Raw genomic sequence first — 52,258 nt, 5'->3', positions numbered from 1 at the left:
CACCATCATGGGTGAAACTATCGGCACTGACGGCTTCCACATGCTCGGTGCTGTGGTCAAGGGCAAAGTGTCTTCTCTGCCTGCAGCGGTGCAGCGCCGTGCAACCATGAAAATCTGGTCGCAGACCCATGCTGCGTTTGGCGTTCGATCGGCGGCGGACATTCCAGCGGATCAACTCGACGCGGCGCGCAACTTCATCGCAGCGTATGTCGTTCTGGAAGGCGAGTACATCCAGGCTGCTCCTAAGGACGGAATTACCCTGGATAAATATGAAGCAAGCCACCTCTACGGCCTGATGTCATATTTTTCTGCAATGTCTCGGCATCGAGAACATATGTTTTCCGCTGCGCAGTTGCTTGATTCGAAAACCCTGATGCTGTTCTTTGACATGCTGAATGAAGGCCGTGGAGCCTTTGCAAGCCTGGATAAGCGCCGCGACGAGCTGTACCAGAACTATCGCAGCCTTGGATTGACTGGTGGTTATGCGATGGGAATGCATTCTGCTGCATAAGCATGTTTGAATAAACAAGCCCCTTTAAGGGGCTTGTTTTATTTGAGGCCGACTACTATTGGAGGGATATCGCCTTTCTCCAAAACTATGTACCTGCCATGCTCTCCAACTTTTGACGTAAATCTGACTTTGCCTGAGTTTTGCAGCGTCGCAGAGGAATTGAACTTGGTCTCTATATTCATGTTGAATGAGCATTCAACAGCCTCGGTTTCCTTGTCGATTTTCTCTAGGGAGTAGTCAGATGTTTTCATGTTTACATCGATCGATCCGAAGTAAATATTTATCTTCTTAAATTCGAAGAAGTTTTTTATTCTTGATTCTATGTCTTTTGATTGAGAGGAAACTAAAGCTGATACAGAATCTTTTGTCTCCTGCTTCCAGCAAATTTCCTTGTCTACCTTTGAGCAGCCACTAAGTACAAGCGCGATTGTTAGCGCAGTTGCTGGCAGTGCTTTTTGCATGTGATCACCCGAAAATAACTGAATAAACAACAAGCAGGAAAGCCAGTAAGGCTCCTCCAGCAAAAATCATTAGCACGCTGCTGAAAGTGAATAGCAGTAACGCGTCCTGGATTCCGATTCCTGGTCCTTTTTTCTTCTGTGGCCGCCTCGGCGGGATCTCCTCTGCATCAAGCCCATACATAGAGCCGACATCCTGGATTCGGCCATCTTTCCACTGATACGTGCGATGAGTGCGTGCCATGTGATCAACCGCCACAAGAAGGAAGCTCATTATGGCATTTGAGGCTTATTCCGTCGCCGTCAAGCTGTCGCTGATCAACCATGTCAGCGCCGGCCTTGCCCTAATTTCGCGGGGACTGCATACCGCAGGGCAGGATGCTGATCGCCTCAACCGGCAATTGGCATCCATCGGCCGCCAAGGCGCGATAGGCGGCGCGATGTTCGCCGGAGGCCTTGGTATCGCGGCGATGTTTAAGGCCCCCCTGGACGAGGCCAAGAAGTTTCAGACGGAGATGGCCAAGCTCTCCTTGTATGGGATGTCTGACGCTGTTAACGCTGAGTCTGAACGCTTCGTTAAAGGGATGAACTCTATAGGCACTAGCATCACCACGAACATGAAACTTTTTACCGAGGCGCAAGGCGTCTTTCGTGAAAGTGGTCTTCCAGGTATGGAGGCGCTGGAAGGGGCAAAGATTGCTGCCCCTGTTTTGTCGAAGATTGCTTATGCAACATCTGGCCTGAGCGAGGAATCGCAGGCAGTTATGAAAACCAGCAGCATGGCCATGATGCGTTACATTGAGGACTCGGGCGGCCTGAAATCGGCCAAGCGCTTCAATGAGCTGGCGGATGCTGGGTGGAAGATGACGCAAACCTCTGGCGGCTCGGTTAACTGGGAGCAGTTGCGCCAATTCAAAGCGCGCGGCGGTATCGCTGCGATGAATATGAGTGATGATGCGGTCGCCATGATGGAGCCAATCATCACTATGCTCAAAGGGCAGACAGCTGGCTTCTCGCTTAGAACGGCCTATAACAGACTCAATGGCATCGTAAAAATCCCTAACCAGGTAGCACATGAGCTTGTCGCCAACGGAATTTGGGATGAGAAAAGAGTAATTTGGAACAAGCAGGGGGGAATTAAAGCGTTCAAAGGTAATCCTCTTATTGGCGCTGAAATGTTCAGCCAGAACCCGACAGAGTTCTACGAAAAGATCATCATGCCGATGCATAAACGCATGGGGATTACTTCGGATTCGGCTATTGGTCAGTCTAACGCTATGCTTTTTGGCTCGACTGGCGGTGCGATGTTTACGCTGATCGACAAAAACATAGAGAAGCTACATCACTCGCTTGAGGCTCAGCATAAAGCGCTTGGCATTGATGCCTCAGTAGCAGTAACAGACAAGACACTTGCCGGCAAAGAAGTTCAACTTGCGGCAAAGTGGAAGGATCTGATGTTGATGCTTGGCGATCAAGTTTTGCCGCTTGCGATAACTGCCGTTACTAAGCTGAATAACGTCATTATTGATCTCACTAAGTGGATGGGTGAAAACCCAGGCAAAGTAAAAGCATTCACCTATGCGTTGCTCGGCCTGTCAGCATTCCTCATCGGGGGTGGCTTGATCAATATGGTCATTGCTGCCGGCCGCGGGTTCTTGCTGCTTGGGCAGGCGATAGCATTTCTCGGCGGTCCGCTGGTTCCGATCATGGCCAGATTCGGTACGTACCTGGTCATGTTCGTGATCGACTCCTTCAAGGCTGTTGGGATGTTCCTGACCTCGGGCTTTCTGCGCGGAATGGTGATGGCCTTCCTATCGCCGTTGAAACTCCTGGGGCAAGGGATCTTCTTTCTTGGCCGGGCGCTGCTGATGAACCCTATTGGCCTTGCCATAACGGCCATTGCGGTCGCTGCTTTCCTCCTCTGGAACAACTGGAAGGAGGTGAGCGGGGCGCTGACGCTGATGTGGGGCGATCTGAAAGCTGGCTTCATCAAGCTGTTCAACGGGGATATCGGCGGGGCCTTCAAGTCATTTGCGCTGATCTTCCTGACCGGCTGGCAGACGATCTTTAACACGCTGATCGCCGGCGCCAACCTGATCCTTCCGGCATCAATGCAGCTGACAAAGACGACCTTCGCAGATGACTTCAGGGGTAGTAATGCCCCGAAACAACCGTGGTCGCCGTTGGTTGCGCCGGTTCCAGGAAAGGCTGATACCAGTAAGGAGCAGCCGATCAACCTGTACATCGACGGCAAGAAGGTCAGCGATGTTGTCATCCAGCGCATGACCAAAGAGGCCGCCAAGCCACAGACCGGCACCCAGGGCTTTGACCCTACTCGCAGCATGCTGATGCCAGGAACACCAAGCACCGCCTACCCAAGGGGATAACCGATGAGCTTTACAAGCTTCCTGGACAACTTCGCTCCGGGCGGGGATCCGTTTGCCACTCGATTGATTGTTGGCGATTTCGAGTTCAGCGGTCTTGAGGTCCCTGAGTCGGTGACGATTGGGGCGAAACAGCAGGCTGTCGTGCACAAGCTGGTAGGCGGCAAGCGGATCGTCGACGTCATGGGCATCGACTACGACAACATGTCGTGGTCTGGGTGGTTCACTGGCGCCACGGCCGGCGACCGGGTCACTGAGCTGGAAACGCTCCGTGATCTTGGTCTGCCGTTGGCCTTCAACATGGACGGCTATTACTTCAGCGTCCTGATCCAGAACTTCAACGCGCGCTTTGAGCATGTCTATCGCCGCTATTACAGCATCGAGCTACTGCTCATTGAGCGCTTGGATGCGCCAGTCACTGAAAACGCGCTGGCTGGCGCCCTGGACGCGCTGATCAACAGCGATATCGGCGAATCGCTTGGCCTGGCTGACATCATCAATGTGGATTCGGTGACTAGCGCCATCAACACCGTTAAGGATGCGGTGGCGCAGGTCCAGGGCTTCGCCAACGCCACGATCGAGACGATTCAGACAGTGATCCGCCCGATTGTGGCGGCCCAGCAGATCATCCAGTCGGTAATCGCTCAGGTTGGCGCGTCGATAAACGACATCACCACCCTGGGAGGCCTGATTCCAGGCAATCCAGTCGCCCGGGCGGCGCACAACGTGCTGCGCCAGGCCGGCGCGCTGACCCAACTGGCGCCGCTCTATCAGATGCAAAGCGTGCTTGAGCGAGTGCAGAAGAACGTCCTGGCCGGCCCGCTGGCAAACGGCACATCCAGTGTCACCACCAGCAACTCCAGCCTGCAGAAGATCGCAGCTGACAGCTATGGCGACCAGTCCAGATGGACACAGATTGCCGCGGCCAACAGCATCGTTGACCCGCGCCTTGATGGCATCCAGACGATAAAAATTCCGATAGGTGAATAGCTTGGACCTGAACACTGAAGCGACCGATCAGAAGGTCAGGCAGATTGCTTCCCGGCTTTCGCTGAACGGGGTAGAGGTCCCGTTCTTCTCCTGCGAGATCAATAGCAACGCGTTCTACTCTGCCGACACCTTTTCCGTTGTGTTCGCCATGTCAGCGATGCCTGACCCCTACAACGGCATCAAGTGGTGGGCTGATCAGAAATCGATTGAGGTTTCGATATCGATCGGCTTGATCGACCAGAACATTGAAGACTGGCGGACGCTGATCGTTGGCACCGTCGACCGGCTAAGTGTGCGCCTGGCGAAGTTTGAGGTAAGCATCGAGGGGCGCGACTACACCAGCAAGTTCATCGACAGGAAGACCAACGAGAAATTCACCAACATGACCACTAGCCAAGTGGCCACGCTGTTGGCGAATCGCCGCGGCCTCACGCCAGTCGTGACTGCCACAAAGACCCAGGTCGGAGGCATCACAAAGTGGGACCACGCGCACGTTACTGACGAGCGCACAGAGTGGGACCTGCTGGCCTACTTCGCCGGGCTGGACGGCTTCCAGGTGTATGTGACGGGCAATGAATTGCACTACGAGCCGGCGCTTGATCCGGCCGTGACCGACCAGTACCTGATCCGTTGGATCGACCCAGGAGTGCTGGCATATCCGCAGTCGAACACCTCAGATGACATCGTGTTTGAGCGCGACCTAACTCTGGCCCGCGGCGTGACAGTGCAAGTGATCTCCTACAAGGACGGAAAGACCTACAAGGCAACCTATCCCACGAATTCGGCAAGAGGTATTGCGCCAGGCCAATCAACCTCAAGGCGTCAGGTCTATGAGATCAAGCGCAACGGGCTGGACCAAAACCAAGCCCAGCAGCTCGCGCAGAAGATCCACAGGGAGATCACGGTGCACGAAATGCGCATGTCGTGCTCCATGCCCGGCGATAACTCGCTGATGCCCAACACCATTGTCCGCCAAGAAGGGACTGGCTCCGGGTTCGATCAGCTCTATTACGTTGATTCCGTGCGGCGCTCGCTGAGCTTTGAGAGCGGCTACACCATGAGCCTGACCGCCAAGAACCATAATCCCAATTCAATGGTGCAGCCATGAACATTGCCGACTTCGCCAATTCCATGCGTCAGCAAGGCAATAGCGACATGACAGGGCCGAGGACGGGGACCATCACCAGCTACGACAAGGTCAATGGCGTAGTGAAAGTGGCTATTCAGCCGGAGGGAAGAGAAACCAACTGGATCAAACTGGACAGCCCTGGTGTTGGTAATGGCTGGGGCGTACAGATTGGACCTCAGATTGGTGATGAGGTCACCGTTACCTTCGATTCGTCCGATCCGAACCTTGGAAAGGTCACCGCCCGACACACCAACAGCCTGAATCTTGCTCTTCCAGTCCCATCCGGAGAGGTCTGGCTAGTTCACTCCACTGGATCGCTTCTGAAGTTCAACACAGATGGCTCTGTGACGCTGCACACGGTCGGAGCACTTGGCGTGCACTCTGACGAATCAATCACCTACGACGCCCCTCAGCACGCGTTTACGGGTGGCCCAGTCAGCATGGACCACACCTTGACCGTCACTGACGGTACTGGCGTCGTTGTCAGTGGTGGTGATGTGAAAGCGGACACCATCAGCCTGAAAACGCACCGTACAAGTGGCGTGACGCCAGGCGCCGGAACATCTGGAGTGCCTGTGCCATGAAAGACCTGAATCACTATGTCGGGGACGACTTATCGTTGTCGCCGACAGGCAGCCTTTCGATTGTAGAGGGCGTCGAGCGGGGAAAGCAGCGAATCCTGCGACGACTGATTACCAATCCAGGCGACTACCTGTTCCATACAGAGTATGGCGCCGGCCTTGGCCGTTACGTGGGCGCGCTCACCAACATACCTGAAATCATCGCTCTGATTCGCGGCCAAATCCTGCTTGAGGATTGTGTTGCCAAAAAGCCAGCCCCTGTTATCTCGGTCTCGACTGACAACGAGACCCTTTCCGTGACTATCAGCTACACCGATGCGCCGCTTGGCGAGCCGGTGACGCTCTCGTTTGAGGTAAATCGCTGATATGGCATCGCTCAATATCAAGGACTTCACCACTCTGGTCCGGGACCAAGTTACAGCGATCCAAGGCCGAGCTGCCGGCCTGGTGGATTTCACTATTGGTTCACTGCTTCGCGCCATCGCCGAAAGCAACGCCAGCGTTTTGCAGTGGCTGCAGCAGTTAATTGTCACGCTGCTTGCCACCACCCGCGCCTCCACGTCGTCCGGGGCAGACCTGGACAGCTGGATGGCGGACTTTGGGTTTTACCGTTTGTCTGCCAGCTTTGCTACCGGCAGCGTCACGTTTTCCAGGTTTACACCAACAGTTCCTGCGTTGATTCCAGTTGGCGCCATTGTCGGCTCTACAGATGGCTCGCAGCAGTACGCTGTGACAACCGATACGACCAATCCTATGTATGACGCTGGTCTTGGCGGTTACCTGATTCCGGCTGGCACGGCGTCGGCTACGGTGCCGGTGACAGCAAGCACCGCAGGTGCAGCAGCAAATGCCCTGATCGGCACGGTTACGGTTATTGTTGGCAGCATCAGCGGCGTTGATACCGTCACCAACTCCGCAGTGTTTGCTGGCGGCGTAGATCAAGAGGAGGATGTGCCATTCCGTGCGCGCTTTGTGCTTTGGGTGCAGTCGCTGTCCAAGGGCACCAAGGCTGCAATCCAATATGCGCTGTCGTCCATGCAACAGGGTGTCAGCTATACCTTGACCGAGAATCAGGACTATAGCGGCAACCTACTGTACGGATATTTCTATGCGGTCGTGGATGACGGTAGCGGGGCGCCCCCTGGTTCATTTCTTGTAACTGCAGGTGCCGCCATTGAATCTGCCAGGGCATTCACCACTCGGTATGGGGTTTTCGGCCCAGTACTGGTGACCGCCAACGTAGGCATGACCATCACTACCGATTCCACCGTAGTGCACAGCGTGGTGGTGGCCCAGGTGGTGACCGCCATCCAGGCGTACATATCCAACCTGACGCTTGGTCAGATACTCCCATATACCCAGCTAGCAGCGGTGGCGTACGGCGTTACGCCGGCCATCACCAACGTGTCGGCCGTACTTTTGAATGGCAGTACCGCTGACTTGGCCGCAACCAACAAACAGGTCATCCGACCAGGCACAGTGACGGTGGCTTAAATGAGCGTTGGTGACCAAGGCGACATGTTCGAACGGCTGAAAAGCCTGCTTCCTTTCGGGTGGTTCGGTGACAACAACCCAATCCGCGATGCGCTGCTGTGGGGTTACGCGCAAGCACTTTCGTGGGGGTTCACCCTATACCTGTACGCGAAGGACCAGACGCGCATCAAGACTGCTACGGATGGCTGGCTCGACATCATTGGGCTGGACTTCTTCGGGAATGGGCTGATCCGGTACGCAAACCAGTCTGATACCAGTTATCGCAATCGAATCCTGATCAACATCTTCAGAGAGCGGGCAACCAGGCGCGGCATAGATCAGGTGCTATTTGATCTGACTGGGCGTCGCCCGCTGATCATTGAGCCCGCCAAGCCCGACGATTGCGGCTGTCTTGGGTTGACCCTAGGGCTTGGCGTAGCGGGCCCGCTCGGCTCAACCAGTTGCCCGTATCAAGCCTTTATCACAGCTTATCGTCCAACTGGCAACGGCGCGGCGAATTGGCCTGGTATTGCCACTAACTGGTTTGGCCTTTCGATGACAAGTGGCCTGCTGCCGGCATCCCAGCTTTTCCCAGAAGTCTCTGACGCAGACATCGTAGCCGCCATAGAGGCGACCAAGCCTTACGGTACGACGATTTGGTATCGCATTACCAATTGAAACCCACCACTCGAATCCAGGCCCGCCATGTGCGGGCTTTTTTATGGGGCACCCATGGACAGACAGATCGTATATCCAGGCCAAATCTTGCCTGAAACCACGCTTTTGCAAATGGCAAAAGACGCGATGATCGGAAACGCCAAGCTGGCTGCCGCAATGCTGGGTACCAGTACCATTGCGAACGGCTTTGCCGTTACCCCTACTGGGCCGGCTTCGCTGCAGATCGTCGTGGCGCCCGGCGAGATCTACAGCCTCACAAATATCGACTCATTGGCATTCTCCACACTGCCTGCTGACACCACGCACTCGATCCTGAAGCAAGGGATCTTGCTCGATGGTGTAACGCTGAGTTGCCCGGCGCCGACGACCACCGGCCAGTCAATCAACTACCTCGTCCAGGTGACGTACCAGGACCAAGACACAACACCCGTCTTGCTGCCGTACTACAACAGCGCAAATCCAGCACTGCCGTATAGTGGCATGGGCAACAACGGTCTAACCCAGAACACATCTCGCAAGGGCGTTGCGATCGTGCAGGTCAAGGCTGGCGCTTCGGCCGCCACCGGCAGTCAAACCACTCCAGCGCCTGATAGCGGCTATGTAGGCCTGTATGTGGCAACCGTTGCGTTCGGGCAGACCACCATCACTTCTGGCAATATCACTCAGTACTCTGGTGCGCCACTTCTCCCGTCTGGCGTGTTGCAGTCGATCCAGAGTGGAAACACTACCTATGCACTTGATATTGGGTCGATCAATACATACGCAGCGACCTTTTTCCCTGCGATCACGACCCTGCAGGACGGCTTGGTACTCCGATTCAAAGCGGCGAATGCAAATACTGGCGCGACGACATTCAGCCCAAACGGTATAGCTCCCGCTGCCATTGTGGGAGGCAACCATGCAGCTTTGCAGGGCGGAGAAATCGTCGCAAATAGCGTGGTATGGGTGCAATGGAATAGCTCAATAGGTGGCGGATCTTGGGTATTACTTGAGAGTAGTGGTGGCGGCCTGCAAGTTGCCCCTGCAACCAAAACTCAACATGCTATCAGTGCAGGTCAAATCCAGACACAGAGCGTCACAGCCTTCACAAGTGGAGGCGTATCCGCAACGCTCACGCTGACACCAGTACCTGCCATCACGAGTTATGTTGCAAACCAGCGTTTTCGCGTGAAGTTTGGCGTGGCTAGCACTGGCACGGATACCATGAACATATCCGGCCTTGGTGCCAAGACTATCAAGCAGTACGACTCAACTGGGGCCAAGGTAGCAGCGATATTTGCTGCAAACCAGTTGGCTGACATTGAATATGATGGCACCGACATTGTTTTGCTTGACCAGCTTCCAGCGCCAATAGTTGGAATTCAAGGATCTGTTAAGGGACTAACGGGTTCAGCTAGTGGCACAAGCAGCACTGCAAGTTTTGCTGCTGATGAAATATTTGTTGAAAACTCTTCAAGCTCGTATCAGGTTTTGAGATCGGTCAGTATCTCGCCAAATCTTAGCTCGTCAGGGGTTAATGGCCTGGATACGGGTGTGTCGGCGGTAAGCACTTGGTATAGCGTTTGGGTTATATGGAACGGCACTACAACGGCTGGGCTTTTCTCACTTAGCTCAACCTCTCCTACGATGCCTGCGGGTTATACGCATAAAGCCAGAGTCGGCTGGGTTCGCTCTGATGCGACACCAGCTAACAAATATCCGTTGTCCTTCGTTCAGAGCGGTCGCCGAGTAAACTATAAAGTTGCATCTGGATCTAATCTGACATCTCTACCCATGGTAATTTCAGGTGTTCAGGGCTCTCCAAACGTACCTACATGGGTTTCTGCGTCAATATTGGGCATTGTTCCGGTAACTTCTGGTGTTGGTTATTTTACTGCTCGCGTACAGAGCCCTGGTGGCAGTGTAATTGTCGCCCCAAGCAATCAGTATGGCTCTACAAGCGACGCGGTAAACCCACCAGTGCTAACAATTGGTGTTGCTGGTAGTTCTCCCGCAACAACTGGTATTTTTGGATTCAATTTAATATTTGAGTCCACAAATATTTATTATGGTTCAAGTGATGCAGCGGGCCAGGTGAGGATAACGGGGTGGGAGGATAACCTATGATTGGATATGCAGTAAGGAATGATGGGCAGGGGGCTAGGATGGTTGATGGTCCTAGCGCTATTTACGAAAGCGAGCACTATATGCCGCTTGGAGAAGAACTGCCACCAGAGCCAGTTCCTCTGCCACCTGCTATCGAGGAGGTAAAAGCACGAGCTATAGAAAAGCGCGATACTCTCTTATCTGTTGCAGCAAATCTAATGGCCCCATTGCAAGATGCAATAGATGAAAATTCTGCAACAACAGACGAGGTTAATCGTCTTAAGCTTTGGAAACAATATCGGATAACTCTTAATCGGATAGTTCAGCAAGAAGGATTTCCAAGCAACATAGACTGGCCATTGCCACCGCAGGAGGTAGCATGAGTTCATTCAAGTGTTTTGGTGTTGTCGGTACGTCCCAAGTTGGATGCACATATTATGAGGACGATTATGTACTTCCTGATGGCTCTGTTTGGGTAAGCGGATCGCCTCCCTCGACCGGCCCTGATCGGTTTGGTGAATATATTGTTCAGTCTGACGGAAGTTTTGTGTGGCATAAACTTCCAGACCCCCCTTTTAACGTTGTTTATCATGAGGGGAAACTAAAGAACTATGACACGATGGCCGAAATAAGCATTGAAACTCTTCCCGGGAATGTTGCTGCTCGACTCGCTGCGCTGGAAAACCCACAGCCTTGACTGATTTTCGGAGATAGTCATGCCAATCACTCAGCAGCAATTGCTGCAGATCCTCCCTCAAGCCCGCCAAGTCGCGGGCTTTTTTGTGCCTGCACTAAATGCGGCGATGTCACGCTTCAAGATCGACTCGCCCGTCCGTATGGCAGCGTTCATCGCCCAAGTCGGGCATGAGTCGGGGCAGTTGACACGCATGGTCGAAAACCTCAACTACAGCGCTCAGGGGCTATTGGCGACGTGGCCAAGTCGCTTTACTGCTCAAACAGCGGCAGCAGTGGCCAGGCAGCCCGAGAAGATCGCAAACATCGTGTACGCCGGCAGGATGGGCAACACGCTGCCGGGGGATGGCTGGAAGTACCGCGGGCGCGGCTTGATCCAACTGACCGGAGCGAACAACTACCGCGCTGCCGGCGCCGCCCTTGGGCTGGATCTGGTCAATCATCCTGAGTTGGTCGAGCAGCAGGAAACCGCCGCCTTGGTCGCAGGCTGGTTCTGGCAGTCAAATGGGCTGAATGAGCTGGCCGATGCTGGTCAGTTCGACAAGATCACTCGAGCAATCAATGGCGGCCTTAACGGCCAAGCGGATCGATTGGCACTGCGTGATGCTGCTGTAAAGGTGCTGGCATGAACGCTCTAGCGCTGAAGGTCGGCGGGATTGCCATGGCGGTGCTCCTCTTACTTGGTGTGGTGTTCGGCGCGCTGTACGGCTCCTATCACCACGGAATGTCGGTCAAGTATGAGGAATGGCAGTCACGGTGGAATGCCCGTGATGCCGGCGATAAACAGGCCTGGGCCCTCGCGGAAGTCGCGGAGCGCGAGAAAGAACAGGCCCGACAAACCTCAATAAACAAGGCGGTGCAAGATGGGCAACGAAAAATCGATCAAGCTGCAGCTGATGCTGTTACCGCTCGCGCTGCTGCTGGGAGCTTGCAGCGCACAGTCGACGATCTCGCCGGCCGTCTCTCAGCCCAAGGCCGCAGCAATTCCTGCACTGCCGCCGCAAGCCAGGCAGCAGCCCGCGCAGCAATGGTGCTTGCCGACCTGTTCAAGCGCGCTGACGAACGAGCGGGCCAGCTGGCAGCAGATGCTGATCAAAGCCGGAGCAGGGGAGTGACGTGTGAGCAGGCCTATGATGGCCTTGGCAAATAGGGGATTGGTGTTCGTTCGGCAGGACGCCGGGGGAGGGATGTATGGCGTGCGTGACTTTTGCGTGACTTTCTCACGCACTTGCAGACTTTCCTGAGCATTCGATTGCAGCGAGCGCAGAGGTTACAAGGCTTTTTCCGTGGCCCGCAGAGGGCACTGCGTGCATGGGGTGCTAGGGGTCGAGTGTTCGAATCACTCCGTCCCGACCATATTTTTCAACGACTTAGCCGCTTTCGAGCGGCTTTGTTGTTTCTGCCATTGTGACTTTCCAAGTGACGCTGGCCTTTTTCTTCATACTGTAAGCGAGCGTCGGATTTGGCACCGCTTGGCGCCACAATTGGCACCGATAAATCTCGATGAGTACCAATCGTCTAGCGCCATATTTGACACCGTCACTGCCCGCACTACTCGACCAAATCAACCATCCAAGCTGGGGGGCGAGGCCGAAATGAGGGGACGGGGAAGTCAGGAGATTGCGGCCACTCCCGCAGGGCCTGCATATACACAAGCAGCTCCTTGAACTGTTCTTCTTTAAGCGTTGTAGGGGCTTCGATTTCCAGCTGATCGCGGTGCCGCTCACGCAGCCACACGACCGCCGACAATTCAGCGTCACGCCACTCGCGCTCCTGGCCCATCAGGTCCGGGACCACCATTGGTGCATCCACTAAATGCGGCAGCCCATGCTCATCGTGAACGCGAATCTTGCCGGAGGGTGGGTTGCCTATGACTGCCAAGTAAAGCGCATCGGGAATCTCGACTGCGTCATCAGGCAAAACAGCATGCAACCCTTGCAGATAAGAGGTCTGAGTTGTTTGACTGTAAAAACGTTTCATGAGTGCCCCCTTTAAAAGCCGATGGCTATCCAGCGAACTGTAATTCCACTCGCATATGCACCGTTTCGCAGCGTTGTGAGCTTCATCGTGTTTGAGGTCATTGCCCCTCGAAGCACTGTGTGGGTTCCTGCGTCAGTGCCAACAATGGTTGCATTCTCTGCAAAAGACCCTGTCGGCCAGGCCAATGGCATAGCAACAGATAGGTTTTCGGCAGTGGCTCCAGATGAGGTTCCCGACCCCCACTGGACAACGAGCCCGCCCATCCATGATGGGAAAACGATGTATCCATTGGCCGCAAGGCTAATCGAGAAGCCCCATCGCAGTTTCTTAGGTGTGACGATCACTGAGTCATCAGTATCCGCAAGCATCTGCGCAAGATTCGCGACTTTCGCTGTGCCCCGGTTGACCTCCGACGCTTGACCCAAAGGGACCAAGGCCGCATCAAGTTCTGACTTAGAGTACGTTCCAGATTTGGCATAAGCATCAGTGATGCCATATCCAGAAAGTGTGGTTGCCTTACTGGCCTTCCCCGCCAAGGCGTTGGTCATAGTGGTGGCGAAATTTGGATCGTTCCCCAGGGCATCAGCTAGTTCTTTAAGAGTGTCGAGCGCTGCGGGAGAGGATGCGACGAGATCTGCGATCTTCTGTTGAATAGCAGAGGTAGTCTCTAGTTTGGTGAAAGCATCAGTAATGCCGAACCCTGCAATGGTAGTCGGCTTGCCACTGAGCTTTAGCCACGTACTTGCATTGACCTGAATCGCTTGGATGGCCTTTAGAATCTGAGAGTCATCAGCAGCGTCCAGGGTCAGGCCTGCACCCTCTACTAGGTGAACCAGTTCCCGCTGCACTGCATTCAGCCAAGCGGCTTTGAGCAGCGTAGCGGCTACACCCGCGCCAGGATTGCCCTCGGTGAACTCACCAAGGGCGTTTGCCGAAGCGGTACTTGCACCGATCTTTTGCATTAGTTGTCTCCGTAACCGAACAGCAGAATGGATTCGGCGGGCTTCATTTGACTGAGCCTGCACTCAAGGGACTTGTTCCCCCAGGACGCCAGCGGGTCGCCAGCTCCGGTGATTCCCGCAACGGCTCGACTGACCGTGACCGCTGGCGCATTGACGCGCCATGTGAACGCCCAGGCGCCGCCGTTGATTGGGTCGCCAGCTCGCGCTATGCCTGCGCGAGCTGGGCGAAAGGTGTCGATGGTTATGCCGTAGCCCAAGCCCTTGGCCAAAGCGATAAAGAAACCGCGACTCTGACCGCCCCGACCTTGCAACTTGCTGACAACCGCCTGCACACGCTGGCGAACCGATTGCGGCACACCGACAAGGCAAGGATCAGGCAACGCAAGAACGCGCTCCCAGTCGGTAAGCCCCATTCCAGAGTCGGCAAAAATGGCGCTGTAAGTCGCCTCAGCCTGGGCGTCAGAAAGTGTCAGCGCATTGGCCTCGGCCTCAATGGCGGCGGACAGACGAGGCGCCGAGCCGTCATAGGAGACTGGCGGGAGTAGTAACCGGAGCTGGTCGGCGAGGCTGGTCATTCCATCAGCCCCAGCGCGATGGCTCCAGGGCGAATCCAGCCGATCAGGCCAGCGTCATCAGAGGCTTTGACGTTTCCGGCCGGGGCCGTAACGGAGCGGTCAGTAACCCCGGCCAGATTGTTAAGCATGGCCTCAATCTGTGAACGCTTGAGCATCTCGCGAGGCTTAAGCGCCCCGAGCAAGGTGTTGTAGGCGACCTGCGCAGCCGCTTGCACGTCAGCAAGCTTGTAACCGTCCGCCAGCTCTACAAGAGCGCTGGAATCGACTGTGCGGACCACCGGGGCATAAACCCACACATCGGCAATGACCGAGCATTCGCCCAGGATGAACTCTTTGCAGTTCGCTATGACTTCTGCCGAAGGGGTGCCGGTGCTGGCGGTGATCACTACATCGACAGTGCCCGCGCCACGACGCATAGGCAGCACCAATGCATCTGCCACACCGTCCACGCTTCTAGCCCAGCGCTTGAAGTCATAAGCCGTGCCACCTGCTGGCGGCGACTGTATGAGGTCAAGGTGCGGATTTCGGTGAACGTGACCGAGCGTTTCGCTAATACGTGACCGGTGCTTCCACCCCGGTTGCGCGGGTTCTGGATTGTAATCGCATCGGTCACGATGCGGCTTGTTCCTCGGCTTTTTTTCGGCGCAGCGACTCGCCTTTCATCGTCAGTCGGTAGGCGTTGTGCACCAGGCGGTCGAGGATGGCATCGGCCAGGGTCGGGTCGTTGATCCAGCCGTGCCAGTGCTCGATGGGCAGTTGGCTCGTCAGGATGGTGGAGCGGCTGCCAGCGCGGTCGTCGATCACCTCCAGCAGGTCATGCCGGGCTCCTTCCTCCAGCGGGGCTAGCGCCCAGTCGTCCAGCACCAGGACGTCGACCTTTGCCAGCTGTTGCAGGGTACGGCCGAAGCTGCCGTCGCCATGAGCGATGCGCAGTTGTTCCAGCAGGCGCGGGGTGCGCAGGTACAGGGTGCTATAGCCCTGGCGGCAGGCCTGGTTGCCCAGGGCGCAGGCCAGCCAGGTTTTGCCGGCACCGGTCGGGCCGGTCAGCAGCAGGTTGTGCTGCTGGCGGATCCAGTCGCCACTGGCCAGGGTGGCGATCAGACGCTCGTCCAGGGCGCGTCCGGTGCGGCGGTCGAGATCTTCCAGGCAGGCGTTGGCGTACTTGAGCTTGGCCTTCTTGCGCAGCCGTACCAGGCGCTGGTTGTCACGCCAGGCCAGTTCGCGGTCGAGCAGTAGGCCGAGGCGTTCATCGAAGCTCAGGCTGTGGCTGGCCGGCAGCGTCCATTGCTCTTCCAGGGCGCGGGCCATGCCGTCCAGGCGTAGCTGGTGCAGTTGATTCAGGGTGTGTTGCGGCATCATCGAACAGCTCCTGTTGCGGGGGTTGGTAGTAGTCGGCGCCACGGACGTTCTCGTGGTCGCCGGGTAAGGTCGTTTCGGCGGCACGCTGGGGCAGCGGCTGTTGATCCAGGCCTTGCTGGAGCAGGTTGCGCACGCTGCGCCCGGTGAAGGCGCGCAGGTGTACGGCACGTTCGGCAGCGGCTTCCAGGCGTGCATTGCCATAGCGCCGGGCCAGCGAGAGCAGGCCGAGGCAGGCGCGGTAGCCCATCTCCGGGTGCGGCTTGTGGGTCAGTTGGTGATCGATCAGTTGGCGCGTGTAGGGGCCGATCCGCGCGCCCCAGTCGAGCAGGCGTTGTGGCGTCCATTCGCGATGCGCCTGGTGCGCCGCGGGCATGTGCTCGCGCTGGGTACTGTAAGCGCCGCGTCGCCCCAGCAGCAGGTGGCTGGCCACCCGCCGGTTGCCATGCAGCACTTCCAGGGTGTGTGCCGTCAGTCGCACGTCCACGTTCTGCCGGGCCAGGGCGGAGGGCACGCTGTAGAAGCTGCCATTGACCTCGATGTGGTAGTCGATGCTGACCTTGCAGCGCTTGAAGGTGGCGACCTCGTAGGGATGCACCGGCAGCGCTCGCAAGGCCGGGCGATCCAGGCGCTCGAACCAGTCGCGCCGGCAGCCATCGAGCCGCTTGAACGGGCGCCGATTCAGATCCTCCAGCAGCTCGGCGATGGCCTGGTTAAGCGCATGCAGGCTGAAGAACTGCCGATGGCGCAGCCGCGCCATGATCCAGCGCTCGACCACCTGCACCGCCACCTCGGCCTTGGCCTTGTCCTGAGGCTTGCGTGGCCGTGCCGGCAGGATCACCGTCTGGTAATGACGCGCGCACTCCAGCGTGGCCCGGTTCAGGCCCGGCTCGTAGCGATCCGGCTGGGCGACCAGGGCGCGCGGATTGTCCGGCACAACCATTTCCGGCACGCCGCCAAAGTAGGTCAGAGCCTGGCCCAGCGAGGTCAGCCAGTCCACCTGGGTTTCGCCTGGCGTCGCGCAGGCATAGGTGTAATTCGAGGCGCCCAGGGCGGCGACGAAGATGTGCGCCCGGCGCACTTCGCCGGTGGCCGGGTCGACCACCGGCAGCGTCGGCCCGGCATAGTCGATGAATAGCTTCTCGCCCGCACGGTGCAGCTGACGCATCGAACGTTTGAGCGTCTGGGCGTAGCGCCGGTAGTGCTCGACGAACTGGGTGTAGCGGTAGGTCGGCTGGCCCGCATGCGCGGCGAGATATTCCTCCCACAGCAGCTGCAAGGTCACGCCCTTGCGTCGCAACTCGCGGTGGATGCTCAGCACATCGGGCAGCACTCGCTCACCGCGCGGCTTGTTCGTCGACGTCGGTGCAAACAAGGCGGCCGCCAGCGCGGCCTCGTCCATGGCCACCAGCGCCGGCCAGTCCAGCCCGGCCACCCGCGCCGCCGCGATGTACTTGCTAACCACGCCCTTGGACAGCTGCAAGGCACGGGCAATCTTCTCGTGGGACAAGCCGGCCTCAAACTTGAGGCGCAGACATTCTTTGATGTTTCGCATGGCTACTCGCGGCGCCGCCATCTTCCTCTCCCGAAATCGGTCGAGGATGGCGGCGCATCAGGTCATGCGCAACGAAGGGGAAGGCTTTCGCTAAGTCGTGACCGGCGATTTCGGTAAGCCGTGACCACCTGTTTCGGAACAGGCGGAAAATCGGTCACGTTGCTACCGAAATGAGCGGTCACGCGTTAGCGAAATGACCGGTCACGATCAACCGAAACGGCCGGTCACGGTGCTCCGAAATCCGCAGTCAAGGAGCCGGGCAAGCAAGGACTCGGTCTTTTCCTGGTCGTCGCCACCGGCAGTCTCACCAACGAAGCTGGCAGCTGCGTCCATGCCCAATGGCGGGCTTGTGAGCGCAAGGCCACCAGTCAGCCTGTTGAGTTGGGCGCCGACAGTCTGCGCCAGGACAAGAACGGTTGCAGTGCCATCGGTGCCAATTTTCGCGCTAGCTAATGCGTCGAACTTCTCGCCGGTCACAACATGAGTGAGGGTGGCCCCTGGCAACAACTCGACACCTACAGCACCTTTCAGTGCGACGGTCCCTGTAGCAGCTACCGCACCCTTGCGCAGCACTCCCCGAATGGCAGCCGCATGCACCAGTTCCTCTTCGTCTGCGGTGTCAGGGAAGATCTGGCGATACACCCAGGCGAGCTTCTGATACAGGCCCTCGATAGCCGCAGCAACGGCAGCAGAGCGCACATAGTTGTCACTGTCGGTGCCGATATCAGCCTCGGGCTGAACGTTGCGAATGTCGCGCAAGATCGCGGCGAGAATGCTTTCCAGGGCAGGCGCAGAAAAGGCCATATCAGATCACTCGTACAGGTTGGCGAAACACTTGCGGATTGCCGGTGGCGTCGATGATGTCGATGTGCAGGTCGAGCCAGCCGTTGTGTGGCTGCTCGGCGGTGATGGTGATCTTCTTTGCGCGGCCATCATCGAGCAGTGGCTTGAGGGCTTGCTCGGCGTATTGCTTGGCCAGGATGCCCACGCGGGGCAGATCTTTTTCGCGGCGAAGTTCATGCAGGCGTGAGCCGACGGCGGTGTCTTTCCACCAGGTGCCGAGGGGTGTCATGAGGCGAATGTAAACGGCGTTCGCCAGCGTATTGATACGCTGGCCCGTCAAGTCGCCAGTGGTTGGGTTTATGCCTGCGTCCATAGGTCGGCATACTGTCGCGCAGGCGCGTGAGGTTGCGATTTAAGGACCGCTTAAGGTTCTCTACCTACGAGTTATTGAGGCGGCTTGGGAGGCGGGCCTCCAGAGTGGCCGTGCGCGTTGTAGAGGTCGCGATCCCCCTGCATGGTCCGCGTATGGTCGGCGATCTCAGCATCAGCCTTGATGCTACCGTCGACATGCTGGTCGCCGGTCATCTCAACCATGGGCGTATCAAAGCGCACCTTATTCTTGACCTTGAACACCAGGTCATCAGTTACGACCTCAATCAACCGGCCGCGCTTCATGTGGATGTAATCGCCCTCATCGGTATACAGCGATACTTCGCCGTCTTGGAGTGTGAGGCGATAACGCCCGTCTTCACTGGCCACGACCACGGCGTGCTTGCTATTGCCACCCACGGGAACAACCAGGTACTCGGCACCTGGGAGCGGCGCCGAGCTGAATCCGTAGTGCTGGAACAGCTCGCCTGAAACCGACTCGCCCGACAGGCCCTCCATTTCGACACCGATCAAGGTTCCGTGGGTGTTCCTGGCTGCAACTGCACGGAAGGCCTGACGAACGTTGCTCATGACTCGGGCGACTTGCTCGCGCACCAGGCGCGGTAGGCTGCTCATCAGAGAGCCTTGATCATTTCGATAAAGGCAGCGTCCGAACCAGACTTGCCCTTGCGCTTCTTCAGCTTGTTCCCGTCAAGCACCCACATTTTGTCTTCACGCAAGCGCAGCTCGGTGATAGCCCCCTCACCACGAGACAGACGCAGGGTGCGAGACATCAGAAAGTAGGTGGCATCCAGCCCGTGGGGTTCACTGCGGACGATGACACGCTGACCAGGGCTCCAGACCTGGCCGTTATCGGCGCGGTGCCCTTTGACGATGGCGCGGATCTCGAAACCCTCCAGGCGACTGTCGGCCAGCAGCTTTCGTGCGCGAGTGGTGGCCATGTCCTGGTTCTCGCTGGAGCTGTCGATAACGACCTTGGGCCGGAAGATCCCACGACGTGACAGCGTCTCGTCTTGAATGACCGAGCGCAGGTGGGAGCGCTTGGTATCCAGCCCATCGTTGTCGTACTGGCCGTGCTGCCCGAGGACGGTTATCTGGCTGTAGCGGTTGGCTATCGAGCGGCGGACGCTCAGGCGCTGGACGTTGTTGTCCACGCCATCTTCTTCGCGCAGGATCAACGTGCCCACGGGCGGTGCGTTGTAGTCCGGCCCGCCGATGATCAGACGGCCGTCCGGCTCGACCCATGGCCATAAGCCGTTGGCCTCAGCGACCTGGAGCAATGCCTCCCAAGCTGTCTGTCCAGGTTCGATCTGGATGCGCCGCCGGGTCTTGGCCTGGTCGGCGCGGATCTCAACTTGGTACGTGCCCAGGGGCTTTACCACCTGGTCAAGGATCTGCGCCAGGGACGCTTCACGCATGGACACGAAAGGTGCCGAGCAGTCGACCAGGGGAGCAGCACGGTCGCGGCCATTGATACGCATGTTGATACCCTGGCGCGAGATATCGTGCTCAAACTCATCAATCTGCCCAGTCAATACACGGTCGCCGTCCAACGTCAACGAACAGGGCGCGCCCTCTTTGATCACGTCAGGCAAGCGCGTGGCGTTCTTTGTGTGCAGCTCCAATTCGAAGGCATCGGCCGGGGTTAGCAGATCGGACTCAACCGACCAGCCATCCCAGGTTTCGTGGAACAGACCGCCAATAGACAGCCGAATAGACGGAATAGGATCATTCAGCATAAGCACGCAGCACCTTACCGGCCGGGATGTTGTGAGGGGTGTTCAGGTCAGGGTTAAGCCGGACCAGCTCAATAGCGCGAGCATGGTCACCGTACCAACGATGGGCTAACAAGCGCAGGCTGGCCGGAGTTTCAACAACGCGCTCGACCATAGGCGGGCTCTGCAAAATCACCTGCCGGGCTCGGGCCTGGATCATCGCGGCGGTGTTGCGCAGGGCCTCGATGACTGGTCGGGAAGTTTCCACGTCGTAGAGTCGACGCTGGAGCAGGATTGCGCCCTGGACCAGGGAGCGCACCAGATTAACCAGACCCTCCAGTTCCAGAGGGCTCAAGGTCGGCATGTTGGCTTCGTCCTCGATCACGCTGGCTACCGCCAGCGAATGGGCTGCGGCAAGCTCCGTGACGACTAGGACAACAAGCGCAAACGCACTGGCTTCGACCGGATCGTCAGGCATACCGTCGGGCAGTCTGTCCGCATCAGGGGCAACACCTTGGCGGGCACTGATCAAGAAGGAATTGGCAGCCTGCGCAGCATCTGTGGTTAAGGTGTCAGCGCCTGGCATGGTCGCCGGAACACCACTTCGGGCAAGCAGTGCCGTCGACGTGGTGGGTGTGCTGTCACTGATCGAACCACGGATCTGCGTCGGCGTGCGGAACAGTTCAGTCAGAGGGTCGAATGCCGCCGATGGATGCTTGGCCATCGACGCAACACCAGACACAACACCTAGGATCTGTGACCGCAGTTGCTGCACGCGCAGGAAGATACCTGGTAGGCCGAGCGCCTTCTCGATCAGCCCGACCCAACCGCCACCGATCCATGACTGGATCTCCGCGACCAGGGAATCGACGCGGCCGAACAAATCGAAGATGCCGTCCTGCCAGCGATACTGGTCCTCTTGTTCAAGTACACCGATATCGACGAACTCAAACTGCCGGGCAAAAAATGGTAAGTCAGGGGAGTCTTCGACAAACAGCAGGCTAACCATTGCAGCGTCGGGTCTTTCGGCAACGTGTTTCACCTCGACGTTTTGCGAGACGACACTCATGCTGCCGTAAATCGGGTGGATCAGTTCACCCGGTCCACGCTGCCCCAGTGCCAGCAGAAGATTCTGTAGCTCAATCTCGTAGTTATCGCCGTAAACGATGAGCTGCATCGGGACGCGACGTGCTCCCCGCCCCAGGTCGACCACGCTGTCACCATCCTTAAATGGTGTCCCATGCTCAGACAACGCCCGCTGCCATTGCAAGGTTTCGTCAACGACCAGGAGCGGAACACCTCGAAAGGAGGCATCCAGCAAGGTTTCTGACCAGCTCATCCGCCGCGCCTCATCTGAATGTCAGCTCTGCGCTCGACCTCGGCCTGGATCATGTTTGAGTCTGTGCGCAGTTCGATGACCAGGGGTTGATCCAGAAGGCGTCGGAGGCGGGCCTCGGCAGCAGGCGTTTCAACCCCGGCGGTTACGGCGCGATTCGCGACTCCAGCGGCCCACTGATTGGCACCCTCGACCGGCAACCCCGATGCCGTCAGGCCGGTTTGCTGATGTGCCAGGCGCTGGGCCTGAGAGGACAGCCAGTCGGATGATTGGCCGGGGTTCTGTCCGGCCAGGTCTATACGATTGCGGTAAAAGGCAGTTTGGTAGGTGCGCTGGTCATCGTTGAGCAGCTTGCTGCGCTGGGCGGCATCCAGGCGGCCTTCGTCTGTGGCTGTCGCACTTGCCCCGCCAATCTGCGTTGCACTTGCGCCCAAGGCCACAGGTGCCAACCATGGCGCGACAAAACCGCCTGGCTTGCCCTTACCGGAAGATGGCGCGCCAGGCAGATCTGGCACGCCGCCAAGCATGCCGCCTGGCCAGTTGGTGACAAAGACAGAAGTAACGCCTGTCGCTTCCTCCAGGACTTTACCGACCGCAATGTTTTTGAGGGTTTCAGGCCCGCCCGTTAGCTTGTTGAACAGCGCACCGGCCCCAGCTTTGGCACCACGTCCGGCGTAGTAACCACCGACACCCAGGGCGGCGCCACCGAGCAACATCTGTTCACCGGACAAGTTCAGGTCATCGAGCAGGTAACTACCCATGTCAGCGAAACTCTTGTTTAAAGGTTTCGCCATGCGATCTACGGCCTCACCTAAGGTGGCCTTCATTCGAGAACCAACAGCAGTCGAACTGTTCATGTTGTCGGCCAAGTCCTTTTCAATAACGCCCTTGGCGTTATTGATGTCACCAGTGCTTTTTGCAAAATTCTCCAGCCGATCCCCAGTCAAGAATGCTTTAACTCCTTTTTGCGTGTCCTGGTCCATCTTGCCAAACACTACACTCATGAAACGAGCGCGATCTTTATCGTTCTTAAGCGACTTATACTTATGCTGGAGATCAAGAAATACATCTTGAGTATTCCTTACAGACTTATCCTTGTTGAAGAACTCGACTCCAGTATTCTTTGTAACGCTCTCACGGTAAGTGCCGTTATTGAATGCACGCAAGGTTGACTGTGCCAACGTACCCAAACGATCAGGTTCAAGCTCAATAAGAGATAACGTCTCAACAAACGAAAGAGACTGAGCCATAGACATGCCCGCAGACTTGGCGTCTTGCCCCACCTTAGGAAAAATACTTGAGAGGTTCTCAAGTTCAGCGTTCCCCAGACGGCCAGCTACAATCATCTTTTGTAAGATATCTACAGCGGCGTTGGGTTTGGAGAGATCGATATCAAAAGCACTTGACCCAGTAATAAGTGCTTTAGCCAAGACCCCGGAGTCAGCCCCGGTAACTGCGGTAGCTTGAGCGATGGCCTCAGAACTTGCCTTCGCTTTATCGTAGGACAAGCCACTTGCGATTAAGGTATCAAAGCCCGTTTGAACTTGCTCACGCTCAATACCGTAGGTTTTTGCCAATCGCCATTGTTCCCCACGCCACTCTTCACGCTCTTCAGCTGACATTCCCGCAGTCTGTTGAGTACGTATAAGCTGACGGTCCAGTTTTGCACTTGATGTCACACCTGACACAACCCCAAGTCCAACGCCCAGCCCAGCAAGCTGTCCCTGCATACTGCCCCCCAAACCCTTCAGGCGATCAAACTCCTGACGGGCACCCGCAGCAATCGTCTTCAAGGCGCGAAGACTACGTCCACCGTTTTGCGCCAGGCGCCTGAAGGATGTTTCTGTCCGGTCAACGCTTTGGCGCAGCGGCTGCACGCCCTGGCGGTCTGCGCTCACCAGTTCGGTCTTGGCATCACGAGCAGCCTTACGGGCGGCCGCAGCCATCTGCTTGAGTTCAGCCGAAGTCTTGCTGACCTCGATACGCGTGCCGGAACCAGCCCCCGCAGTTTCACGCATGGCACTACGGATGGTTTTATAGCTGTTGGCTCCCACACGGCCGACATTGGTTATTGCAGTGGAGGCTTTCCAGCTTTCATCCGCCAGGGACTTGGCGCCTTCCTTACCTGCCTTGCGAAGGTCGCGATTGATCTGCTCGATCTCGCGTCGGCTGTTGCCTGCGTGGGCCTGGAAACGAAGCGCTACGCGCAGATCAGAACTCATTGGATGCTCCCGAAAGGGTCTTACAGGGACAAGAAAGGCCCGAAATCGAGCCTGGTCTTATCGTGGTTTCGGCAGTGGCTTGCGCTGGCGCTTGCTGACGTAGCGTGTTTTCTTGACCTTGCCGATGATCAGATCGATACGGGTGTCGATCTCCGCCCTGGTCATGCGGCGGAGTTCGTCGAGCCGGTAGCCGTGTCGGATAAGGGCGTGCTCGATTCGGCGCCAGTCGGCGTTGCCGCGCTCGGCGGCGCGAGCTTTTTTTCCAGATCAGCATCTGCGTTGGCGATGATGGCCAAGTCGGTTTCGGCGAGTTGCTCGCGCAGCAGTTCGACGGTCAGTGCTTCGGTCGGGATGTCACCCAAGGACAGCAACTGGCGGCGATACACTTCGAGGGTGGTCAACTGAAAGGGACCGTCAGGGTGCAGCTCTTGCGCTGCTACCAGATCGCCCGCCATGCCGACGCGCAGGGTGAAGCGCTTGTGCCGCAGGCCAGCATAATAAACGCCGATACGCAGCTCGCCGGTAATGGTCAGGCCGTCCCACTGCTTGTTCGTTTGCTCAGTCATTGCGTTACTCCGTGTAGTAGTTCAGTGCGGCGATGGTCAGGTCGCGGGTGGCTTCGCCTTCAAGCTGGTACTTGCTGCCCATCTCCATCAGCGAGCAGCCGGTCCAGGTCTGGCGCTTACTGCCGCCATCTTGGGGATAGATGGTCAGTTTGGCGTCCAGCAAGGCGCGCCAGTCCGGCTCGCCGGTTTTCGGGATAGGCACGGAAATTTTCAGTTCGTGCTCTTCAATACCCTTGGCCGTGCCGGTCGCTCGCCCCGTGCGGTTCATGGTCTTTACAACTGTGCGCCCGGTCTTGAGGCTTGGCTCGACGCTGGAGACCTCATAGTCGGTGCCGTTGATCTCCAGGACGATCAGTCCCACATAGTTATCAGCCATATAAAGTCACCTCTTATTAAAGGAGCAGGTCGATACGACCGGCGAACACATGCAGGCCGTTGACTACGTCAGTGGGAATGGCGGCGTTGAGGCGGTTTACGCCCTGGAGCGAACGCTCGACCACCAGGCTGGCCGCGTTGGCTTCGACTTCTTCGACGATCTCCAGCTCTTCCAGCTTGAGCAGTACGTCCAGCAGCTCACCCCGCACAGCCTCTGGGGTTTTCTTGGAGAGCTTGGCGCGCGGGAAGCGCAAGCGGATACGGTCACGGCAGGCCATACGCACGTAATACAGGGTGCGGATGGTGGTCAGGTCCAACAGCGACACATCCGTGGCACCGGCCGCAGACTTGGTGTAGGTGGTCACGGCGCGGACAATCTGAATCACATCACCGGCCGCAACCTCCAGCGGTGTGACGCCGTTGGCCAGGGCGGTTTCCTGCTCGGTACGGCCAAGGCGCTGAGTGACTGGCGGCACCTTGATGCCTGTCAGTACGAGGGTGTTCAGTGGCCGGGCTGGGTCTTCTTCCGATGCGATCATCGCGGCGTAGGCAGCGGCAACCTGGCGCGCAGTCGATGGCGTACCAGGCAGCACGGCCAGGCTGATAGCGCCAGAGTTCAACGAAGTGGCCAAGGTAGTGGCCGCAGACAAGGTGCTGGTCAGCGCCGCAACGCCGATGATGCCTTGCTGTTCCATTGAGTTGGTATAGAGCTGGATGTGGGTACGCAGTGCAGTAAGCGCGGTCTGGCTGTACCAGGCAGGCACCAAGATAGTGAAGCCGCCCAGGGCAGTTGCATCCAGGGCAGCCTTGATGTCAGGTTCACCCTCGCCCTCGACGGCAGCCACACCCACGGCCGAAAGGCTGGCATAACGATAAGCCGTGATAAACGCCTCGGCCATTTCCTCGGCAACCGTTCCACCGAACAGAGCTTTGGCCTCGGCCGCGCTATAGATCGGTGTCGGCACGTTGGCCCCGACTGTCGCTCCGGCGCCCAGGGGAACGATCAGGCAGGCGCTTTGCTTGTTGGTCGGCAGTGTCCGTACCGCCAGGCTGGTGTTGAACTCCATGTACACACCGGGTTTGCGAATCGATGCGGGGATGGTGTCAAAGGAAATGCTCATTCAGCGGCTTCCTGTGCGGGTTGTTTGGCACTGCGCGGTTTCTTCGCAGCCAGCAGTTCACCCGCCGCCAAGCGACGGCGGTAATAGGAGGTATCCGGTACATCGACAGCCTCGTCGAGCTTGTCGCCGATGTACTGATATGGATCTCCTTCCATTGGCACCTGTTGACCAGGTGCGGCGATAACGTGCATTACACGTCCCTCAATTCGATTAAGTCGGTGGCCACCGGGTTGGGGTTTTCCGACGGGGAGTGGTAGTTCAAGTCAATACCCAAAAATTCCGGCAGCGCCTCTTTCGGTTTCTCCCAGTCCAGCTCGATAACGAACGACTGCCCCAGGACGGAAAGGTGAGCGCTTTCAAACTTGCCGTTGACCAGGTTTGAAAGTTCGGTCGGTTTGATGGCAGCGCGATCTGTCCAAGGCTGCCAGTCAACCAGTTGGTGCATGCAGGCTTCCCACAGCGCATAACTGCCGATGTCCTTATCTGTCGTGCCGCGCCGGGTTTCCCTTTCGCCCCGAGGGTGACGGGTAGCAATGATCAAGCGGAAGGTGATCGGCACCGAATAGCGGGTGTTGGTTTTACGGGTGAATGTCACCTTGGGCACCGTCAGCAAGATGGCTGGGCAACGCTTGAGCAAACCGGACAACAGATTAGGATCGCTCAATTCGCCGCCGTAGCTGCCCACCACCAGGCTCGGCAGCTTGCTGTTCAGCTCCTTGAGCCGCGCCTCGATCAAGTCCTCCAGTTCGCCCAGCATCACAAGTTCCTCAAGGTGTTGCGGCTCATGAGCCGGGGCTGCTGGGATATCTGGAAACCGGACTGTCCACCGTCCGAGGCACCACGCTCCTTGTCCTCCCTGGCCAGGGTTTCCAGGCGCTTGATGACGTCCTTGTAAAGCACGCGCACGGTCGACTCTTCCTTGCCCGCATCGTCGTACAGGTGATAACGAGCAATCTCGGCCAGATCATCGGCCACCCACTCGGGGGCGTCTTCTCCGGCCGGGCGGAACCGCAGGTAAAACGAAACCTCACTGCGCGCCCGAGTGACGGCGTCGGCGATCCTGGCCAGCGCTGCCACGGCGATAGCCACATCTTCTTCAGGCCAACCGTCCAAGGGCTGACCACTTGCAGCCGCCGCCAGCAGTTCCGAGTCGATTACGCGCTCATGGTCTGGGACCGCGACTTCTGTAATGTCGCGGGCACCGAAGCGCACAAGGAGCTGGGTGGCGGATGGCAGCGAGAGATTCATTTGCCTTCGTCCTCGGTCTTTTCGGACTTGGTCTTTCTGGGTTTCGTGGGAGGCTTCAACGCTTCCGCCTTGGCCGCTTCACGCGCCTGATCTTCCTGGAGTGCGTCCTCCCAGAGAGCATCGAAGTCGATGCCGAACCCGCTCGATTGGTCATGGGACGGTTCAATCACAGGTGGGTTTGGCCCAGATCCCGAACCGTCAGGTCCAGGCTCTCCGCTGCCAGTGACCGGGGTAATGGGCAGAGCCACTCCATTACCCAGAGCCGTAGCGATTGCTTCGAGCGTCTGCGACTGGGCGTTTTGTGCGGCGCCGGACGCTTTCGATACATCGACTTCCTGGAGAATTTCATTGTGTCCGTCCTTCACCTGGTCGAATTCATCCTCCACATAGGCGAGGATCAACTGCGGCTCTTTCAACAGAGCCCGCCACTGTTCTTCCGTGAAGAAGTCGTCCGGGTAGGAGGTCGGCTTGCGGGAGTGTGCAATGCCGCAACGGCGGAAGCCGTCGCGCTTTGCAGTGATGACGATAGCCATAACGCCCCCCTTATCCGAGCCAGCTCGGCGCGAGAACTTCGGCCGTGCCTGCCCATTCATTACCGGCGTTCGCGTCTTTGACGACGATTTTCCGGGCCGCGCCTTCCAGTTGAGATGGCACAACCAGCAGGCCAGGATTAACACCGAGCGGGCGACCGCCATCTGCCTTGAAGTTCTTCATGGCAGCACGGGCCAGCGCGTAGTTGTCCGGTGTAAGCGGCGCTTTCGAACAGTAGGCGAACTGCCAGAAGCCGAAGCCGACGTTCACGCGAGCATCAACGCCGTAGCGATATTCGTCGCGCATGAAGACGGTTTCGTCGTTCATGTCGGTCATGGCTTTCAGTGCGTAGTTGCGGCGGTTCTGAAAGATGATGGGTTTGATCGCTCGACTGACATCGAGCAGATACCATGCAGGACCTTCACCGTCCTGGTAGTTGCTCACGGACACCGCAGTGCCGGTGCCATCGGTCGAAGGGAACACCGGGTGATCGATGTCGAAGAAATACTGGCCGTCGTAGCAAGTGGTGGTGAGGCCCGCTTTCAACAGGGCGAACACCAACTCGTCAGGATGCGCCGATGAGGCCCGGCCCATTTCAGCAAACAGTGGTTTGTAAACACCGACTTCGTCATCTTCGATAGCGTCGCGAGGAACCGCGACAGAGGATTCAAACTTTTTGTTGGTGATCGAATAGCTATGGGCTGCCATGTTCTTGAGGACACGGTCGCCGATCCACTCGCGAAAGGTCGGGAACTGCCCCAACCAGCCATAGGTATTACTGGTCGACGACGATGGAACCACCGTTGCCACACGCTGCCAATCGGTAGGCGTTGCGGCCTGGGCGTTCTGGAATTCGGCTCTGAATGCGGTGAACAACGCAGTCAAGGCGCCTGGAGTAATGATCATGAATCGCTTCCTTTATATAGGGAGGGAGTTACGCCTTGCCCTTGATGAACTCGGCCTCGCTCATGCCCAGCAGCTTGGCGACCTGTTGCTCTTCGGAGTTGAGCGCGGTGCTGGTGTTGTCGGGCTTGCGCTCGCCCAGATCGGTGGCAGCCGCAACAACTGGCGCGGCCTCGACAAACACCTTGAAGCGCGCCAGACCGGCTTCGTCCTGGCACATAGCACGGTGATAGTCCACGGTCGCCGGAGTGATCTTTCCGGCCTGGGTGGCCGAAGTGATGACTGCGTCGACGGCCTTGGTGTGCTCTGCCTTTTTATGTTCGGTGAGCGCCTGTTCCGCGTTGGCGGCGCGTTGCTCCAGGGCGTTGTAATCAGCCCGTGGCACGAATCGCTCCAGGTTCGCTTGCTCGGTGTTCAAAGCTTGGCCGGTGGCCTGAAGCTTGGCGGTGGTAGCGGTGAAGACTTGTTCCGCAGTTGCCGTATCGGGCAAACCGAGAAGTTTCAAAAGTTCTGGCGAAGGTTTCACGAGGTTGTGCTCCTGTTGCTCTTGGTTGAGGGCTGTCATCAGAAAGTTGGGGATGTTGGTCAACGCGGCGCTGACCATTCGCACGATGCGTGTGCTGTCGACTTCGTAATCGAAGACGGGAGATAGAAAGCGGTACTCGCGGGCCTCCACCTGTGAGGCACCACGAGGCGTCCACTCGACCTGTCCCCAGAGAGCGCCGTTACGGATTTCGAACTGCTTGATCCAGGCGCCCGCTGGAGCTTCCTTGCCCACGGATGCCCGCTTCTGCGTTGCATGTTCCCAGTCGATAGGGAGATCAATGGCCCGACTGGCAAAGCTGGACTGCACCAAGCCAGCAGCCATGTCGTCGAACAACCAGGAGCGACCATCGCGACCAGTGACTGTCGGACCTGCGGGGATGAGTTGAACCCAGTCGGGCGCCTTCCCTTCGGAAAGCTCGACTGAGCTGTAGATTTCTGAATTGAGAGCGAGTTGGGTTTTCATGCCGCCAGTGTCAGGCGGCAAGCAAAAGATAGTAATTTCAGGACGACTTAAGGTTTTGGCGAGGTGTTGCGGGCGAGGGGCAACCCGGAACCCGCTCCATATTTGAAGAATGGCGGTGGGCGGGTCTCGCGAACGCGGAGTAAATAGCGCTCTGGCCGAATCTAACGCATGTCTAACGCTGTTAAAGCGATAGTCTGGCAACGTGTGTACCGCCAATCCCAATACGCGCCGCCTAGGCGATCCTGCGCAGTCAGCCCGCCACCGGTTCCATTAGGTAGTCGTGGATGATCAATAGGACTTCCGTTTCATCCTCGGCAGACAACCCCAGATAGGGGCGCGCCGGTATGTCTCCCCATGGGATGGGGCTGCCTTTACCCGTACTGCCCGAGGCGCCTTTACGCTGCCCGAACTGATGCACTGCGCCATAGGGACGATCTGTACCAAAAGCTAGCTCGGTGCTGCTGGCCTGATGACGCATCGTGTCCTGGAGCGTCCCTTTCTCGCGCAGGATACCAGGGCCTTTCTTCCTGGCCAGGGTGACAGCCGACAGCGGCGCCCAGGGCGAACCATCCGGCGCTACCTTCTGCCGAAAGCGATCATCGGTCGACTGGTGAAGGTACTCGGCTATGTCGTTGAAGGGCGTCGTCAAGTCGCCGATGCGTTCGGCCAGTTCTTCTAGGGCCTTGCTCACCAGGTCTAGGTCGATGTTGACATCAAGCATTGCACCAGCCATGAGGGCTCCTATTCCGGTCGACGGTAAAGCAGAACACCAAGGCGCAAAGCCTCCAGGTACTGCTCGCTGTCTTCGACAAAGCCTGTGACGGCATCCCAGCCATCGGCGCCCAGATCGAACACGGCAACGGCTGGCATCGCCTGACCCTTCACTTCAAAGTGCGCCAGGTAGCGACGGCGCAGGACGGCCTTGCCCTGGTCCGGCTGCCACACCAGGTGCGCCCATATTTCGTCCGGCGTCTTGATGGCGGTAGCCAGGAGGGGCAACTCACGGGCCTTGATCTGCGTGGCCAGCTGTATTGCGCTGGTTTTGGCATCGCTGAACATCTCGCGCCCAATGACCATGGCATCACCCGTCACATCACGAAACACCGCAGGTGCAGCATCACTGGCCCCAAACTCACCCAAGAGCTTAGCCACAGCTTGCGGCGCAGGTACTTTGGCTGGGAGCAAAGCCTTTGCCGGAATCGCCCTGGGCGCAGGCAGTGGCCCTGTCGGTCTGCTCTTGGGAAGCATGGCCGCAGGTTCCGGCTTCGCTGGTGTGCCTGGTGCAGTGATGGGGTCACGGGTACGCAGCTGCGGTACAGCGTCAGACAGGCGGGAGCGACCTGGTGCATGCTCGAAGCCTGGGTCGATCCCTTTCGGCACGCGGACCGTGCGTGGGCCGTTGGGGCTGTTTTTGCCGATAACCCGATCTTCCCACTCAGTGACCGGCGCCGGACCGATGGTCAATCCTTGGCGCTCAACGTCCCTTGCTGACAACATGAACTTCTTGCACTTGCAGCCCCAACCATTTTGCGGGGTGTGAGTTGCCCACCACGGATCATCGAGCGGCAATGTGATGCCGTTCCAAGACAGGTGCATTGGCCGTGGATGGGCGCTATCGCCATGACGATAGACTGCATAGGGGCGGCGCTTGCGTAGCTCCGGGTCGGCCATTTGCTCTTCGCGCCCGGCGTTGTACGACTGGCGTAGGTTGGTTTCCCAAATGACATTGGTACGCCAGCCACGCTCGCCGTTGTACTGCCAGCCATGTTTCCCCACGACCTGGTCAAAGTCCTTGCGGAACTGTTCCAGGGTGGTGCCCTGGGCAATAGACTTCTCGACAGCACCGCGCAGGTCGGCCAGCAGATCCCGCTTTACAGCACCTGCCACAACAAAGGCATAGTCATGCTCGGCACCATAAACGTCGGACCAGGTGTTGGTCGGCAGGTTGACCTTGCTACGGAAGTAGTCGATCTGCTCATTGAACGGGAGCGAGCCATGGGAGACAGCCATTAACGCGCAACTCCAGCCAGGATGAATCGCGCCAGCTCTTCAGCTTCGGCCTTATTCAACATTACAGCGACTTCGCCCTCTTCATGACCGACAAGCAGCCTAACTGATGCGTCACGCTCACTATCGACCATCAGGTACATTCCGTCGCTGCTGGTGTATGACAGCCGCTTCCTGGTGGTGAATGAGTCCTCAGTTGTGCCTTTCATGTTTAAAGCCCCCTCAAAATATCATCGCGCCCCGCCAGGCTGGCAGCCGTCAAGCCATCGGCAATCGCATCCGCCAACTGAGTGGAGTTCATCGCCGGATAGGCTTCAATCAAGCGATCCCGGAACTCTTCCAGGCTACTGACTGAGTCGAGCAATTCCTTGATCTGATCGACCATGTCGTCGATGGGCGCCCCTGTTGCCGCTTCCAATGTCATTACCTGGTTATCAACAATGTCCCGAGTAACAGTCGGGCGGGCCGGTGCCTGCTCGCTGTTGGTGGCCTGCGCCATGACTGGAGTAGGAACCGGCGCCGGAACGCCCAGCAGCTCGGCGCCCTCGGCGGGTGCTGGCAGATTCAGCTTATCCCGGATAACTGACTGCTCGACACGCAGCCCCAGTGGCACCAGCTCCTTTAGTGCCTCGATCAACAGCTTGGTGTTTTCCGGCTGCGGTACGTCGATTATCAATCGCGGGTAACGTCGACCAGGTGCAAAGTTCAAATCACACCAGGGCCGTACAAAACACCGGTTCAGAGTATTGGACTCTGCCTTAGCATCGGCGCCCAGCAGATCCAGGCGAACTTCGTTGTGAATGACCGCCTGGGCCATGCTTGAGCCGTCATCGGCAGACATGGTTTGACCGACTACAGCCTTGCTGACCTGCTTATCCCACCACTCGGCCAGGCCTTTAAAGAAGTCCCCTGCACCCGTCACATTGGCCGCCTGGGTGAAGTCGATACGCATGCTGTCCGGGATCACCGCCGCCGCATCGCTGCCCAGGTTGGCCACCGCCGACATCAAGGTGGCAATGTCTTCCTTACTGGCACCAGGCCCGTACCGCCCCACGCGCATAGGCATACCGAAGATGTCGGCAAAGCCCATCCAGTCTTTCCAGGTCCAGGCTTTGCACATGTAGCCCACGGCAGCGAGTCGCGCCAAGCCGCCACGGATCGGCAGCCCGGAGCGAATACGCGGCAGGTGGACGATGAACTTATAGGGCGCCAATGCAACGCCGTTGATTGGGTCGGCCTCATCGAGCAGGCGCAGTTCCCGGCCGGTGTCTCGATCAAACTGGAAGAAGCGCTGGTCGCGGGGTTCGAAGCGCGACGGGTTCCAGGTCTTGCCGCTACGGTCCCACATGATTTCGCTGACGGCATAACCCTTGCCCATGGCGTCTGTCAGGTCGGCTTGCAGCTCGCCGAACTCCGGCGAATCGACAACCTCCTTGAGCTGGTCCGCTCGGCGCACGTCCTCGGCATCATCGCTGGCAGCCTCGATCCGCACCGACAAACCAGACACAGCCAGCTTGCGGGTGCCTAGCACTGAAGCGTAATGCAGGTCGCGCTCTTCCATTTCTTCGGCAAGGGTCAAGTAGGCATGGGCCGAGCCTTCGGTAGCGGCTTGCAGGATGCTCGCAAGCCGACCAGGTGTGAGGCCGCTGGCCACCGACGGGTGCCAGACCTGGCGAATGCCGGTGGTGCGCGCAGCGGCCAGCTCTTCGGTGAGCTTGTCGTATTGAATGGGGCGACCGTACTGGTCGACGATTTTGGACTGAGCCATTACCAAATGCCTTTCTGAGAACGCCAGCCAGCGCCTAGCTTGATTTCGCGGTCATGCTGTGCGGCGGGCCGGACGCGGTGATATTCGATGATCTCGATTTCTTGTCGAGAGGCGTAGTCGGCCAGCACAGCGGCAATACCAGCGTCGCCATGGCGCTTGGGGCCGGACTTCTCGCCCTTTTCGTTGGTGCGCTTTTCCGGGATGCGGGCCACGCCCTTAACCATCCGAAAGGCGCGCACGTCGCTGACCACGTCCTTATCGGCCGGGATGTCACAGAAGGTGTCGTCTTCCAGGGCGGCCTTGAACGGCGGCATGTTGTCGCGATACCAGCCCTCCGTCAGCATCACCCGTTCGATACGGTTAAAACCGAACTCGACGGCCGTGTCTTCCGACAGTTGCGAACCGTTGCCCCTGGCATCATCGGCCCCCTTGAGGAAGTTGGGCAGGCGCCGAAGGATGTAGAACTTGATCTGCGCCTGTTGCTTAAACGGGACGTTGCGCAGCTCGACCACAAAGGGTGTGCGCTTGCGTAAGTTTTGCTCCTTGATCAGCGGCCAAATGACCGAAAGGTCGCCGGTTCGCCCGAAGTCCATGCCATAGAAGCTCTGGACGTCCAATGGAATAGCCGACAGCAGCGGGAGCAAGTGTTCTTCGCACCACTCCAGGGACTCGGCCAGGCGCAGGTGTTCAGCGATGGTCTCGTAGCCCTGCGGATAGGCCAGGCGCAGCACCGGCACCTCGCGGTTGCTGCGCTGCTCAACCAGGGCCAAGCTCAGAAAGGCTCCGCCGCCCTGGGACGGCACGCAATCAAGCTCTTCCTCGGCAGCATCACCGTAGAAGTCGTACACGTCCTGGACCCAGGCCGCTTCTTCCTCGGCCTTGTACTCGATGCCCTTTCTCAGACAGACCCGCTGGTAAAGGCCATCCGCCACGGCATCTCGGAACTCACAACGGAACAGCTCACCCTTGCGCTTACCGGCACGAATATCATTGATCAGCTCATTGAAGGCGTTTTCCGTACCGTCATGGGTGCTGATGACATGCACTTCACCGCCCCAGATCAGCAGCGCCAGAGCAGCTTTCAGCAGCTCGGCCAAGTCCTGGTGGAACGCCGCTTCATCGATCACGACGACACCTTGTCGGCCCCGCAGGTTGGACGGTCGGCTGGTCAGCGCCACGATGCGGTGCCCGCTGGGAAAGACAATGGTGTAAGTCTTGATGTTCTTGTCAGGGTCGCTGTCCGGCCAGATACCTTCCTCGATCTCCCCAGCCGCGTAGTTGAATGCACGCGACCACATGGCGCAGGCCTGGATGTACTCGACCGTCATGTCCTGGTTGTAGCCCAGGTAATACACAGTCTGGCCACCGGCTGGCTTTTCCGCTGCGGCAACCAAGACGTTGTCTGCCGCTTCCGCCCAGGTCAGGCCAATACGGCGAGACTTCTCGCCGACCTTGAGCGGGGCGCGGATGCCAATCCATTCTTTCTGATAGTCGAGCAGGACTGGCGGCGCACTGTTGCTCGCCGTGTTGTCCAGTACCAAAGGGGGGCGGCGGCTGCTCATGGGTGCCTCGGTGCAGGTTTCAGAGCCTGACGAATCTCTGCACGCAGGCCGTCCGGCGTATCTGGATGACGGCATACTTCACGCAGCAGCTGTTCAGCATGATCACATTGCACTTCAATGACATTGACGTACTGCTGAAGGCCCTTGCTACGGCGCTTCTTGTAGAGGTCAAGAAACCACGCCAGTGCCAAATAAAGTGCCACATTGAGATCGCATATCAGCAGCCAACGAGCGTTCTCTTCATTGGCTGATAACCCGGTCATGGCGAAGCAAATCATCAGGGCAAAGAAGTAGTTCATGAGGCCATCCCCAAGATCTCGCGGCGGATCTCGTCAACAGTTTCTGCCGTCAGGCCACCTTTCTTAGCGATCTTCTCGACACGCGCTGCGGCTGCCTCTGTTTTTTCTCGCCACTCGGCTTGCCACTTCTTCTGAACCACCGATGCTTTGCCCAGCTCAGCTACAGCCTTGGCCACCTTTGGCAGGTCAAACTTGTTTTTCCCTTCGGGGTCTGCACCGGCCATCAGTACCTTGAACAGGTGTTCCTGGACCAAACGCATAAGGGCCTCGTTGACCGCTCCTTCTTCGTCCGGTGCAGCAGCAACCACGGCGCGCGCCTGCTCGCTCGCCATCTTCAAGGCCGAGAGTTTGGACTCAAAGTCCTGGCCGTACCGCTGGAGCGATGACCGACTGATCGAAAAGCCGCGTGCCAATAGCTCAGCGGCGAGGGTTTCGTACTCGCTGAAACCGTTATCGGCCAGGGCCTTATCGAGCCAGGTCTTGACCTCCTTGGGCAGACTGGCGACTTTGCTGCGTGGTGGCATGGGTCAGCTCCAGTATTTTTCTGGGCGGGCAATGCCGGGGTCGCATGGGATGGTGTACTCGGCGAGGTCGACGCCGTAGTAGGTCAAGCCGCAGATCCACACGCCGTTAGGTTGCTTGTTCAACGTCACCAGGCTGCGGTCAGCCAGGTAGTCGAGTTCGCGCCGAAGTTCAATGGTGGTGGAGTCTGGATAGATACCCTGAATGGTCGCCAGCACCACCGCTTCATGCGGATCAATCGGGCGTGAGGTGTCCAGGGTCTTGATGATGTACCAGCGCAGGGACTCCCGGCGCGTCTTTGCAGCGTCAATGTTCATTGATTCAATCCTTTAAGTTGGACGGTTTCCAGCTTGAGCGCCAAGGCATCGAGCTTGGCCTCAATCACGGTTTGGCCGCGCACGTAGTCCTCCCGGCGCACGTAGTGCACTGGCATGTCTCCCCGCAGCCGTTCAAAGGAAATCTCCAATGTCCTCAGGCGCTCGCTGTCCTTGTCCGTGATTGCAAAGCGCTGATCGAGACGGCGCTCCATCTGCATGACCATGACCTTAACTAGTCCGGCGAAGGCGCCCAGGATGGTGACCGCGATGCTCACCAACTGCCACGCAGGCATTTCAATCGTCGTCATCAGCGTCTCCGTTTTTCGCGATGTGTTTGGCATTGAGCGCAAAGCTGCACACCAGGTAAGGCCAAGCGGCGCTCTTCAGGGATTGGCATGTCGCAATCCTCGCCTGTGCAAAACTCGGCCGAAGGGCCGGTCAATACTTCACGTTGTGCAAAATGTGCCACCAGAGACGTTTCGTTGTGCTTCGCCTCCAGGAGGCTGGCAAAGTCAGTTGCTTGCATTAAGGGTCCAGTCAATTAGGCGGTTGAGTTGAGCCCGGCAGGTGCTGTGCAACTCGCCATTGCGGACCTGGTTGCCCAGGACAAGTGCCTGGGTGACGCCCGAGTCGAGGCTGTCAGCGGCTCCGGCTCCGTCGGTCGGCGCAGCAGCTCCGCTGGCGGCTTGCTGGGAAGGCACTGAGGCGCTGATGCCGTTGGCTGTGTTCCACACGCGGACAAAACCAGCAGTGAACACAGCAGCAGGCAACGGCTCAGGTGCTGACTTGAGCGTGCGGCGGTATAGGGTCGTAACACGAGCAATCTCTCCGTTTAGCGTGTCGGTGTTTTTACGAAAGGCCTCTTTGGCGTCGGCCAACTGAGTGACAAGCAAGCTGCCTCGCTCTTGTTCGGCCCTCAGTTTTTCGTTCGCCTGTTTCAGCGTCTCGCTGGTCGCGTCTGCAATGCGCCGCTGTTCTTCGGAATACTCCAGGCGCAGGTTGGTAATAGCGGTCTGACCTTCAGCTTGTGCTTTCGCAAGGCCTTCGCTGTAACCGTCCTGCCAGTTGAGGTGCAGACCCAATACAACAGCCGCGATGACGGCCACATACCAAGTCGCTGGAGTGATGAAGCCGAGTAGGCTTTTCATCGGCAAAGCCCCTTGCCCCAGCCTGCATCGACATACAGGGGCTCCCAATGCCAGAGAATGAAGCGCGGGTAATTGCGGTTTTCCCGGAAGTTGGCAGCCGAGCGACCAGCGTTGTGGTGCTCGACTGAATCGAACCAGGTCAGCGGATCGGCGCCCTTTGCCGATGCCAACTTGCGGTCACGGATGACCCAGCCCAGCCCGCCGTTGTACGACGACAGAATCATCGCAGCCTGTTCACAGGTGCTGCTGGCCTGAATGCGGTTTGCCAGCCAACGGTCATAGCTGACAAGTGCCTGCATCGACCAAACCGGGTTGTAAGGCTCGACCTTGCCAAGGGCCTTGGGGAAGGTCTGGGCGAGCCAGGTCGCGGTCGAGGGCATCACTTGGCCCAAGCCTTGCGCACCGACCGGAGATTTCGCATCGAAGCGCCAGCGGCTTTCCTGGTGGATCTGAGCGGCGAAGGTTGCCACCGGAGCATCCAGGCCCCACTCGGCCTGGGCGATACGGGTCAGGTCACGGCGGTAGCGTTCGGCCTGAGCTGGAATCTCGGCATGCGCAGGAGCGCAGGCGGTGAGCCCAGCCAGCGATGCAGCACCTATATATAGAAGGATTTTCCGCATCGTCAGAGCCCCAGCGTCAGGCCGAGCACACAAGCCAGCACGACCAGGGCACGACGGACACCGGCCATGGAGCGTTCATAGCGGCGGACCTGGTTCGGCCGAGCGTAGGGAAACAATGCTCGGTCAATCCAGTAGCCCAGGACGCCGCCCAGGGTGACCAGGCCGCATTTGTAGAGGACAACCGGCAGCTTGGTCGGGGCGACGATGGCCAGGCAGAACAGCAAGGCGATGGTGATCAACGTCCAGTCGGTCATACGTGGCGCACGCGGGCGCCGCTTCGGCAGTGGAAGAGTCATTGGGTTACTCGCGGTGGGTGATGGATGGATGCCCGTAAAGCGGCCAGATGTTGCGCGGCGACAACGGGATTACCGATCACGCGAGCAGGCTCGCGGTAGTCGGCAAAGGTCTGTGCAGAGTGTGTTCTTACAGCGGGGCGTAACTTCTCTCGCTGGCTGACTGCTTGTCGGATGCGCTCTTCGCCCTGCTCTACATGCGCCTGGACCATGGGTAGCCAGTCGGCTGGCACCTTGGCCCACAACACCGCACGGGCGTTGTTACTCCCAGCCGCAAGAATGAGCTGCGCATGTTGGCGCGGCCATTGAGGCCGTGAGACTTTGGGTGGAGCGGGATTTGAACGCATGGTGCGAACCTGCCGTCGGGGATAACGGGGTCAGGTTCGCGCAAGAAGCGGAAAGTTGTAATTTCAGGGCGGCTTAAGGTTTTTAAGCTTGCTCAGTGAGAGGTGTGTAACTAGATACAATCAAGTTGATTCAATGGTGAAGACAAAGCTGTTAGTGGTAATGCTGCGTCGGACAGTAAGTCGTTTTTCTCCTAAATTCATCGTTACTGTCTTGTCAGGAACGGCGGCCTCCATGGCCTGCACGATCAAGTCTTTACGGTTCGGTACTTCCGGCAAGAGCAGGTCAACAAAAGCTTTGATTAACTTCGCTCTCTTCCTTTGCTGCTTCTCCACGTCAGTGACAGAAACGTCCAAGGTTACCTTTTCAACAGCTCGATTCAGATTTACCCCGATTACTTCAAGCATTGATGGGGGCTTCTCATCCTTGGTCATCCCCATCATCCTTTGCTTTCCCACCAGACCAGGGGTTCTACCAGGTGCTGCCGGACGCATATCAAATTGATAATCAGATAGACCATCTATCAAATGATCATAATTCCCAAGATCAGCGGCAAAAGACTGAGTACTGAAAATCACAAATAGCCAAAGCAGAATTGAACGCATGTATATTCCTTTTGCTAATGCAAAGTATCTTCGCCAAATCCAAACAGGTCGGGCTCGTTTTTGCGGTGCAGCGCCCGTTGCCTGGTGATAATGTCATAAACAGTTGGGCTGGATAGCTTGTATTTTCCAACCAGATCGGCAGGTTTAATGCCGTGGTCACGCCAATCCCTGTACAAGTCAGCATCACGCATGGCACGTTTTAGTCGAGCACCGCTAGGCAAGTACATCACGCCGCCGCCCAGGTGTTCGCATACGGTATAGATGACCAACTGTGCTAACTCTGTCGAGCGCGGGTCATTATTTAACGCCTTACGCAATTCAGCTTCGGCCACTCTAACCATGTCGCCGAGTACTCCCTCCCATCTGGCCAGGACCGTCGGGTCCTTCATGTGCGCCAGGACTTTGGCGGAGTCGAGTTCGTCGCTGTCGTCTGGAAATAGTTCTCCGCTCATTGTGCTGCTCTCCCGTGGCGCTTGGCGTCATAAGCCAATGCTGCAACCATCTTGCGAAGTTGTTCAGGGTCCAACCATTCCACACGCTCGACCTTGAACATACGCTGGGCCATGCCATCGGCATATGCCCAGGAACGATTCGCCTCGCTGAGAAACGCCTCAATCTTACCGATTAATTTTGCTCTGCCCGCTGCTGCTACCGGAGCCTTACGACCAGTCTTGACGGGGGAAGGCTTCCAGCCAAGCCGCTCAAACTCGGCCAGCACCTTGCCTGCTTGACGCGGGCTTAGGTCCTTTGCCGATCTGACCCCGGCCACGCGAACCAGCAGCGCGCGATAGGTTTCGTCATCAAGCCCTAGGTCCTTCTTTGCTATGTGAATCTTGCTCAGATCCAGGTTTCGTCTGCTCACTTTGTTCTCCCTTGAATCAATGCCCTGAATGCCGCCGGATCTCGGCGAGACAACTCGGCTGCTCCGTGAATGACCATCGTCAGCGCGTGCGCCGCTTCGTCGAACTCCCCGGCGATACGGATACGTTCAAGCTCGGCCAGTGTGCCTTTGTACGCTTCCATCTTGAACGTGCTGGAACCCATGGCCAGTTTCTTGGCCTTGTCCCGCAGGCGCTGGGCACGTTTGCGCTCACGGGCCAAACGGGCTTTACGCTGCCGGGGTGTTTCGTCTGTCATCTGTGGCTGCTCATCAGTACCAGGCAACCATGCCTGGCAGACCGCCCCAGTTCATCGGGGAGGTTTCGCTCAGTGGAGGCGTTGCTGCTCTTGTCCTTTCACACCGTGGTTCAGCTGTACGTCAGCCGCTGCGAGAATCCCGTGCATGGCATCGCTCACGGACCGATTGCTCATCCGCTTTGCGGTGTTCCGGTCCTTCGGGTCTGCCTTTGTTGTATCCGGGTGATGCTTGAGCATGTAGGCCGAAGCGGCGCTGGATGGTGTGTCATTGCCAGCGAAAGCCATCACCTGCTTGCGCACCTGATAGACCCAGGCATCACAGAATACGTCCGCCCGTTTGGTCTTGGTTGCGGCCTTGCAGCGCTTGAGTTTGTCGGCGATGAAGTCACGCCGAGCCTGGCGGATCTGACGGAGAAGCAGCGTCATGGTGTAGCTGGCCACCTCGGCAAACTCACCAATGAACCGCCATTCACCTAAGCCCGCCATGAACAGCAACTCGCAGGCATACGCACGTTTTACGCTGCCAGCCAGATTGGCCTCCCAGCGAACAGGATTCACCTTAGAGCCGCTGCGTGAGGCCGATTCAAAGATGTCCGAAAGCGCTACATCAGCTTCTTCAATACGGAATTTTTCCATCATGGCCCGCGCCTGGCGCATAGCCGCTGCGGCTTCGTGGGGGTTGTCGCTTGCTGCCAGGCGCAGAAGCTTCTTGATTTTGTCTATAGCTTTGCTGTGATCCATTTCGTCAGGTCTCGGAGTCTTACGTTTTGGGTTAGACAACAATCGCGTTTGGCACTGCTTCGCGAAAACGCGAAGGGCTCCAGTCGCAAGCTTCATCAGCTGGGATGTGTCCGAACATCATCGTGCAGCGGCGGCAGTGCACGCAGTCGCCGCAGGTCTTACCCTCGGGCAGATTCATCTTGTCGGCGTTGTCCGCAGACCGTGGATATGGTTTTCGTTGCTTGCTCATAAAATTCCCCACTTACTGTTCGGCTGCTCATCAGTACCAGGTAGCCACGCCTGATAGACCCTCCCGGAGACCGGGAGGGTTTCGCTCAGTGGATGGTTGAGTTACTTGGCTGACGACGGTACGCAGGCAGCTCGCCCAGGAGCTGCTCGCAAGAGGCCATCCCCCAAAGCATTTGGGAGATGGAGCAGGCTGCGGATCGGTGAGCTGCACCAGTGGGCACACCAGACAGGTCAAGAGTGACTGTCGGAGCGCCGCTTTCGTCGCGGCGGTCTTCCAGGGTAAGGACAATTTTGGCCATCATAGTTTCCTGTAAATAATGTGTGCGGAGCTGTCTGGTCTATTGCGGCTTTGTGCTGGAGTAAGAGGCTGTAATCTGTGGAGCCAGACGCTCATCAAGCCTTACCGTCTGGTCTGCACAACCCTCCGGGTCTGACTTACCGATAGCTCCATAAATGATGGTCAGATGGGTTCGCATACGCTCCTTCCACCATTCACCGAACTTTTCAAGCTCCACCAACTGGCTACGCAGATCGTCACGCTCTTGCTCAACCGCTTTGCAGTGAACCCTGATTCCGCGAACGGTCCAGCCGCCTTCAATGTGATCTTGGGTTAGCCCCTCACAAACGCGCTCAAGAGTGCCGAGGCGTTCCAACTGATCCAGGATCAGGCTGTTATCTTCTTGCATAGTCATACCCCCGCAATATCAAGGCTGATGGGTTCGTATTGGTCGGTATCACCGACACGCTGATACACACGAATGTAGGACTTTGAACCCACCACCTGGCATGCATCGCCAATGGCTTGCATGGCGCGCTGCCAGCGCTCATCGGTGATTTCCAGTCGCCGCAGTGCAAGCACTCGGGCCGTGCGGATATCGCCTTTCTGGTCGGTGCGAAAGGCGTCATTCACCAGGGTGACGACCTCCGGCCGAGCCCCTTCTGTCCAGTCGCGCAAACATTCGTCAATCAGTGCCCTGGCTGCCTGCAAGCGTTCGTCAAAGGCGATGCTTTCCTGGACTGCCCGCAGGATCTTGAAGCGCCCATCAAAACTGATCAGGCTGACATTGCCTTTCTTGCCGCCAATCTGAGCGCCGTACTGTTCGGCGCTCAGTTCGATAAAGGCTTCGATATCGCCGAACGCGGAAGCCTTGAACTTCGACAAAACGTCATGGGCCGCACGCGCTTTTTCGACCAGGGCGAGCACCAAGGCGTCACGCTCCAGGTCGATGGGTTTGATCATGCTTTCAGGGATAAGGCGCTTTTGAGCGTCGGCCCGGTAGCCTTCAGGGATGGTCTGTTGTTGAACGGTCATTGCTAGATTCCTCAGTGGACAGTCGGGCGCTGCCAGCCTTCTGGACGGGCGGCGCTGATGGGTTCGCGCCACTCCAGGGTCACGCCCTGGAACTGCACGCTGTAATGGGTGCTACCGGCCGTGGGGCGGCGCTTAAAGCCTTCGCGATGGCCAAGAGCGACCAAGCGCTGGCCCGCATCGGGATCGATAACCAGGAAGTTTTGAGCTGGGCAGAAGCCGAGTATGCGAATGCCATTCGCCTGCAACTGGCGGGCGGCGGCGTTGAAGATGCGCAGGCGATCAGCGAGCGATGGGGTCAACACTTTCAAGGCTGTACGGCTAGTGGAGGCGAGCATGGGCGTTCTCCTGGGTGCAGCAGTTGGGGTTGATCGGGCAATGTTGGCAAGCACGCCATCGCTGCATGGCAGGTGGGTTGTGTGTGGGGGCTGGTTTTTCGCGATAGCTTTGGCACTGCTCCGCGTTCACTTCATCATCCAGAGCCACACACTGAATGCGGCCGAGGGTTTCCATGACACGGCGTTCAACACCGGCAGTGCTACGCGATGCATAGCGATTGGCCAGGGTCAGGCTGACTGCTGTTCGGCTCATGCCGATACGCTTGCTGGCCTGGGTTTGGCTTGTGGCTGCGACTTCGGCTGCCAGCAAACGTACAAACAGTGGAGGCTCAGCGCCCCAGGCCGATAGATTCACGTTCATAGTTCGGCCTCAGCTGGTTCGGGCTGGCGAAACACCACCTCGCCGAGATTCGGGTCGAACACCTGACCGATGCGCTGAATCATCGGTGGGCGCGGGCCGGTGTATTTGCCTGGAGCTAGGCGGTATCGGGCTTTCTTGCCCGGTGTACTGGCCTGCACTTCGACTACATAACCCGCACGTTTTAGCCACTTGAGGTAGGAACGCGCTGTCCAGGTCGTGGTCGGCACTGCGATAGAGGCTTGTTCAGCCAGCTCGTCGGCGTCCATTTCGCCCAGGATGCGCAGGGTTCGCCACATGGCTTCGGTGCCTTTGCCCGTCTTGCTGGGTTTTCCTTCGCGAGTGATTGCTGGAGCTTCGGCGCCCACGTCCCTGACCAGGTGTAATGTCTGTTCTTCAAACTTGGCCCCAGAGATAACCTCGACAAATCCGCCTTTGATCAGCGATTGCAGGTAGCTACGAACCGCCGTGTCATCGACCAGGGAGCGGCGGGAGATTTCATAGGCTGTAAAGCCATCTCGAATGACACGCATAGCCTCCCAGACACGCTGGCGATTGCCCTTCTTACCGTGCATTTCCAGATCAATTGGTTTACGACCACGACCGCCAGCCATTACGAAACCCTCCGCACAGGAGCGTCGCCGGTGAACCACTCCCGATGGCCCCAGGTCGCAAGGTCAACCTTGTCCCAGCATTGGGTTTGGGCTTCGTTGTAAACGCGGTACAGGTTGACCGCGACACGGCGCAGACAGCCTTTAACCTTCTTGCGCAGGTCTTCTAGCAGATCGTCGGCGAAGTGCAGGCCGGGGTAACTGGCCTGGGCCAAGGCGTGTATGTCGTGAAGCGTGGCAGGCTGGGCAGGCACCCACTCCAGCACACGGTTATGCAGGCGCTCCAGCCTGGCCAGGCTGCTAGGCACTCGTTCTTCACCGATCAACACGATGGTGCCTTGGCTGGCGTTGTAGATATCGGTCAGAACGTTGGCTATGGATTTCTCAAGCAGGTACTGCACGTCATCGATCAGCAGCGGGCGCCCGCTGCGCGACAGTTGTTCGGCGATCTGGTCCACCATCAGCGACAGGGTGCGTTCAGGTGTGATGCTCATTTCGTGCAGGATGGCTTGCAGGAAAGCCTTTTTGCTCCAGGTGTCGCGGCACTCGACGTAATAGGCGCGATGCTGGTTTGCGGCGAAGGCAGCGCCAACGCTTTTGCCCAAGCCGGTGGGGCCATGCATCACGACAACACCGGGCAGCCCCTGTGGGCGTTTGAGGGCGCGTTCGATAGCGGCAGACAACAGGCCAACGTTGGTCAGTGGAACAATCTTGGGAAAACTCATGTGAAAACTCCTTAGGGGTTAGGCTCTGGCTTGTTCTGCGTGGGCAAACATCCGCTGCATCGCGCTGTAGTCGGAATGTTTGGGCCAGCGTTCGTGCCACTGGGCTTGCTCGGGTGGTAGCGCTTCGCCGCCCTTCACGCGGCCATCGAGCTGCTGCCAAAGGCGGTACTTGGAAATAGGGTCGTTGGGGATTTCAAAGGCTGGAGCCTGTGGCGCGACCAGCTGGGCGAAACGTTGTGCTTCGGCTAGCTGTGCCGGGGACAGCTCATAGCTGCTCGATGCCGTGGGAATGACGCGCATTTCAACGTCTTGCCCGGTGATGGTTTTGGCCTTTTTAACCAGGCGCGACAGCTGTCCGCGTTCGCGCTTCTCACTGGCTTTTTCAAGCATCGTTACCGGCATTGCTGGGCTGGCATTGCCATCCAGAATGGCTTCACCGATCAGCTCGCCATCAAGGGTATGCACCCATACACGGCTGGAGTCGCGGAAGTCATAGGCCACGCGGACTTCCTCGCCATGGAAACCTTCCAGTTCTTTCAGGAAGTAGGTGCCGCTATTCCATTGCACCTGGGCGCGCCGAGCAGTGCGCAGGACCTGCGGACGGGTCAGGCTTTCAACGATACTTGCGTCAGCCAGCAATGGCTCCCAGCCTTCGGCCTCGGCCTGTTTCCAGGCTTCCATGGGGCTTTGGTGACGCATGCGCAGCGTCTGTGGGTCGCGGAACTTCGGTAGGCCACGGTGTGGGCGCCGGTTGTAGTCGTCGAGTGCGCATTGCAGGTCGGCGAAGAACACCGAGAACTCCGGCACAACTGTTGGTGCCAAACCCAGCGCCAACTGCTTACGGGATAGCTTGTGGGCCTTGGTTCCGGCCTCCTTGTCCATATCGGCGCCGATGTAGCTGTCGAAGGTTTTAGCGAGCCTGACCAGGATGGTTTTGTGTGGGCGTTCAATCACGCCACGGGCTTGGGAGTTGTAAGGCAGCGAATGCGTGACGGTGCCGCCAAGACGGTCATTGGCTTCATAGACCACGGCGTTATCAAAGCCGCTGCCGTTGTCTACATAGAAAATCTTGTACATGCCGCAGCGGGTAACACCGTCGCGCAATGTGTCCAAGGTGGCCAATGTCGACTCAGCCAGGTTGACCGAAAAACCGGTGATTCGGCGTGTGCCCCAATCAATGATCATGGTGATTTCCGGCCGGAAGATCTGGCCGGTAAGAGGGTTGATAACCTCGGCGTCAAAGGTATGACCATCGGCAACCCAGACATCATTTGGCCAGAGCATGTCCGCCTTGCGGCGGTTGTACGCCTGTAGGGTTTTCAGCTCATGCGGCCCCATACGACCACGCTCGCGGGCCTCTGGAGACAGCTTTTTCAGCCAGCGGCGGACGGCGTGAATGCTCGGGCAGACGCTGGAGTGGACCTCTGAATGGATCTGTTTGAACTGCTCGTATGCCGCTTCAACGCTGGGCTTCTGCGGGCGCTGATAATGCTTCAGGAACTCGGCAGCCCAAGACGGGACGCTCATGTCCTGTTTGCGGCGTGCTGGTGCCAGTCCCATTTCCCCATGGGCGCGATAGTCCGCCAGCCACCGTTTCAGGGTGCGCTCCGAAAGTGTTCGGTCTTCTGTTTTGCGGTCGTTGGCCCGGACCACTTGCTCGGCAAGGTAGGGGCTCAGGTCGCCGGTTCGTGCCAGGGAGACCAGTGTGAGAATGGCGCGGTTCTGGCTGACCACCTTGCTCATGCGCTCTATTTCGCGCACGAATGACAGGCGTGCCGTCATGACCGAGATCTGCGAATCATTCAAGCGTGACGCTTTTTTAGCGTCACACCCTGAAAGAATCACATGTGTTTCAGCCGGTGCTTCTGGTGCACTGGCGGGAATTGAGGCAGCAATGAGAGCAGCCTGGGTTTTCTCCGGCAGCATCGCAAAGGAGTACTCGACAGCTTTGCTACCAAGTCGTTGCTGGCCCTCCCAGTTCTCCCGAGCAGCCATTGCCTTAACGTTGCGAGAAGTACTCGGCAAGCCGGGCAGGCCTGCGAGTTCCTGGGCGGAATACCAATTACGCATGGCTGCCCCCTAACATACGCTTCAGTTCGCGGGCTTTTCGAGTAGCGTCTGCGGCGACTCTTTCCAGGCGACCAAGCTCAGCATCAAGTGCTTCGCGACCGTAAGAAACTCGTCCGCCACGCAGATGCACCAACCAGTCGGTCATCGCGTGAGTTGCACAAACCTCTTCAAGCAATGGCGCCCTATATAAAGGAAGGTTGTGCTCGGTACGGGCGGGACTCGACCATGCATCGAGCATGTTCTTGCTTACGTCGTCACCTGAAAGTCGCGACATACGAGCTGCAATCTCGTAACGGTCCAGCTCGGAGCCTTTGAGGATTTCGCTCACCAGCTCACTCACCGTCGCGGCGTAGTTGCCATGGCCAGGTATAGAAAGCACCGGCTGTGGAACAGAGAAGATGTCTAGTGTCCTGTCGTCTTTTACGCGGCGCATGTTCACACCCCCGCCACGGCTTTACAGTGTCGAAGGACATAGAGTGAGTTATGATCTTGATTACTGGCTGCTCTGCGTTCTGCACGGTTCGGGCAGATTCGATGAGGCTTACCATCGGTGTTCCAGCGCTCGGGCCAGATGTCGATTGGCATTAAACCCAAAGCTTTTGCAATAGCTCTCTCCATACGTGGATAGGCGATGCGCTTTGTGTTCTTGAGGGCTTGGCCTGAAACATCCAGCTCGCGAGATAGCTTGGCCAGTGATGTACCGCGAGCACGTAATTGGTATTTGATCCATTCCCAACGCTGGGTCGGATCAGACGGTATTTCGGCTTTGTTCATGTCGGCGTCCATTTACAACCACCTGGCAGGGTGGTTTTTTTGGGGTGTCTAACGTTTCCTAGGACATAAACATAGCGCGGATAAATGTGCATATCAATCGGAAAAAAGAGCATCCGATTCTTTTTTATGCACCAAATGCACGAAAAAATATATAACGTAGAGAAATCAATGGCTTACAAGGAATCGGATAAAACGGATGCTCCAAATACGCAGCATCCGATTCCAGCTGGTGCAATCGGATGCTTCCGCGAGCGGCTTAAAGAGGCTATGGGAGGAAGGGCTGCACGCGCATTTGCGCGTGACGTGGGTCTTTCAGAGGGAGCTATACGCAGTTATCTGAGCGGCGATACATACCCGACATTGGATAGGCTTGAGCAGATCGCCCAAGCAACCGGTGTATCGCCCATATGGCTAGCATTTGGCGAAAGCGAGCGCCCACAGCTAGTCATAGAGGACGCTACGTATAGCTACATACCGCTCTATGACGCGAAGTGCAGCGCGGGGCATGGGGCCTGGACCGACGATGCTCGAATCCTGACTCGCCTCGCCTTCACTACTTACTCTTTGCGCAAGCAGGGGCTCAGTCCGTCCAATCTTTCAGCTATCCGCGTTGACGGTGATTCTATGGAGGGTCTGCTGAGCGACGGCGATACAGTGCTGATTGACCATAGTCGTACGTCATTGGAGGGGGAGGCTGTCTATGTTGTTAGGCTTGACGACCACCTTTATGCCAAGCGCTTGCAGCGTCAGATAGGTGGAGGTATCGCTGTCATCAGCGCCAATACGGCCTATCAAGTGATGACTGTAACGAAGGAACACCTTGATGATCTGGAAATCATCGGCCGTGTTGTGTGGGCTGGGGGCTGGCTATAGTCATGCCCCTAGTGCCAAAGAGCCCGCAATAAGCGGGCTCTTTGTTTATTTTTCATCGTTTTTTGATTCGCGCCAGTTTCGGCACTGTCTGACTCATCACTGAGTGCCCCAACTGGTCGGCAGCCCCCGTCCTGCCTGGCCCGACTCAGCTCAAACCATTTAGACCCGCTTTAACCCACCGACCTCCCCACTGGTGCCAAAGCTCCCACCTCCCCACACATACCTCCCTCCTTTTCAGAATCGTCAGCGGTGGTGCGCGCGAGTCGCTTGCCTCGCTGGCTTGAGCCCCGGAAGCCGCACCAAGGCGTCAGGTGGTTGAAAAAGCTCATGAAGCAGTTTCAGTCACTTCCGGGCAGTGATGAAAAGATTCTGAAAATGCTTTGCACGGTTGCCGGTTCAGGAGAGCTGGCAGATCGGCACAAGGCGCTGCTGACGCGCTGATAACCCAGCTAAATGACTCGCTCCGCCTCTGCATCCAAGTGGATATAATCCGTTCCTTTTTCCAGGGAACGGTCGATGAAAAGCTTGGAAGATCTGATAGACAGCGGCGATTCTGCGTTGCCCTTGCTCAAGGCCATGCTCGAAGAAGCCAGTCTGAACCATCAGTTACTGCCTCCATCCAGCGACAACGCCAGGGTGCTGTCTGCGCTGCAAGTCACGACTCGATCAACCTTGGGAGCGATGGCCTACGAAACCGGCGGGTTGCTCATCGACCACGGCTGGCTGCGGGTGCTGGGCTCGGGGCATCGGCACTTGTCGCGCAATCTTGTCGATTGGAATGACGACCGCGTACAGGCGGCCTTGCTGGTGGCTGACGACGCTGCAGGAGGGTTCTTTGCCATCAATGGTGGCGGTCTGGGCTCCGATGTGGGGGCGATGTACTACTGGGCGCCCGATACGCTGCAGTGGGAACCGTTGGAGGTGGGCTACAGCGACTTTCTCGCCTGGGCCCTGAGCGACCAGTTGGCCGTGTTCTACCAGGGCCTGCGTTGGGATGACTGGCAGCGTGATGTGCAGGCACTGAGTGCCAATCAGTGCTTTTCCTTCTACCCGTTTCTCTGGACCCGTGAAGGCTCGGTCCAGCACAGCCACCGCACTGTGGTCAATGTCGACGAACTCTTCGCCATGCACCTGGACCTGGCTCGCACACTCGACAGTAGCGTTTCGCCGTCCGGCTGATACCACGCCAAAGCGCTTGTCAAATCAATGGACGGGAATGCCGCAATGAAACGCAACATGATGTTGTTGATCTGGGCCTGGGTATTGGCGTTGGCCGCACCGGCCTGGGCCGATGGCAAGCGGCTGATACCGCGCAGTGAGCAGGCCACTGGCGGTTACCTCTCGTCGCAGTTGTTGCTCAAGCCTTGTGCGGATATCGACGCGCTGGGGTTCGCGGGCGACGAGACAGCCCAGCGCAGCGCCGCGGATGCGCGCCAGGCGCTGCCAGCGGGCACTTGCGAGAATGGGGCGCTGGTGGAAAAGCTGTTCAAGGCACGCTTTCTCCAGCACGCCACTCTCGCGATGGTCTACACCCCCTGGCAGCTCGACGAGCAGATCGCCCGGCAGCAGCGGGCGATCGGTCGCTGTCGTGACACCCAGTGCCTGGCGCGGGAGCTGGATCGGGTGATTGCCGTTCTGGCGCCGGTGTACCTCGGTGCCCGGCGCCAATGGCCCCGCGGCAAGGGGCTGTGCAGCGCCGACCCGCGGCAGACTCCTGTCAGCCAGGCGCTGGCGCTGCTGGGGCCCGATGCCGCCAACGCCATCAGCGCGACCTGTGCCGAGAGCGAGGTCAATGCCCAGACCTGCCGCGGCCCCCAGGGCCCTTTGCTGCTGGTCAGCTGTGGCCTGAGCGGCAATCAGGTCAATTCGGATCAATGGCTGTTCCTGGCGCGCAAGACGCCCCCCGAACCCTTGCTGGCAGTCGAGGATGGCCCGGTGGCGGTGCTGGCAACCACCTGCAACGGCCTGCCGGACCTGATGACCCAGGCCCGAGTCAGTGCCGGGGAGCAGTACGTGAGTTACTACCGTTACGACGGCCGGGCCTATCGGCAGCTGTATGCCCAGAGCCACGAGTTTGTCGGCAACGACGCCCATGGCAACGATCTGATGATTGCCCAGGGCAGGGCAGAGGCCCGGGTAGTCTGCCGCTAGCGGGTGCGGATAGCGGCCCGCTGGCCTGTGGCGTGTTCGCCGGCACCGAGCGCCAGTCATTCGGCCGATGTGCTTCAGGGCCGCCCGGGGCTCGGCGCGCTCGGATCAGCGTCCGGCCGTCTCCGGCTGCGCCTGCAGCAGTTCATCGAGCACCCCCATGAAGGCTTCCACCAGTTGGCTGCGCCCCTGCCTGCGGGTCAGTACCAGCAGTTGCGCGGTGGCGCCGGGGTCCGTCAGCGGGCGGTAGGTCACGCCCTTTTTCGCCAGGGTCTGGGTGCAGCGTGGCACCAGGGCAATGCCCTGGCCGGCCGCCACCAGGGCGATGATTGAGGTGATCTGTCGGCCGCTGGGGCCGGGGCGTAGAGGCAGGCTGTTGCGCCGGTAGAGTTGTTCGATCGCTTCGTTGAGCCCCGAGCCGTAGTCGGCGGGAAACAGGATCAACGGATGTTCGCTGAGCTCGGCCAGGGTCACCTGATCCTGGGCGGCCAGGGGGCTGTCGCTGGAGATGGCCGCCACCAGGGGTTCGTCTCCCAGGGACAGGGCCTGGATTTCGCTCTGTTCGCAGGGCGGCCGCATCCGGCCCATGCCGATATCGATCCGTCCGTCGACAATCTGCGACCACTGGCTGACCGACGCACCTTCGACTAGGGTCAGTTGCACGTCCGGGAAACGCTGGGCGAACGCCTGGATCGCCTGGCTGAACAGGTCCGAGAGGGCAATGGAGCTGGCGTAGCCCAGGGCCAGTTGTCCGGCGCAACCCTTGGCCAGCTTGCCGGCCATGACCTGGGTCAGGTCCACCTGCTCCAGCACTGCCCGGGCATAAGGCAGGAAGTGCCGGCCCTGGGCGGTGAGGCTAACGGTGCGGCTGGTGCGATCGAACAGGCGAAACCCGAGCTCGGCTTCCAGTGCCGAGATCTGCCGCGTCAGTGGTGGTTGCGCAAGGTGCAGGCGCAGGGCGGCGCGGCCGAAGTGCAGCTCTTCGGCAACGGTCAGAAAGTAACGCAATCTGCGTAGATCGAGCATCCGGTTCCCTGGGTATTGATCGGTCGTAAATCGGTATTGGTCTTGGATCGGCGGCGTATTTTATAAAGGCCTTTCGTCAGAAAACGAGAGGTTTCATGAACCCGCGCCAGCATTGTGCTCGCATTGCCCTGTTTTTGTGTGGCTGTGCGGCTTTTCTCAACCTGTATGCAACCCAGGGCATTCTCCAGGAGTTCTCCCAGAGCTTTGCGGTGAGCATCAGGGAGGCCGGCTGGAGCATTACCGTGACCACCCTCGCGGTGGCCATCACCGCGCCCTTCGTCAGTCGTTTCACCGGCCGCTTCCCGCAGCGTTCGGTGATGGTCCTGGCGTCCCTGTTGCTGGCGCTGCCGGCGTTGCTCGCAGCCTGTGCCGGCAGCTTTGCCCAGTTGCTGTTCTGGCGCTTCGTCGAAGGCATGCTGATCCCGGTGGTGTTCGCCACCAGCGTGGCCTACATCGGTGATCGCTTCAGTGGCGGCACCGTCACCGAAGTCACCAGCCTGTATGTGGCCGGCACCGTGCTGGGCGGCTTCGCCGGACGTTTTGTCACCGGCTTCATGACCGAATACGTCGGCTGGCGCGAGGCCTTTGCCTTGTTAGCGGGCCTGAGCCTGCTGATCGGCGTGGCCATTCACTACCTGCTGCCGGCCAATCCGGCGCCGGTTGCCAGAAGCCGGCCGAGCCGCCTGGGCGCCCTGCGCGAACTGTGCCGCCGGCCGTTGCTGGCGGCCTACGGCGTGGGCTTCTGCGTACTGTTCTCGCAAGTGGCCACCTTCACCTATGCCGGGCTTTACCTCAGCCTGCCACCGTTCGACCTGGGCGCCGCGG

The 52,258-nt window shown here is 58.3% G+C and carries 69 protein-coding genes and 2 other RNA genes (2 of these 71 only partly in view); 18 read left to right on the top strand and 53 right to left on the bottom strand.

Annotated elements, in window-relative coordinates:
- Positions 1 to 511: the 3' portion of an antA/AntB antirepressor family protein gene (locus BLV47_RS36575; protein WP_244168917.1), read on the top strand. The gene continues 446 nt to the left of window position 1, outside the view; 511 of the gene's 957 nt are visible here — the last part of the coding sequence; its start codon lies off the left edge, out of view; the stop codon is at positions 509 to 511.
- 38 nt (positions 512 to 549) lie between these two features.
- Here BLV47_RS36575 and BLV47_RS35615 read toward each other — a convergent pair whose 3' ends face one another.
- On the bottom strand, positions 550 to 972 hold the full coding sequence (locus BLV47_RS35615) for a hypothetical protein (protein ID WP_143038297.1): 423 nt from the start codon (positions 970 to 972) through the stop codon (positions 550 to 552).
- A gap of 4 nt (positions 973 to 976) precedes the next feature.
- Positions 977 to 1,243 carry a hypothetical protein gene (locus BLV47_RS19570; protein ID WP_092316316.1) on the bottom strand — a complete coding sequence of 89 codons (267 nt, stop codon included), beginning with the start codon at positions 1,241 to 1,243 and terminating at the stop codon, positions 977 to 979.
- Position 1,244: 1 nt separating this feature from the next.
- Here BLV47_RS19570 and BLV47_RS19565 point away from each other — a divergent pair, with 1 nt between their 5' ends.
- The 12 genes from BLV47_RS19565 to BLV47_RS19520 are packed head-to-tail and all read left to right on the top strand — an operon-like array spanning position 1,245 to position 12,132.
- A complete protein-coding gene (locus BLV47_RS19565; protein WP_092316314.1) occupies positions 1,245 to 3,356 on the top strand; it encodes a phage tail tape measure protein in 2,112 nt (703 codons plus the stop codon).
- Between the two features lie 3 nt (positions 3,357 to 3,359).
- On the top strand, positions 3,360 to 4,343 hold the full coding sequence (locus BLV47_RS19560; RefSeq protein ID WP_092316312.1) for a LysM peptidoglycan-binding domain-containing protein: 984 nt from the start codon (positions 3,360 to 3,362) through the stop codon (positions 4,341 to 4,343).
- Between the two features lies 1 nt (position 4,344).
- Complete coding sequence (locus tag BLV47_RS19555; protein WP_244168916.1) at positions 4,345 to 5,451, top strand: phage late control D family protein; 1,107 nt, start codon at positions 4,345 to 4,347, stop codon at positions 5,449 to 5,451.
- A complete protein-coding gene (locus BLV47_RS19550; protein WP_092316310.1) occupies positions 5,448 to 6,056 on the top strand; it encodes a phage baseplate assembly protein V in 609 nt (202 codons plus the stop codon). Before BLV47_RS19555 ends, BLV47_RS19550 begins: the two co-directional genes overlap by 4 nt.
- Positions 6,053 to 6,418, top strand: a complete 366-nt coding sequence (locus BLV47_RS19545; protein ID WP_092316308.1) for a phage tail protein — start codon at positions 6,053 to 6,055, stop codon at positions 6,416 to 6,418. The genes BLV47_RS19550 and BLV47_RS19545 overlap by 4 nt, the downstream gene beginning before the upstream one ends.
- 1 nt (position 6,419) lies before the next feature.
- Positions 6,420 to 7,547, top strand: coding sequence for a baseplate J/gp47 family protein (locus BLV47_RS19540; RefSeq protein WP_092316306.1), 1,128 nt, complete (start codon positions 6,420 to 6,422; stop codon positions 7,545 to 7,547).
- On the top strand, positions 7,548 to 8,204 hold the full coding sequence (locus BLV47_RS19535; protein ID WP_092316304.1) for a hypothetical protein: 657 nt from the start codon (positions 7,548 to 7,550) through the stop codon (positions 8,202 to 8,204).
- 54 nt (positions 8,205 to 8,258) lie between these two features.
- A complete protein-coding gene (locus tag BLV47_RS35610) occupies positions 8,259 to 10,310 on the top strand; it encodes a hypothetical protein (RefSeq protein ID WP_143038296.1) in 2,052 nt (683 codons plus the stop codon).
- Entirely contained in the window at positions 10,307 to 10,672 is a 366-nt protein-coding gene (locus BLV47_RS19530) for a tail fiber assembly protein (protein WP_092316302.1), read from the top strand. The genes BLV47_RS35610 and BLV47_RS19530 overlap by 4 nt, the downstream gene beginning before the upstream one ends.
- Entirely contained in the window at positions 10,669 to 10,986 is a 318-nt protein-coding gene (locus BLV47_RS35605) for a hypothetical protein (RefSeq protein WP_143038295.1), read from the top strand. Before BLV47_RS19530 ends, BLV47_RS35605 begins: the two co-directional genes overlap by 4 nt.
- Positions 10,987 to 11,005: 19 nt before the next feature.
- The gene (locus BLV47_RS19525) at positions 11,006 to 11,611 is read left to right on the top strand and encodes a glycoside hydrolase family 19 protein (RefSeq protein WP_208605281.1); all 606 of its coding nucleotides are present in this window, start codon (positions 11,006 to 11,008) and stop codon (positions 11,609 to 11,611) included.
- Positions 11,612 to 11,643: 32 nt separating this feature from the next.
- Complete coding sequence (locus BLV47_RS19520; protein WP_425272180.1) at positions 11,644 to 12,132, top strand: DUF2514 family protein; 489 nt, start codon at positions 11,644 to 11,646, stop codon at positions 12,130 to 12,132.
- 401 nt (positions 12,133 to 12,533) lie between these two features.
- Here BLV47_RS19520 and BLV47_RS35600 read toward each other — a convergent pair whose 3' ends face one another.
- From BLV47_RS35600 to BLV47_RS19260, 50 genes are all read right to left on the bottom strand, one after another.
- Positions 12,534 to 12,962 (bottom strand): tail fiber assembly protein, encoded by a 429-nt coding sequence (locus BLV47_RS35600; RefSeq protein ID WP_143038294.1) that lies wholly within the window; start codon positions 12,960 to 12,962, stop codon positions 12,534 to 12,536.
- An 11-nt stretch (positions 12,963 to 12,973) separates the two neighbouring features.
- Complete coding sequence (locus BLV47_RS37240) at positions 12,974 to 13,225, bottom strand: gp53-like domain-containing protein (RefSeq protein ID WP_482822345.1); 252 nt, start codon at positions 13,223 to 13,225, stop codon at positions 12,974 to 12,976.
- A gap of 698 nt (positions 13,226 to 13,923) precedes the next feature.
- Positions 13,924 to 14,499: a YmfQ family protein gene (locus BLV47_RS19505; RefSeq protein WP_092316296.1), complete on the bottom strand. Its 576-nt coding sequence runs from the start codon at positions 14,497 to 14,499 to the stop codon at positions 13,924 to 13,926.
- Positions 14,496 to 15,005 carry a baseplate J/gp47 family protein gene (locus tag BLV47_RS19500; protein ID WP_279626597.1) on the bottom strand — a complete coding sequence of 170 codons (510 nt, stop codon included), beginning with the start codon at positions 15,003 to 15,005 and terminating at the stop codon, positions 14,496 to 14,498. The genes BLV47_RS19505 and BLV47_RS19500 overlap by 4 nt, the downstream gene beginning before the upstream one ends.
- A gap of 103 nt (positions 15,006 to 15,108) precedes the next feature.
- Positions 15,109 to 15,858, bottom strand: coding sequence for an IS21-like element IS1474 family helper ATPase IstB (gene istB / locus BLV47_RS19495; protein WP_062838242.1), 750 nt, complete (start codon positions 15,856 to 15,858; stop codon positions 15,109 to 15,111).
- The gene (gene istA / locus BLV47_RS19490; protein ID WP_062838241.1) at positions 15,746 to 17,431 is read right to left on the bottom strand and encodes an IS21 family transposase; all 1,686 of its coding nucleotides are present in this window, start codon (positions 17,429 to 17,431) and stop codon (positions 15,746 to 15,748) included. Before istA ends, istB begins: the two co-directional genes overlap by 113 nt.
- Before the next feature lie 186 nt (positions 17,432 to 17,617).
- Positions 17,618 to 18,214 (bottom strand): baseplate J/gp47 family protein, encoded by a 597-nt coding sequence (locus tag BLV47_RS19485; protein ID WP_092316292.1) that lies wholly within the window; start codon positions 18,212 to 18,214, stop codon positions 17,618 to 17,620.
- 1 nt (position 18,215) lies between these two features.
- Positions 18,216 to 18,533 carry a phage GP46 family protein gene (locus BLV47_RS19480; protein ID WP_279626596.1) on the bottom strand — a complete coding sequence of 106 codons (318 nt, stop codon included), beginning with the start codon at positions 18,531 to 18,533 and terminating at the stop codon, positions 18,216 to 18,218.
- Between the two features lie 104 nt (positions 18,534 to 18,637).
- Positions 18,638 to 19,153, bottom strand: a complete 516-nt coding sequence (locus BLV47_RS19475) for a phage baseplate assembly protein domain-containing protein (RefSeq protein WP_244168913.1) — start codon at positions 19,151 to 19,153, stop codon at positions 18,638 to 18,640.
- Positions 19,154 to 19,197: 44 nt separating this feature from the next.
- Positions 19,198 to 20,322, bottom strand: coding sequence for a phage baseplate assembly protein (locus tag BLV47_RS19470; protein ID WP_092316286.1), 1,125 nt, complete (start codon positions 20,320 to 20,322; stop codon positions 19,198 to 19,200).
- A complete protein-coding gene (locus BLV47_RS19465) occupies positions 20,312 to 21,637 on the bottom strand; it encodes a DNA circularization protein (protein ID WP_092316285.1) in 1,326 nt (441 codons plus the stop codon). The genes BLV47_RS19470 and BLV47_RS19465 overlap by 11 nt, the downstream gene beginning before the upstream one ends.
- Positions 21,634 to 23,856, bottom strand: coding sequence for a phage tail tape measure protein (locus BLV47_RS19460; RefSeq protein WP_092316283.1), 2,223 nt, complete (start codon positions 23,854 to 23,856; stop codon positions 21,634 to 21,636). The genes BLV47_RS19465 and BLV47_RS19460 overlap by 4 nt, the downstream gene beginning before the upstream one ends.
- Positions 23,857 to 24,017: 161 nt before the next feature.
- The gene (locus tag BLV47_RS19455; RefSeq protein ID WP_092316282.1) at positions 24,018 to 24,422 is read right to left on the bottom strand and encodes a hypothetical protein; all 405 of its coding nucleotides are present in this window, start codon (positions 24,420 to 24,422) and stop codon (positions 24,018 to 24,020) included.
- A gap of 4 nt (positions 24,423 to 24,426) precedes the next feature.
- The gene (locus BLV47_RS19450) at positions 24,427 to 24,798 is read right to left on the bottom strand and encodes a phage tail protein (protein WP_092316280.1); all 372 of its coding nucleotides are present in this window, start codon (positions 24,796 to 24,798) and stop codon (positions 24,427 to 24,429) included.
- A gap of 16 nt (positions 24,799 to 24,814) precedes the next feature.
- Positions 24,815 to 25,918 (bottom strand): phage tail sheath subtilisin-like domain-containing protein, encoded by a 1,104-nt coding sequence (locus BLV47_RS19445; RefSeq protein WP_092316278.1) that lies wholly within the window; start codon positions 25,916 to 25,918, stop codon positions 24,815 to 24,817.
- Positions 25,915 to 26,109: a DUF2635 domain-containing protein gene (locus BLV47_RS19440; RefSeq protein WP_092316276.1), complete on the bottom strand. Its 195-nt coding sequence runs from the start codon at positions 26,107 to 26,109 to the stop codon at positions 25,915 to 25,917. The genes BLV47_RS19445 and BLV47_RS19440 overlap by 4 nt, the downstream gene beginning before the upstream one ends.
- Entirely contained in the window at positions 26,109 to 26,675 is a 567-nt protein-coding gene (locus BLV47_RS19435; protein ID WP_092316274.1) for a phage protein Gp37, read from the bottom strand. The genes BLV47_RS19440 and BLV47_RS19435 overlap by 1 nt, the downstream gene beginning before the upstream one ends.
- A complete protein-coding gene (locus BLV47_RS19430) occupies positions 26,675 to 27,166 on the bottom strand; it encodes a phage protein Gp36 family protein (protein ID WP_092316272.1) in 492 nt (163 codons plus the stop codon). Before BLV47_RS19430 ends, BLV47_RS19435 begins: the two co-directional genes overlap by 1 nt.
- A complete protein-coding gene (locus BLV47_RS19425) occupies positions 27,163 to 27,699 on the bottom strand; it encodes an HI1506-related protein (protein ID WP_092316270.1) in 537 nt (178 codons plus the stop codon). Before BLV47_RS19425 ends, BLV47_RS19430 begins: the two co-directional genes overlap by 4 nt.
- A 10-nt stretch (positions 27,700 to 27,709) precedes the next feature.
- A complete protein-coding gene (locus BLV47_RS19420; protein WP_092316268.1) occupies positions 27,710 to 28,603 on the bottom strand; it encodes a Mu-like prophage major head subunit gpT family protein in 894 nt (297 codons plus the stop codon).
- A gap of 28 nt (positions 28,604 to 28,631) precedes the next feature.
- The gene (locus BLV47_RS19415) at positions 28,632 to 29,609 is read right to left on the bottom strand and encodes a phage protease (RefSeq protein WP_092316266.1); all 978 of its coding nucleotides are present in this window, start codon (positions 29,607 to 29,609) and stop codon (positions 28,632 to 28,634) included.
- A 250-nt stretch (positions 29,610 to 29,859) separates the two neighbouring features.
- Positions 29,860 to 30,342, bottom strand: coding sequence for a phage virion morphogenesis protein (locus tag BLV47_RS19410; RefSeq protein ID WP_092316264.1), 483 nt, complete (start codon positions 30,340 to 30,342; stop codon positions 29,860 to 29,862).
- Positions 30,343 to 30,350: 8 nt separating this feature from the next.
- Positions 30,351 to 31,619, bottom strand: coding sequence for a PBECR2 nuclease fold domain-containing protein (locus BLV47_RS19405; RefSeq protein WP_092316262.1), 1,269 nt, complete (start codon positions 31,617 to 31,619; stop codon positions 30,351 to 30,353).
- Positions 31,619 to 31,825, bottom strand: a complete 207-nt coding sequence (locus tag BLV47_RS19400; RefSeq protein ID WP_092316260.1) for a hypothetical protein — start codon at positions 31,823 to 31,825, stop codon at positions 31,619 to 31,621. The genes BLV47_RS19405 and BLV47_RS19400 overlap by 1 nt, the downstream gene beginning before the upstream one ends.
- Before the next feature lie 2 nt (positions 31,826 to 31,827).
- Positions 31,828 to 33,384: a DUF935 domain-containing protein gene (locus tag BLV47_RS19395; RefSeq protein ID WP_092316258.1), complete on the bottom strand. Its 1,557-nt coding sequence runs from the start codon at positions 33,382 to 33,384 to the stop codon at positions 31,828 to 31,830.
- Complete coding sequence (locus BLV47_RS19390) at positions 33,384 to 34,946, bottom strand: hypothetical protein (protein WP_092316256.1); 1,563 nt, start codon at positions 34,944 to 34,946, stop codon at positions 33,384 to 33,386. Before BLV47_RS19390 ends, BLV47_RS19395 begins: the two co-directional genes overlap by 1 nt.
- Positions 34,943 to 35,245, bottom strand: coding sequence for a hypothetical protein (locus tag BLV47_RS35590; protein WP_143038293.1), 303 nt, complete (start codon positions 35,243 to 35,245; stop codon positions 34,943 to 34,945). The genes BLV47_RS19390 and BLV47_RS35590 overlap by 4 nt, the downstream gene beginning before the upstream one ends.
- Positions 35,242 to 35,769, bottom strand: coding sequence for a DUF3486 family protein (locus BLV47_RS19380; protein WP_092316252.1), 528 nt, complete (start codon positions 35,767 to 35,769; stop codon positions 35,242 to 35,244). The genes BLV47_RS35590 and BLV47_RS19380 overlap by 4 nt, the downstream gene beginning before the upstream one ends.
- Positions 35,770 to 35,772: 3 nt before the next feature.
- Positions 35,773 to 36,084 carry a hypothetical protein gene (locus BLV47_RS19375; protein WP_092316250.1) on the bottom strand — a complete coding sequence of 104 codons (312 nt, stop codon included), beginning with the start codon at positions 36,082 to 36,084 and terminating at the stop codon, positions 35,773 to 35,775.
- Positions 36,081 to 36,392, bottom strand: a complete 312-nt coding sequence (locus tag BLV47_RS19370; RefSeq protein ID WP_092316248.1) for a hypothetical protein — start codon at positions 36,390 to 36,392, stop codon at positions 36,081 to 36,083. The genes BLV47_RS19375 and BLV47_RS19370 overlap by 4 nt, the downstream gene beginning before the upstream one ends.
- The gene (locus BLV47_RS37095) at positions 36,392 to 36,481 is read right to left on the bottom strand and encodes a TraR/DksA C4-type zinc finger protein (protein WP_425272179.1); all 90 of its coding nucleotides are present in this window, start codon (positions 36,479 to 36,481) and stop codon (positions 36,392 to 36,394) included. Before BLV47_RS37095 ends, BLV47_RS19370 begins: the two co-directional genes overlap by 1 nt.
- Before the next feature lie 115 nt (positions 36,482 to 36,596).
- Entirely contained in the window at positions 36,597 to 37,232 is a 636-nt protein-coding gene (locus BLV47_RS19360) for a restriction endonuclease subunit S domain-containing protein (RefSeq protein WP_092316244.1), read from the bottom strand.
- Positions 37,229 to 37,852, bottom strand: a complete 624-nt coding sequence (locus BLV47_RS19355) for a transglycosylase SLT domain-containing protein (protein ID WP_092316242.1) — start codon at positions 37,850 to 37,852, stop codon at positions 37,229 to 37,231. Before BLV47_RS19355 ends, BLV47_RS19360 begins: the two co-directional genes overlap by 4 nt.
- A gap of 2 nt (positions 37,853 to 37,854) precedes the next feature.
- A complete protein-coding gene (locus BLV47_RS19350; RefSeq protein WP_092316240.1) occupies positions 37,855 to 38,106 on the bottom strand; it encodes a putative holin in 252 nt (83 codons plus the stop codon).
- 506 nt (positions 38,107 to 38,612) lie between these two features.
- A complete protein-coding gene (locus tag BLV47_RS35585; protein ID WP_143038292.1) occupies positions 38,613 to 39,095 on the bottom strand; it encodes a hypothetical protein in 483 nt (160 codons plus the stop codon).
- Between the two features lie 14 nt (positions 39,096 to 39,109).
- The gene (locus BLV47_RS19340) at positions 39,110 to 39,547 is read right to left on the bottom strand and encodes a Mor transcription activator family protein (RefSeq protein ID WP_092316236.1); all 438 of its coding nucleotides are present in this window, start codon (positions 39,545 to 39,547) and stop codon (positions 39,110 to 39,112) included.
- Positions 39,544 to 39,957: a gp16 family protein gene (locus BLV47_RS19335; RefSeq protein ID WP_092316234.1), complete on the bottom strand. Its 414-nt coding sequence runs from the start codon at positions 39,955 to 39,957 to the stop codon at positions 39,544 to 39,546. Before BLV47_RS19335 ends, BLV47_RS19340 begins: the two co-directional genes overlap by 4 nt.
- Positions 39,954 to 40,232, bottom strand: a complete 279-nt coding sequence (locus BLV47_RS19330) for a hypothetical protein (protein ID WP_092316232.1) — start codon at positions 40,230 to 40,232, stop codon at positions 39,954 to 39,956. Before BLV47_RS19330 ends, BLV47_RS19335 begins: the two co-directional genes overlap by 4 nt.
- Positions 40,233 to 40,303, bottom strand: an RNA gene (locus tag BLV47_RS19325) — hammerhead ribozyme type II.
- Complete coding sequence (locus tag BLV47_RS19320; RefSeq protein ID WP_092316230.1) at positions 40,302 to 40,973, bottom strand: DUF7168 domain-containing protein; 672 nt, start codon at positions 40,971 to 40,973, stop codon at positions 40,302 to 40,304. Before BLV47_RS19320 ends, BLV47_RS19325 begins: the two co-directional genes overlap by 2 nt.
- Before the next feature lie 246 nt (positions 40,974 to 41,219).
- Positions 41,220 to 41,289, bottom strand: an RNA gene (locus BLV47_RS19310) — hammerhead ribozyme type II.
- A 250-nt stretch (positions 41,290 to 41,539) separates the two neighbouring features.
- On the bottom strand, positions 41,540 to 41,887 hold the full coding sequence (locus BLV47_RS19300) for a hypothetical protein (protein ID WP_143038291.1): 348 nt from the start codon (positions 41,885 to 41,887) through the stop codon (positions 41,540 to 41,542).
- Positions 41,888 to 41,889: 2 nt separating this feature from the next.
- Positions 41,890 to 42,513 carry a DUF3164 family protein gene (locus BLV47_RS19295; protein WP_092316222.1) on the bottom strand — a complete coding sequence of 208 codons (624 nt, stop codon included), beginning with the start codon at positions 42,511 to 42,513 and terminating at the stop codon, positions 41,890 to 41,892.
- An 11-nt stretch (positions 42,514 to 42,524) separates the two neighbouring features.
- A complete protein-coding gene (locus BLV47_RS19290; protein ID WP_092316220.1) occupies positions 42,525 to 42,848 on the bottom strand; it encodes a hypothetical protein in 324 nt (107 codons plus the stop codon).
- Positions 42,832 to 43,209 (bottom strand): hypothetical protein, encoded by a 378-nt coding sequence (locus BLV47_RS19285; protein WP_092316218.1) that lies wholly within the window; start codon positions 43,207 to 43,209, stop codon positions 42,832 to 42,834. Before BLV47_RS19285 ends, BLV47_RS19290 begins: the two co-directional genes overlap by 17 nt.
- Positions 43,206 to 43,820, bottom strand: coding sequence for a hypothetical protein (locus tag BLV47_RS19280; RefSeq protein ID WP_092316216.1), 615 nt, complete (start codon positions 43,818 to 43,820; stop codon positions 43,206 to 43,208). Before BLV47_RS19280 ends, BLV47_RS19285 begins: the two co-directional genes overlap by 4 nt.
- Positions 43,820 to 44,542 carry an AAA family ATPase gene (locus BLV47_RS19275; RefSeq protein WP_092316214.1) on the bottom strand — a complete coding sequence of 241 codons (723 nt, stop codon included), beginning with the start codon at positions 44,540 to 44,542 and terminating at the stop codon, positions 43,820 to 43,822. Before BLV47_RS19275 ends, BLV47_RS19280 begins: the two co-directional genes overlap by 1 nt.
- A gap of 18 nt (positions 44,543 to 44,560) precedes the next feature.
- Complete coding sequence (locus BLV47_RS19270) at positions 44,561 to 46,612, bottom strand: Mu transposase C-terminal domain-containing protein (protein WP_092316212.1); 2,052 nt, start codon at positions 46,610 to 46,612, stop codon at positions 44,561 to 44,563.
- Positions 46,605 to 47,045 carry a hypothetical protein gene (locus BLV47_RS19265; protein WP_092316210.1) on the bottom strand — a complete coding sequence of 147 codons (441 nt, stop codon included), beginning with the start codon at positions 47,043 to 47,045 and terminating at the stop codon, positions 46,605 to 46,607. Before BLV47_RS19265 ends, BLV47_RS19270 begins: the two co-directional genes overlap by 8 nt.
- A gap of 2 nt (positions 47,046 to 47,047) precedes the next feature.
- On the bottom strand, positions 47,048 to 47,398 hold the full coding sequence (locus tag BLV47_RS19260) for a helix-turn-helix domain-containing protein (protein WP_244168912.1): 351 nt from the start codon (positions 47,396 to 47,398) through the stop codon (positions 47,048 to 47,050).
- Between the two features lie 114 nt (positions 47,399 to 47,512).
- Here BLV47_RS19260 and BLV47_RS19255 point away from each other — a divergent pair, with 114 nt between their 5' ends.
- The 4 genes from BLV47_RS19255 to BLV47_RS19245 all read left to right on the top strand — a co-directional run bounded on the left by BLV47_RS19255 (position 47,513) and on the right by BLV47_RS19245 (position 50,410).
- Positions 47,513 to 48,259: an XRE family transcriptional regulator gene (locus BLV47_RS19255; protein WP_341865634.1), complete on the top strand. Its 747-nt coding sequence runs from the start codon at positions 47,513 to 47,515 to the stop codon at positions 48,257 to 48,259.
- 315 nt (positions 48,260 to 48,574) lie between these two features.
- Positions 48,575 to 48,700 (top strand): hypothetical protein, encoded by a 126-nt coding sequence (locus BLV47_RS36765; RefSeq protein ID WP_279626586.1) that lies wholly within the window; start codon positions 48,575 to 48,577, stop codon positions 48,698 to 48,700.
- A gap of 75 nt (positions 48,701 to 48,775) precedes the next feature.
- Positions 48,776 to 49,438 (top strand): DUF2625 family protein, encoded by a 663-nt coding sequence (locus tag BLV47_RS19250; protein ID WP_092316208.1) that lies wholly within the window; start codon positions 48,776 to 48,778, stop codon positions 49,436 to 49,438.
- Between the two features lie 45 nt (positions 49,439 to 49,483).
- Entirely contained in the window at positions 49,484 to 50,410 is a 927-nt protein-coding gene (locus BLV47_RS19245) for a hypothetical protein (protein WP_244168911.1), read from the top strand.
- Between the two features lie 105 nt (positions 50,411 to 50,515).
- On the opposite strand, the gene BLV47_RS19240 is transcribed toward BLV47_RS19245, so the two are convergent.
- Positions 50,516 to 51,433, bottom strand: coding sequence for a LysR family transcriptional regulator (locus tag BLV47_RS19240; protein WP_060838443.1), 918 nt, complete (start codon positions 51,431 to 51,433; stop codon positions 50,516 to 50,518).
- A 95-nt stretch (positions 51,434 to 51,528) separates the two neighbouring features.
- On the opposite strand from BLV47_RS19240, the gene BLV47_RS19235 reads away from it, so the two are divergent.
- Positions 51,529 to 52,258, top strand: the 5' portion of a protein-coding gene (locus BLV47_RS19235; RefSeq protein WP_092316204.1) for an MFS transporter. Its footprint extends 494 nt past the window's final position; only the first 730 of its 1,224 coding nucleotides appear in the window; the start codon lies at positions 51,529 to 51,531; its stop codon lies beyond the right edge, outside the window.

The sequence above is a fragment of the Pseudomonas saponiphila genome (genome assembly GCF_900105185.1).
Taxonomy (GTDB): Bacteria; Pseudomonadota; Gammaproteobacteria; order Pseudomonadales; family Pseudomonadaceae; genus Aquipseudomonas; species Aquipseudomonas saponiphila.
Note: the sequence above shows the minus strand (reverse complement) of the source record. Positions and strands in the feature narration are given on the sequence as shown.

Coding starts and splice junctions, on each gene's coding strand:
- BLV47_RS19560 (WP_092316312.1), top strand. CDS start 3,360: ATGAGCTTTACAAGCTTCCTGGACAACTTCGCTCCGGGCGGGGATCCG.
- BLV47_RS19550 (WP_092316310.1), top strand. CDS start 5,448: ATGAACATTGCCGACTTCGCCAATTCCATGCGTCAGCAAGGCAATAGC.
- BLV47_RS19530 (WP_092316302.1), top strand. CDS start 10,307: ATGATTGGATATGCAGTAAGGAATGATGGGCAGGGGGCTAGGATGGTT.
- BLV47_RS19570 (WP_092316316.1), bottom strand. CDS start 1,243: ATGAGCTTCCTTCTTGTGGCGGTTGATCACATGGCACGCACTCATCGC.
- BLV47_RS19415 (WP_092316266.1), bottom strand. CDS start 29,609: ATGAAAACCCAACTCGCTCTCAATTCAGAAATCTACAGCTCAGTCGAG.
- BLV47_RS19355 (WP_092316242.1), bottom strand. CDS start 37,852: ATGCGGAAAATCCTTCTATATATAGGTGCTGCATCGCTGGCTGGGCTC.
- BLV47_RS19290 (WP_092316220.1), bottom strand. CDS start 42,848: ATGCTCGCCTCCACTAGCCGTACAGCCTTGAAAGTGTTGACCCCATCG.
- BLV47_RS19445 (WP_092316278.1), bottom strand. CDS start 25,918: ATGAGCATTTCCTTTGACACCATCCCCGCATCGATTCGCAAACCCGGT.
- BLV47_RS19565 (WP_092316314.1), top strand. CDS start 1,245: ATGGCATTTGAGGCTTATTCCGTCGCCGTCAAGCTGTCGCTGATCAAC.
- BLV47_RS19440 (WP_092316276.1), bottom strand. CDS start 26,109: ATGCACGTTATCGCCGCACCTGGTCAACAGGTGCCAATGGAAGGAGAT.
- BLV47_RS19505 (WP_092316296.1), bottom strand. CDS start 14,499: ATGACCAGCCTCGCCGACCAGCTCCGGTTACTACTCCCGCCAGTCTCC.
- istB (WP_062838242.1), bottom strand. CDS start 15,858: ATGATGCCGCAACACACCCTGAATCAACTGCACCAGCTACGCCTGGAC.
- BLV47_RS19420 (WP_092316268.1), bottom strand. CDS start 28,603: ATGATCATTACTCCAGGCGCCTTGACTGCGTTGTTCACCGCATTCAGA.
- BLV47_RS19375 (WP_092316250.1), bottom strand. CDS start 36,084: ATGAACATTGACGCTGCAAAGACGCGCCGGGAGTCCCTGCGCTGGTAC.
- BLV47_RS35610 (WP_143038296.1), top strand. CDS start 8,259: ATGGACAGACAGATCGTATATCCAGGCCAAATCTTGCCTGAAACCACG.
- BLV47_RS19545 (WP_092316308.1), top strand. CDS start 6,053: ATGAAAGACCTGAATCACTATGTCGGGGACGACTTATCGTTGTCGCCG.
- BLV47_RS19535 (WP_092316304.1), top strand. CDS start 7,548: ATGAGCGTTGGTGACCAAGGCGACATGTTCGAACGGCTGAAAAGCCTG.
- BLV47_RS19280 (WP_092316216.1), bottom strand. CDS start 43,820: ATGGCTGGCGGTCGTGGTCGTAAACCAATTGATCTGGAAATGCACGGT.
- istA (WP_062838241.1), bottom strand. CDS start 17,431: ATGGCGGCGCCGCGAGTAGCCATGCGAAACATCAAAGAATGTCTGCGC.
- BLV47_RS19395 (WP_092316258.1), bottom strand. CDS start 33,384: ATGGCTCAGTCCAAAATCGTCGACCAGTACGGTCGCCCCATTCAATAC.
- BLV47_RS19405 (WP_092316262.1), bottom strand. CDS start 31,619: ATGGCTGTCTCCCATGGCTCGCTCCCGTTCAATGAGCAGATCGACTAC.
- BLV47_RS19540 (WP_092316306.1), top strand. CDS start 6,420: ATGGCATCGCTCAATATCAAGGACTTCACCACTCTGGTCCGGGACCAA.
- BLV47_RS19250 (WP_092316208.1), top strand. CDS start 48,776: ATGAAAAGCTTGGAAGATCTGATAGACAGCGGCGATTCTGCGTTGCCC.
- BLV47_RS35590 (WP_143038293.1), bottom strand. CDS start 35,245: ATGAACTACTTCTTTGCCCTGATGATTTGCTTCGCCATGACCGGGTTA.
- BLV47_RS19470 (WP_092316286.1), bottom strand. CDS start 20,322: ATGCTGAATGATCCTATTCCGTCTATTCGGCTGTCTATTGGCGGTCTG.
- BLV47_RS19320 (WP_092316230.1), bottom strand. CDS start 40,973: ATGGATCACAGCAAAGCTATAGACAAAATCAAGAAGCTTCTGCGCCTG.
- BLV47_RS19340 (WP_092316236.1), bottom strand. CDS start 39,547: ATGAGCGGAGAACTATTTCCAGACGACAGCGACGAACTCGACTCCGCC.
- BLV47_RS19455 (WP_092316282.1), bottom strand. CDS start 24,422: ATGACTGAGCAAACGAACAAGCAGTGGGACGGCCTGACCATTACCGGC.
- BLV47_RS35605 (WP_143038295.1), top strand. CDS start 10,669: ATGAGTTCATTCAAGTGTTTTGGTGTTGTCGGTACGTCCCAAGTTGGA.
- BLV47_RS19265 (WP_092316210.1), bottom strand. CDS start 47,045: ATGCGCCGCGTAAAAGACGACAGGACACTAGACATCTTCTCTGTTCCA.
- BLV47_RS19435 (WP_092316274.1), bottom strand. CDS start 26,675: ATGCTGGGCGAACTGGAGGACTTGATCGAGGCGCGGCTCAAGGAGCTG.
- BLV47_RS35615 (WP_143038297.1), bottom strand. CDS start 972: ATGCAAAAAGCACTGCCAGCAACTGCGCTAACAATCGCGCTTGTACTT.
- BLV47_RS19485 (WP_092316292.1), bottom strand. CDS start 18,214: ATGGCCTTTTCTGCGCCTGCCCTGGAAAGCATTCTCGCCGCGATCTTG.
- BLV47_RS19295 (WP_092316222.1), bottom strand. CDS start 42,513: ATGACCGTTCAACAACAGACCATCCCTGAAGGCTACCGGGCCGACGCT.
- BLV47_RS19400 (WP_092316260.1), bottom strand. CDS start 31,825: ATGAAAGGCACAACTGAGGACTCATTCACCACCAGGAAGCGGCTGTCA.
- BLV47_RS19260 (WP_244168912.1), bottom strand. CDS start 47,398: ATGGACGCCGACATGAACAAAGCCGAAATACCGTCTGATCCGACCCAG.
- BLV47_RS19240 (WP_060838443.1), bottom strand. CDS start 51,433: ATGCTCGATCTACGCAGATTGCGTTACTTTCTGACCGTTGCCGAAGAG.
- BLV47_RS19350 (WP_092316240.1), bottom strand. CDS start 38,106: ATGACCGACTGGACGTTGATCACCATCGCCTTGCTGTTCTGCCTGGCC.
- BLV47_RS19425 (WP_092316270.1), bottom strand. CDS start 27,699: ATGGCTATCGTCATCACTGCAAAGCGCGACGGCTTCCGCCGTTGCGGC.
- BLV47_RS19330 (WP_092316232.1), bottom strand. CDS start 40,232: ATGACAGACGAAACACCCCGGCAGCGTAAAGCCCGTTTGGCCCGTGAG.
- BLV47_RS19390 (WP_092316256.1), bottom strand. CDS start 34,946: ATGAGCAGCCGCCGCCCCCCTTTGGTACTGGACAACACGGCGAGCAAC.
- BLV47_RS35585 (WP_143038292.1), bottom strand. CDS start 39,095: ATGCGTTCAATTCTGCTTTGGCTATTTGTGATTTTCAGTACTCAGTCT.
- BLV47_RS19430 (WP_092316272.1), bottom strand. CDS start 27,166: ATGAATCTCTCGCTGCCATCCGCCACCCAGCTCCTTGTGCGCTTCGGT.
- BLV47_RS19410 (WP_092316264.1), bottom strand. CDS start 30,342: ATGGCTGGTGCAATGCTTGATGTCAACATCGACCTAGACCTGGTGAGC.
- BLV47_RS19460 (WP_092316283.1), bottom strand. CDS start 23,856: ATGAGTTCTGATCTGCGCGTAGCGCTTCGTTTCCAGGCCCACGCAGGC.
- BLV47_RS19450 (WP_092316280.1), bottom strand. CDS start 24,798: ATGGCTGATAACTATGTGGGACTGATCGTCCTGGAGATCAACGGCACC.
- BLV47_RS19465 (WP_092316285.1), bottom strand. CDS start 21,637: ATGAGCTGGTCAGAAACCTTGCTGGATGCCTCCTTTCGAGGTGTTCCG.
- BLV47_RS19370 (WP_092316248.1), bottom strand. CDS start 36,392: ATGACGACGATTGAAATGCCTGCGTGGCAGTTGGTGAGCATCGCGGTC.
- BLV47_RS19520 (WP_425272180.1), top strand. CDS start 11,644: ATGGCGGTGCTCCTCTTACTTGGTGTGGTGTTCGGCGCGCTGTACGGC.
- BLV47_RS19380 (WP_092316252.1), bottom strand. CDS start 35,769: ATGCCACCACGCAGCAAAGTCGCCAGTCTGCCCAAGGAGGTCAAGACC.
- BLV47_RS19475 (WP_244168913.1), bottom strand. CDS start 19,153: ATGAGCAACGTTCGTCAGGCCTTCCGTGCAGTTGCAGCCAGGAACACC.
- BLV47_RS19275 (WP_092316214.1), bottom strand. CDS start 44,542: ATGAGTTTTCCCAAGATTGTTCCACTGACCAACGTTGGCCTGTTGTCT.
- BLV47_RS35600 (WP_143038294.1), bottom strand. CDS start 12,962: ATGAAACGTTTTTACAGTCAAACAACTCAGACCTCTTATCTGCAAGGG.
- BLV47_RS19270 (WP_092316212.1), bottom strand. CDS start 46,612: ATGCGTAATTGGTATTCCGCCCAGGAACTCGCAGGCCTGCCCGGCTTG.
- BLV47_RS37240 (WP_482822345.1), bottom strand. CDS start 13,225: ATGGGCGGGCTCGTTGTCCAGTGGGGGTCGGGAACCTCATCTGGAGCC.
- BLV47_RS19525 (WP_208605281.1), top strand. CDS start 11,006: ATGCCAATCACTCAGCAGCAATTGCTGCAGATCCTCCCTCAAGCCCGC.
- BLV47_RS19245 (WP_244168911.1), top strand. CDS start 49,484: ATGAAACGCAACATGATGTTGTTGATCTGGGCCTGGGTATTGGCGTTG.
- BLV47_RS19285 (WP_092316218.1), bottom strand. CDS start 43,209: ATGAACGTGAATCTATCGGCCTGGGGCGCTGAGCCTCCACTGTTTGTA.
- BLV47_RS19360 (WP_092316244.1), bottom strand. CDS start 37,232: ATGAAAAGCCTACTCGGCTTCATCACTCCAGCGACTTGGTATGTGGCC.
- BLV47_RS37095 (WP_425272179.1), bottom strand. CDS start 36,481: ATGCCAATCCCTGAAGAGCGCCGCTTGGCCTTACCTGGTGTGCAGCTT.
- BLV47_RS19255 (WP_341865634.1), top strand. CDS start 47,513: ATGCACCAAATGCACGAAAAAATATATAACGTAGAGAAATCAATGGCT.
- BLV47_RS19300 (WP_143038291.1), bottom strand. CDS start 41,887: ATGCAAGAAGATAACAGCCTGATCCTGGATCAGTTGGAACGCCTCGGC.